The sequence below is a fragment of the Thioalkalivibrio sp. XN8 genome (assembly GCF_011058255.1).
Classification (GTDB): Bacteria; Pseudomonadota; Gammaproteobacteria; order Steroidobacterales; family XN24; genus XN24.
The window spans coordinates 1-55,849 of the sequence record NZ_JAALFH010000011.1 but is presented as its reverse complement, the minus strand read 5'-3'; the positions used below and the strand labels follow the sequence as shown (position 1 = coordinate 55,849).

Here is a 55,849-nt window from a genome sequence, read left to right as displayed (position 1 = left end):
GCCCGAGGACGTCACCGAGGAGAACATCCAGGCGCGCTGCCGCGGCATGATCCTGATGGCGATGTCCAACAAGTTCGGCGACATGCTGCTGACCACCGGCAACAAGAGCGAAATGGCGGTCGGCTACGCCACCCTCTACGGCGACATGGCCGGCGGCTTCGCGCCGCTGAAGGACTGCAGCAAGACCCTGGTCTACCGCCTCTCGCGGTACCGCAACGCGCGCTCCGAGGTGATCCCGCCGCGGGTCATCGAGCGCGAGCCGTCCGCCGAGCTGCGGCCCGACCAGAAGGACACCGACGCGCTGCCGCCCTACGAGGTGCTCGATCCCATTCTCGAGGCTTTCATCGAGGAAGACTGCTCGGTGGACCAGATCGTCGAGCGCGGCTACGACCGCAAGGTGGTCGGCCGGATTCTCGGCATGGTGAAGCGCAACGAGTACAAGCGCCGCCAGGCGCCGCCGGGCATCCGCATCAGCCGCCGCGCCTTCGGCCGCGACTGGCGTTATCCCATTACCTCGGGTTTCGCCGCGAGGTAGCTAGGGACCGGTCCTGGGGACTGTCCCCGGGACAGTCCCCACCGAGCTACCGCGACCGGTTGGCCTCGAGGATGCGCCGCGTGTCGGCGGCGAGTTCGTCCAGCCCCAGGTTGTCGTAGGCCGTAGCCATGATCTCCAGCGCCGGGATGACGGCCGGCGTCTCCTGGAACGTCTCCACCACGTGCCTGGCGCGGTTGATGGCGGCCACGTGCGCGCTGCGGTCGAGGTAGAACTGCGCCACCGTCACCTCGTGGGCCGCGAGGCGGTTGCGCAGGTAGATCATGCGCTGGCGGGCGTCCTCGGCATAGACGCTGTCGGGATGCTGCTGCAGCAGCTGCTGGAAGGTGTTGAAAGCGTCCTGCATGCTGCCCGTCGGGCGCTTGTTCATGTCCACCCGGAACAGCCGCTCGAGCGGCCCCGGGTCCCGGGGGAAGCGTGCCAGCCCCTTCATGTACAGCGCGTAATCGACCCGCGGATGGGTCGGATTCTCGAGCATGAAGCGGTCGGCCGCCGCCACCACCGAGTCGGGCTGGTCGTTTTGCAGGTAGACGTACATCAGCTCCAGCTGGGCCTGCCGGGCCTCCTCGCTGAAGGGATAGACCGCAGTGAGGTTCTCGAAGGCGCCGATCGCCGCCACGTAGTTGCCGCCCTCGACGGCCTTCTGGCCCAGGGCGTAGATCCGCTCGGCGTTGTCGGCCGGGTCGATGTCTTCCTCGTCGTCGCCGCCGAACAGGGCGCAGCCCGGCGCGGTGGGCAGGGCGAGGAGCAGCAGCAGGAGGGCGGGGAGTCGGTTCATGTCGCTTTGGAACGTGAGACGAGGGTGGGCAAGTATACCGGAGATGCCCGTGGGGACTGTCCCCAGGACATGTCCTGGGGACAGTCCCCATCGGCTAAACTCGCCGCATGCAGCGCGTCGAACACCAGGCCGTGATCCCCCCGGAGATGGCCGGCCAGCGGCTCGACCAGGTCCTGGCGGCGCTGTTCCCGGACTATTCGCGCAGCCGCCTGCAGGGCTGGATCAAGGCCGGCCAGGTCACGGTGGACGGACGCTGCCTGCGCCCGCGCGACAAGGTCGACGGCGGTGAGGCCGTCCGGCTGGCGGCGGTGCTCGAGGACGAGAGCCGCGACGCGCCCGAGGCCATCGCGCTGGACGTGGTTTACGAGGACGAGGAGATCCTCGTGCTGAACAAGCCCGCCGGGCTGGTCGTCCACCCGGGCGCGGGCAACCCCGCCGGTACCCTCGTCAACGCGCTGCTCCATCACCGGCCGGGCCTGGCCGTGCTGCCCCGGGCCGGGATCGTCCATCGGCTGGACAAGGACACCAGCGGCATCATGGTCGTCGCCGCCACGCCCGGCGCGCATGCCGCGCTGGTACGGCAGCTGGAGGAGCGCAGCGTCAAGCGCGAGTACCACGCGGTCTGTGTCGGCGTGATGACCGGCGGCGGCACCGTGGACGCGCCCATCGGCCGGCACCCGGTCGACCGCGTGCGCATGGCGGTGCGCGAGGGCGGGCGCGAAGCGGTGACCCATTACCGGGTCCAGGCGCGCTTTCGCGGCCATACCCACCTGCGCTGCCAGCTCGAGACCGGCCGCACCCACCAGATTCGCGTGCACCTGGCCCACATTCGCCACCCGCTGGTCGGCGACCCCGTCTACGGCGGGCGCCTGGTTGTCCCGGCCGGCGCCACCGAGGCCCTGATCGAGGCGCTGCGCGGGTTCCGCCGCCAGGCGTTGCACGCGGCCCGGCTGGAGCTGGTGCATCCCGGCAGCGGCGAGCCCGTGCAGTTCGAGGCACCGCTGGCGGCCGACCTGGAGGCGCTGCTGGCGGTGCTGCGGGCGGACGCCAAGGCATGAGGCCGGCCTGGATCGTGCCCGACTGGCCGGCGCCGGCCGGCGTCCATGCCGCCACTTCGCTGCGGCTCGGCGGCGTCAGCCCGCCGCCCTGGGACTCGCTCAACCTCGGCGGCCACGTCGGCGACGACCCTGCCCGGGTGGCCGAGAACCGCCGCCGCCTGGCGCTGGGGCTTGGGCTGCCGGCGGAGCCGGCGTGGCTGGCGCAGGTGCACGGCATTGAAGTGCTGGTGCTCGACCAGCCGGAGGTCCCGGCCAAGCGGACCGCCGATGCGACCGTGACCGGCCGGCCCGGACGGGTGCTCGTGGTGCTGACGGCCGACTGCCTGCCGGTGGTGTTCTGCCGGGTAGACGGCACCCGGATCGGCATCGCGCATGCGGGTTGGCGCGGCCTGGCGGCGGGGGTGCTGGAGGCCACCACGGCGGCCATGGCAGCCCGGCCGGCGGAACTCATGGCCTGGATCGGTCCAGGCATCGGCGCCGCAGCCTACGAGGTGGGCGCCGAGGTGCGCGACGCCTGCCTGGCAGCGCCCGGCCCGGATGCCGCGGACTTCTTCCGGCCGGGCCGGCCGGGGCACTGGCAGCTCGACCTGGCGGGCCTGGCGCGGCGCCGGCTCGAGGCGCTGGGGCTGGCGGGCGTGTACGGGGGCGGCTGGTGCACCCATGACGACCCCGAGCGTTTCTTTTCCCACCGCCGCGACGGCGCCGAGCGGCCGACCGGGCGGATGGCGACCCTGGTCTGGCTTGGGACCGGTCCTGGGGACAGTCCCCAGGACCGGTCCCACCGTTGAAAACCGCGCCGGAACACCCCATATCGGAATAAACCGAGTCATTCCCGGGGAACCCCCATGCGCATGGACCGACTGACCAGCAAGTTCCAGATGGCGCTCGCCGACGCCCAGTCCCTGGCCGTCGGGCGCGACCACCAGTACATCGAGCCCGTCCACGTGATGGTGGCGCTGCTCGACCAGCAGGGCGGCGGCCTGCGCCACCTGCTCGACAAGGCCGGCGTGAACGTGAACCGCCTGCGTTCGCGGCTGGGCGAGGCGCTGGACCGCCTGCCCCGGGTCGAGGGCACGCCGGGCGAAGTGCATATCTCGCGCGACCTCGACCGCATGCTGAACGTCACCGACAAGCTGGCGCAGCAGCGCCACGACCAGTACATCTCCAGCGAGCTGTTCGCGCTGGCGGCGCTGGAGGACAAGGGCGCGCTCGGCGAGGCCATGCGCGAGGCCGGGGCCGTCAAGAACGCGCTGGAGAAGGCCATCGAGGAGGTGCGCGGCGGCAAGCAGGTGGACGACCCGTCGGCAGAGGAAACCCGCCAGGCGCTGGAGAAATACACCATCGACCTGACCGAGCGCGCCGAGCAGGGCAAGCTCGACCCGGTCATCGGCCGTGACGACGAGATCCGGCGCACCATCCAGGTGCTGCAGCGGCGCACCAAGAACAACCCCGTGCTGATCGGCGAGCCCGGCGTCGGCAAGACCGCCATCGCCGAGGGGCTGGCGCAGCGCATCGTCGACGGCGAGGTGCCGGAAGGCCTGAAAGACAAGCGCATCCTGTCGCTGGACATGGGCGCGCTGATCGCCGGCGCGAAGTTCCGCGGCGAGTTCGAGGAGCGGCTCAAGGCCGTGCTCAACGATCTCGCGCGCCAGGAAGGCCGCGTGATCCTGTTCATCGACGAGCTGCACACCGTGGTCGGCGCGGGCAAGGCCGAGGGTTCCATGGACGCCGGCAACATGCTCAAGCCGGCGCTGGCGCGCGGCGAGCTGCACTGCGTCGGCGCCACCACCCTGGACGAGTACCGCAAGTACATCGAGAAGGACGCGGCGCTGGAGCGGCGCTTCCAGAAGGTGCTGGTGGACGAGCCCAGCGTGGAGGAGACCATCGCCATCCTGCGCGGCCTGAAGGAGCGCTACGAAGTGCACCACGGCGTGGAGATCACCGACCCGGCCATCGTCGCCGCCGCCACCCTGTCGCACCGCTACATTTCCGACCGCCAGCTGCCGGACAAGGCCATCGACCTGGTCGACGAGGCCGCTTCCCGCATCCGCATGGAGATCGACTCCAAGCCGGAGGAGCTCGACCGGCTCGAGCGGCGCGTGATCCAGCTCAAGATCGAGCGCGAGGCCCTGAAGAAGGAGTCCGACGAGGCCTCGAAGAAGCGCCTGCAGGCGCTGGAAACCGAGCTCGAGTCGCTGGAACGCCAGTACGCCGACCTCGAGGAGGTCTGGAAGGCCGAGAAGGCCGAGGTCCAGGGCGCCTCGCACCTCAAGGAGGAGCTGGAGCGCGCCCGTGTCGAACTCGAGACCGCCCGCCGGGCCGGCGACCTGACCCGCATGTCCGAGCTGCAGTACGGCCGGATCCCGGAGCTGGAGAAGCGCCTCGCCGAAGCGGCCGAGCACGAGAAGAAAGAAACCCGCCTGCTGCGCAACCGGGTCACGGACGAGGAGGTGGCCGAGGTCGTCTCCAAGTGGACCGGCATCCCGGTCTCGCGGATGCTCGAGAGCGAGAAGGACAAGCTGCTGCGCATGGAAGAGGCGCTGGAAAAGCGCGTCATCGGCCAGGACGAGGCCCTGCTCGCGGTTTCCAACGCCATTCGCCGCTCGCGCGCCGGGCTGTCCGATCCGAACCGGCCGATCGGCTCCTTCCTGTTCCTCGGCCCGACCGGCGTCGGCAAGACCGAGCTGTGCAAGGCGCTGGCGGAATTCATGTTCGACACCGAGGACGCGATGGTGCGCATCGACATGTCGGAGTTCATGGAGAAGCACTCCGTGGCCCGGCTCATCGGCGCGCCGCCGGGCTACGTCGGCTACGAGGAGGGCGGCTACCTGACCGAGGCGGTGCGGCGCCGGCCCTATTCCGTGATCCTGCTCGACGAGGTCGAGAAGGCGCATCCGGACACCTTCAACGTGCTGTTGCAGGTGCTCGACGACGGCCGCCTGACCGACGGCCACGGCCGCACGGTGGACTTCAAGAACACGGTCATCGTGATGACCTCCAACCTCGGCTCCAACCGCATCCAGGAGCTGGGACCCGCCAGCGACTACGAGGCCATGAAGTCGGCCGTGATGGAGGTGGTGGCGCAGCACTTCCGGCCGGAGTTCATCAACCGCGTCGACGACGTGGTGGTGTTCCATGCCCTGGGCCGCGAGCAGATCCGCGCCATTGTCGAGATCCAGCTGGCGCACCTGCGCGCCCGCCTGGCCGAGCGCGACATGCAGCTCGAGCTGAGCGAGGCGGCGCTGGACCGGCTGGCCGAGGCGGGTTTCGACCCGGTCTACGGCGCACGGCCGCTCAAGCGGGCGATCCAGCAGCAGGTCGAGAACCCGCTGGCGCAGCGCATCCTGCGCGGCGAGTTCGGGCCGGGCACCACGGTGCAGGTGGACGCCAGCCCGGACGGGCTGGAATTCAGCTAAATGGGGACTGTCCCCGGGACAGTCCCCAGGCGGGGCCGATTCGTACATACTTGCGTCGGGCCGGCAGGCCCGGTCCTGTGGGGGTATCACTGAAATGCCGATCTACGAGTACCTGTGCGGCGCATGCGGCCACACGCTGGACGCGTTGCAGAAGCTGTCCGACGAACCGCTGGTGCACTGCCCGACCTGCGGCGAGCCCCAGCTGAAGCGCCAGCTCTCCGCGCCGCGCTTCCGCCTCAAGGGCAGCGGCTGGTACGAGACCGACTTCAAGGGCAAGGGCGACAAGCAGCGCAACCTGGCCCAGTCCGACAGCAAGTCCGACAGCAAGGCCGACAGCAAGGCCGACAGCAAGGCCGACAGCAAGCCGGCGGGCGATGGCGCCAAGCCGGCGGACAAGCCCGCCGCGAAGCCGGCCGCCGCGAGCAAGCCCGCCGCCGGCAAGGCGGAGGGCACGGCCTGAGCGCCGGCAGGTAGCGCGCCTTGCTGAAGACCCTGCGCAAGTACCTGGTCACCGGGCTGATCCTCTGGATCCCGCTCGTCGTGACCTTCCTGGTGGTCCGGTTCCTGATCGGCTTCGTGGACCGGATCCTGCTGCTGCTGCCCGAGCCGCTGCGGCCGGAGAACCTGCTGGGTTTCTCCATCCCGGGGCTGGGCCTGCTGCTGGCGGTGGTGATCCTGCTGTTCTCCGGCCTGTTCGTGACCAATTTCGCCGGCCGCCGGCTGGTGGAGATCGGCGATCGCATCGTCGCGCGCATCCCGCTGGTCCGAGGCATCTACTCCAGCTCCAAGCAGGTGGCCGAGACGCTGTTCGCCGACCACAGCACGGCCTTCAAGCGGGTGTTGCTGGTCGAGTATCCCCGCCGGGGGCTCTGGAGCATGTGCTTCCAGACCTCCGATCTCGAGGGCGAGGTGCAGTACCGCACCGCGCAACAGGTGGTCTGCGTGTTCCTGCCGACCACGCCGAATCCCACCTCCGGCTACGTCCTGTTCGTGCCCCGCGACGAGCTGGTGGCGCTGGACATGAAGGTCGACGAGGGCCTGCGCTTCATCATCTCCCTCGGCGTCGCGATCCCACGCTGGACCAGCCCTGAAGCCGCCAAGGCCAGCCTTGCACGGCCTGAGACGCCCCAGTAACATCCCCGGCCCTTCGCCGGCCGCGTCCCGGGCGCCGGCACAGCCCTTCTCGAAGGAAGCCAAGGTCATGCGTACCCACTATTGCGGCGAGTTCAACGAAAGCCTGATCGGCCAGCAGGCCACGGTCGTCGGCTGGGTGCACCGCCGCCGCGACCACGGCGGGGTGATCTTCGTCGACCTGCGCGACCGCGAGGGCCTGCTGCAGGTGGTGTTCAACCCGGACGACGGGGCCATGTTCGCCCTGGCCGAGAGCCTGCGCTCGGAGTTCGTGCTGCAGGTGACGGGCGAGGTCCGGCGCCGGCCCGAGGGCACCGCCAATCCCGGCCTGGCTACCGGCCAGGTCGAGTTGGTGGCCCGGGAACTCAAGGTGCTCAACCGCAGCGACACGCCGCCCTTCCACCACGACGAGCCGGCCGGCGAGGACCTGCGGCTGCGCTATCGCTACCTCGACCTGCGCCGCCCCGAGATGCTGCGCAACCTGCGCCTGCGCCACCGCGTCACCGGGGCGCTGCGGCGCTTCCTCGACGCCCATGGCTTCGTCGACGTCGAGACGCCGGTGCTCACCAAGGCCACGCCGGAGGGCGCGCGTGACTACCTGGTGCCGGCGCGCAACCACCCCGGCAGGTTCTACGCCCTGCCGCAGTCGCCGCAGCTGTTCAAGCAGCTGCTGATGATGTCGGGGCTGGACCGCTACTACCAGATCGCGCGCTGCTTCCGCGACGAGGACCTGCGCGCCGACCGCCAGCCCGAGTTCACCCAGCTCGACGTGGAGCTGTCGTTCATGGACGAGGACGGCATCACGGGCCTGATGGAGGCCATGGTGCGCGAGCTGTTCCGCGAGGTGCTGGAGGTCGAGCTGGCCGGTCCCTTCCCGCGGATGCGCTGGGCCGAGGCCATGGAGCGCTTCGGCACCGACCGGCCGGATTTACGCAACCCGCTGGAGCTGGTGGAAGTCGCGGACCTGGTGGCCAACGTCGAGTTCAAGGTCTTCGCCGGCCCGGCGACCGACCCGAGGGGCCGCGTGGCGGCCCTGCGGGTGCCTGGCGGCGCCAGCCTGACGCGCAAGGAGATCGACGCGTACACTGCCTTCGTGGCGCGCTACGGCGCCCGCGGCCTGGCCTACATCAAGGTCAACGACGCCGGGGCGGGGCGCGAGGGGCTGCAGTCGCCCATCCTGAAGTTCCTGCCGGATGAGGCCGTGGCCGGGATCATGTCCCGCACCGGCGCCGAGACCGGCGACCTGGTGTTCTTCGGCGCCGACAAGGCGAGCGTCGTCAATGACGCCCTGGGCGCACTGCGCGACCAGCTGGGCGCGGACCTCGGCCTGCTGCAGACGGGCTGGCGCCCGGTGTGGGTGGTCGATTTCCCGATGTTCGAGTGGGACGAGGCCGAGCAGCGCTGGTTCGCGCTCCATCATCCCTTCACCGCGCCGGCGGTGGACGACCACGCCTTGCTGGCCGCCAACCCGGGCGAAGCGCTGTCGCGCGCCTATGACCTGGTGCTGAACGGCTCGGAGATCGGCGGCGGCTCGGTGCGTATCCACGACCGGGCCATGCAGCAGGGCGTGTTCGAGCTGCTCGGCATCGGCGAGGAAGAGGCGCGAAGCAAGTTCGGCTTCCTGCTGGACGCCCTGAAGTACGGCTGCCCGCCGCACGGCGGCATCGCCTTCGGCATCGACCGGCTGGTGATGCTCATGACCGGGGCCGCCAGCATCCGCGAGGTGATCGCCTTTCCCAAGACCCAGACGGCGAGCTGCCCGCTCACCGACGCGCCCAGCGAGGTCCCGGAGGCACAGCTGCGCGAGCTGTCGATCCGGGTGCGCAAGCCTGTCGCCGAATAACCCGAGGGTGGGGACTGTCCCGGGGACAGTCCCCAAGCGGCCGGAGTCGGTGCTGGTGGCGGTCTACACGGCGGCCGGCGAGGCGCTGCTGCTGGAGCGGCACGAACCGCCCGGCTGGTGGCAGTCCGTGACCGGCAGCCTGGAACCCGGCGAGGCGCCCCGCGCGGCGGCAATCCGCGAGCTCGCCGAGGAGACGGGCCTGGGTGCCGACGGTCTCGTCGACCTGCAGGTGAGCCACCGCTTCATTATCGCGCCGGCCTGGCGGCACAAGTTCGCGCCCGGCGTGACCGAGAACCTCGAGCATGCCTTCGCCCTGCGCCTGCCCGCGCCGGCCGCGATCCGCCTCGACCCGGCCGAGCATTGCAGCTACGCCTGGCTGCCCCTGCCCGCCGCGATCAGTCGGGCGAGCTCCTGGAGCAACCGCGCCGTGCTCGAGCGCCTGCTCGCCGCAGAGGGTGCGGGCCCCGGCGGGGCCTAGTCGGAAGGTTTTTTCGCCGACGGATCCAGCGGCACCGGCCCCAGGGCCGGGCTGCCGATTCGCTCGTGCAGCTTCAGCCAGCGCTCGCGCGCCAGGTGCTGGAGGTCGGCGACCGAGTCCTGCTCGTCCATGATCTCCAGGCCCAGCAGCGTCTCGAGCACGTCCTCCACCGTCACCACCCCGGCCGTGATGCCGTATTCGTCGACCGCCACGGCCAGCTGCTGGCGCTTCTCCAGCAGCTGGGTCAGCACGCCGGCCACCGACAGCGTCTCGGGTACGAACAGGGCCTCGTGTTCCAGCTCCGCCAGTGTCCGCTCGCCGTCGCCCGTCGCCATGGCGGCCAGCAGGTCGTCCTTGAAGGCGACGCCGGTGACGGTGTCGATATCTCCCTGGTAGACCGGGATGCGGGAAAAGACGAGCTCCGGGTTGTCGGCCATGAATTCCGCCACGGTCTCCTCGCGGTCCCCCCCGACCACCACCCGCCGCGGCGTCATCACGTCGTGCACCCGCAGCTGGTTGAGGCTGAGCAGGTTGCGGATGATTTCCGCCTCCCGCTCGTCAAGCTGGCCCTCGAGGCGCCCCATCTCGGTCATCGCCAGGAACTCGATGCGGCTGAACACCGGCTGGCTCTTGTCCTTCTTGAGGAAACGCGTGATGACCTGGCTCATCCACACCAGGGGATAGAGCGCCAGGATCAGCAGCTTGATCGCCCGCACCGTCAGCGGCGCCAGCCGCTCCCAGTAATTGGCGCCGAGGGTCTTGGGGATGATCTCGGACAGCACCAGGATGCCCAGCGTGGTCACGGCCGCCACGATCGCCTCGTAATCGATGGTCATGCCGGCGAACTCGAAGCCGCCGCTGCCCCATAGCCGGCTGGCCTGGGCGCCCACGCCGATGGCGCCGACGGTGTGGGCGACGGTGTTGAGGGTGAGGATCGCCGCCAGTGGCCGGTCGATGTCGTCCTTGAACTCCTGCAGCAGCTTGCCCGTGCGGCCGCCCTCTGCGGTTGCGCGCGTGACGTAGCTCGGCGTCACCGACAGCAGCACCGCCTCCCAGATCGAGCAGGCGAAGGACACCAGGATCGCCAGGAAGAAAAACATCAGCAAGACCGTCATTTGGCTGGGCCTCCGCCCTTGTCGTCGCGCCCGTCCAGCGCTTTCAGTTCGTACAGGACTGCCAGCGCCTCGCGCGGGCTGAGACTGTCGGGATCGAGCTGCCGCAGGCGCTGCGCCACCGGGTCGGGCCTTGGCGGCGGCGCGAACAGCGGCAGCTCGGGCTGCGGCCCCGGCGCCGTCGCGCGGCCTTGCTCCAGTTCGCGCAGGTAGCCGCGCGCCCGCCGGATGACCTCCGGCGGGACGCCGGCGAGCGCTGCGACCTGGAGGCCGTAGCTCTGGTTCGCCGGGCCCTCGCGCACGCTGTGCAGGAACACCAGCCTGCCCTCGTGCTCGGTGGCGTCAAGGTGCACGTTGGCGCAGGCCGGCAACTCCCGTGCCAGCGCCGTGAGCTCGAAGTAATGCGTGGCGAACAGCGTGAAGGCCCCGAGCTGCTCGCCGATGTAATGGGCGCAGGCCCAGGCCAGCGACAGGCCGTCGAAGGTGCTGGTCCCGCGCCCGATCTCGTCCATCAGCACCAGGCTGTGGGCCGTGGCGTTGTTCAGGATATTGGCCGCTTCCGTCATTTCCACCATGAAGGTCGAGCGCCCGCCCGCCAGGTCGTCCGAGGCGCCGATGCGGGTGAAGATGCGGTCCACGGGCCCGAGCTCGGCGGATTCGGCGGGGACGAAGCTGCCGGCATGCGCGAGGATGACGATCAGCGCGGCCTGGCGCATGTAGGTGGATTTGCCGCCCATGTTCGGGCCGGTGATGACCAGCATGCGCCGGCGGTCGTCCAGCGCCAGGTCGTTGGGGATGAACGGCTGCGCCGAGACGCGTTCCACCACCAGGTGGCGCCCCCCCCTGATGGCCAGCCGCGGTTGCGCCACCAGGCGCGGGCGGCTCAGGTTGAGCGCCTCGGACCGTTCGGCCAGGTTGGCCAGCACGTCGAGCTCGGCGACCGCCTGGGCCATCAGCTGCAGCGGCCCGAGTCGCGCCACCAGCGTTTCCACGAGGTCGTCGTACAGCGCCTTCTCCCGCGCCAGCGCGCGCTCCCGTGCCGACAGTACCTTGTCCTCGAACGCCTTCAGCTCGGGCGTGATGAAGCGCTCGGCGGCCTTCAGCGTCTGGCGGCGGCTGTAGTCGGCGGGCGCATTCTTCGCCTGGGCGCGGCTGATCTCGAGGTAGTAGCCGTGGACCCGGTTGTAGCCGACCTTGAGCGAAGGCAGCCCGGTGCGCTGGCGCTCCCGCGCCTCCAGGGCGTCGAGGAAGCCGTCGGCCTCGGTCGACAGCTGGCGCAGTTCGTCGAGCTCCGCATCCCAGCCCGCTGCAATCACGCCGCCGTCGCGCACCAGCACCGGCGGCTGCTCGACCAGCGCGCGCACCAGCAGGCCGTGAATTTCATCGTGCTCGCCGCACTCCGCGGCCAGTTCCGCCAGGCGCGGCGCACCCACCTCCGCCAGTGCCGCGCGCAGCGCCGGCAGGCGGCCCAGGCCCTCGCGCAGCCCCGCCAGGTCGCGCGGGCGGGCGCTGCGCAGGGCCACGCGCGCAAGGATCCGCTCCAGGTCGCCGATGCCGCGCAGCTGGCTCCGGATGGCCGCGATGTCGCCGGCCAGCAGCAGGCGCTCGACGGCCTCGTGCCGCCCCTCGAGCACCGCGCGGTCGCGCAGCGGCCGGTTCAGCCAGCGCCGCAGCAGCCGGCCGCCCATCGGCGTCGCGGTCTCGTCCATCACGCCGAGCAGGGTGTGCTCGTGGCGGCCGCTGAGGCTGCGGTCGAGCTCCAGGTTGCGGCGCGTGGCCGCGTCCATGAGCAAGGCCTCGTCGCGCGTCTCGGTCGCCAGGCCGCGCAGGTGCGGCAGGGCGCTGCGCTGGGTGTCCAGCACATACTGCAGCAGGCAGCCGGCGGCCTGCACGGCCTCGGGCAGGTCCGCGCAGCCGAAGCCGGCCAGGTCACCGACGCCGAACTGGCGGCACAGCAGTCGGGTCGCCGTGTCCAGGTCGAAGTGCCAGGGCGGGCGGGTCTTCACCCCGGGCAGGTCGCGCAGCGCGGCCGGCAGCCGGGCCTCCTCGTCCACCAGCAGTTCCGCCGGCCGCAGCCGCTCGAGCTCGGCGGCGAGGGCCTCCGGGCCGTCCAGCCGGGCGACCCGGAAGCGCCCGGCGGCCAGGTCCAGCCAGGCCAGGCCGATCCCGGCGGCGCCGGGATGCACGCAGCCCAGCAGCACTTCCTGGCGCTCCTCGAGCAGGCCCTCGTCCGTCACCGTGCCGGGCGTGACCACCCGCACCACCTGGCGCTCGACCGGGCCCTTGCTCGTCGCCGGGTCGCCGATCTGCTCGCAGACCGCCACCGACTGGCCCTGGCGCAGCAGCTTCGCCAGGTAGCCCTCGACGCTGTGGACCGGCACGCCCGCCATGGGGATCGGCTGGCCGGCGCTCTGGCCGCGGGTCGTCAGGGTGATGTCGATGAGCTTCGCCGCCCGGCGGGCGTCGTCGTAGAACAGCTCGTAGAAGTCACCCATGCGGTAGAACAGCAGGGTGTCGGGGTGCTCGGCCTTGATGCGCAGGAATTGCCGCATCATGGGCGTGTGCGCTTCCAGCGATTCCGGCGGATCAGCTTGTTTTTGCTCGGAAATCTCGCTCAAGCTCCACTCTCCACCGGGCCCCGGGGCGGCAGGCCCTGCCGGAAACCCCGTATTGTGCCGACCCGGGTTGAGCTAGTCATCTTACTCGAGGACAGGCGCCGGCATTTTTCCCTCGGGCCGGCCTGGAGCAGACAGGGATGATCGTGAAACTCGATCCGGAGTGCCTGGCGCGATTCCGCGGCCGCCGCGGCGCTGGCCGCCTGACTTCGGCATGAGCTGGATCTCCCCGCAGCTGGCCAGCTCGCGCGCCGTCGCTGCCGCTGTCGTCACGACCGACGGCGAGCTGGTGGAGGCGAACGACGGCTTTCGCCGGCTGTTCGGGCTCGATCCGGCGCAAGACGAGGCGACGGCCGTGGCTGCGTATTTCATCCAGCCCGCGTTCGCCCGGCTGCGCGACCAGCCGACGGGCCCGGACGGGGCGTGCCACGAGGGCATGTTCACCATTGGCGATCACTCCGGCCGCACCTGGACGCTGCGCGGACGCGCCTGGCGCCGGGAGGGCCGGTTGTACCTGCTGGCGGAACACGACGTCGAGGAGCTGCAACGCCTGAACGACGTCATGCTCGAGCTCAACCGGGAATCGGCGGACGCTAAGCATGCGCTGGCACAGGCCAACGTGACCCTGCGGCAGCGGGAGGACGAGATCCGCCGGCTGTCGCTGACCGACGGCCTGACGGCCGTGGGCAACCGCCGCGCCCTCGAGCAGGCGCTGGCGGCCGAGCTCGAGCGGGTCGCGCGGGACGGCAGCGTGCTGTCCCTGGTGGCGGCCGATCCCGACGGCTGCAAGCGCATCAACGAGCGCTACGGCCACCCGGTCGGCGACGTGGTGCTGGTGGCCTTTGGCACGCTGCTGCGCCAGACCAGCCGGGATTCGGACTGCGTGGCGCGCTACGGCGGCAAGGAGTTCATCGTGCTGCTGCCCGGGATCGACCGGGCCGGCGCGGCGGAGATCGCCGAGCGGATGCGGACCGCCTGGCAGGCGGTGGAGATCGAGCCCATCCGCGAGCCGCTGCAGGCGAGTTTCGGGGTGGCGCAACATGCGCCCGGCGAGTGCGCGGAAACCGTGCTGCAGCGCGCCGCGCAGGCGCTGCGCCTGGCCAAGAAAGCGGGCGGCAATCGCGTGGCGGCTCCAGTCCCCGCGGCCGCGGGCAGCGGCGCCTAGGCAGCTGCTCTTCGCCCCCTCTTTTGCGCGGCCCGGCTTGATGGCAGGCTTAGGCCGTCCGAGGGAGGAGGCCGGCATGATTCCTGACGATTCCCGCCTGTTGAAGCTCGCGCGTGAAGTCGGCGTCTGGCTGGTCGCCCACGACGAACGTCTCGTCACCGCCGAGTCCTGCACCGCAGGCTGGGTGGCCAAGGCGATCACCGACGTCCCGGGCAGCTCCGAGTGGTTCCTGGCAGGCATCGCCAGTTATGCCGACGTGGCGAAGACGGCGCTGCTGGGGGTGCCCGCGGACCTGATCAGGGCCGAGGGCGCGGTCAGCGAGGCGGTCGTGCAGGCCATGGTGCGCGGGGCGCTCGAGCGGACCGGAGCCAACCGCGCGGTGGCGGTGAGCGGGATCGCCGGCCCGGCCGGCGGCACCAAGGAGAAGCCGGTCGGCACCGTGTGGTTCGCCTGGGCGCGCCGCACCGACGAGGATGTGCGCGTGAAGACGCGGCTCGAGCATTACCAGGGCGACCGGGACGGCATCCGCCGCCAGGCCGTGGCCCGCGCACTCACCGGGATCACGATGAGTTGAAGCTGCGGCTGTTCTACGCCCTGTGGCCCCGGCCGGAGGTTCGTGACGCGCTGGCGGCGGCCGCCCGGCCGCTGCTGGACGCCTGCCGCGGCCGGCGGGTCCCGAAGCGCAATTACCACCTCACCCTGGCTTTCCTCGGCAGCGTGGCGGAGGACCGCCTGCCCGAGCTGCATGCGGCGGCGGCGCGGGTGACCTTCGAGCCGTGCACGCTGCGGATCGACCGCCACGGCTATTTCAAGGGTGCGCGCGCGGCCTGGCTCGGCTGCCGCCAGCCCTCGCCTGCGGCGGCTGCGCTGGCCGAGAACCTGCGGGCGGTGCTGGCGCCCCTAGGTTTCCAGCCTGACCCGCGGCCGTTCCGGCCGCACCTGACGGTGCTGCGCAAATGCCCCGGCTGCGACTGGGAGGGCGAGATCCAGCCGGTGGCGTGGCCCATTGACGGTTTCGTGCTGGCGCGCTCGGAGACCTTGCCCACTGGGCCGGTGTACCACGTCGTCCACCGGCACCCCTGACCGCGAAGCGGGACTGTCAGCCATGGCTCAGCCAAGACCTGACCGCGAGACCGCGCCGTCATGGGCCCCTCTCGCTCGGGAAGTCTTATCTCGCTCGACGGGCCCATGACGTCCCGGCCCCGCTGGCGGGTTGCAGGGCCCGGCCGGCAGTCGCGCACCGGATATCCGCGCCAGGCGTCGGTCTTGTCCGCGGCGTACGGACGCGTCGGCGATGTCAGCGGAGTTCCGGTGCGCAACGTGGACCGATGGTGGTTGATGGCAGCGGGGGCGGGACGTGCAAGGCTCACTGAGCGATATTGAAATTTTGTGAGCGAAGGGAGCCTTGCGCGGTCCGGCGCCGCGGTCAGGCGTCAAGCGCCGCCGCTGCGCTGGCGCGAATCGGGTCGCTGCACCCCGAAATGGCCGCTGCCGGGCCGGCCCGGATGTGAAATAATCGGTCCCCACTCCACGCCACCTCCCGAGAGCGAACGAATACCGATGGACGACAACCGCAAGAAGGCGCTGGCCGCCGCACTCGGCCAGATCGAGAAACAGTTTGGCAAGGGCTCCGTGATGCGCATGGGCGATTCGGCCATCGTGCGCGACGTGCCCGTGGTGTCCACGGGTTCGCTGGGTCTCGACGTGGCGCTGGGCATCGGCGGCCTGCCGCGCGGGCGCGTGGTCGAGATCTACGGCCCTGAGTCCTCGGGCAAGACGACCCTGACGCTGCAGGTCATCGCCGAGGCGCAGAAGGCGGGCGGCACGGCGGCCTTCGTCGACGCCGAGCATGCGCTCGACCCGACCTATGCCGAGAAGCTCGGCGTGAACCTGGACGACCTGCTGGTCTCGCAGCCCGACACCGGCGAACAGGCGCTGGAGATCACCGACATGCTGGTGCGCTCCGGCGCGGTGGATGTGATCGTGGTGGACTCGGTGGCGGCGCTGACGCCCAAGGCGGAGATCGAGGGCGAGATGGGCGACTCGCATGTCGGCCTGCAGGCCCGCCTGATGTCGCAGGCGCTGCGCAAGCTGACCGGCACCATCAAGCGCACCAACGCCATGGTGATCTTCATCAACCAGATCCGCATGAAGATCGGCGTGATGTTCGGCAGTCCGGAGACCACCACGGGCGGCAACGCGCTGAAGTTCTACTCTTCGGTGCGCCTCGACATTCGCCGCATCGGCGCCCTGAAGAAGGGCGACGAGGTGATCGGCAACCAGACCCGCGTGAAGGTGGTGAAGAACAAGGTGGCGCCGCCGTTCCGCCAGGCCGAGTTCGAAATCCTCTACGGCACGGGCATCAGCCGCGAGGGCGAGATCATCGACCTCGGCGTGGCGCACAACATCGTCGAGAAGTCCGGCTCCTGGTACAGCTACAACGGCGACCGGATCGGGCAGGGCAAGGACAACGTGCGGCAGTACCTGGTCGATAACCCGGAGATCGCTGCGGACATCGAGACGCGGTTGCGCGACATCCTGCTGCCGAAGAAGGCCGGCGCCGCGGCTGCGCAGGAGGCCGATGCGGAAGAAACGGCCGGCTGACGCAGCGGCCGCGAGCGAGCCGGAGGACTGGACCGCGGCCGCGGTCGAGGCCGCGGCGGTGCGCCTGCTGGCGCGGCGCGAGCACAGCCGCGTCGAGCTCGGCCGCAAGTTGCGGGCCCGGGGCATCCCCCCGGAGCTGGTGGACGAGGTTCTCGCGGGCCTGGCGGCTCGCCGGCTGCAGTCCGACGAGCGCTACGCCGAGTCGCAGGTGAACAGCCGGGTCAGCCGTGGCCAGGGCCCGGTGCGGATCCGCCGCGACCTCTCCCAGCAGGGCCTGCCCGAGAATGAGATCGACGCCGCGCTGGAGGCGGCGGGCGTGGACTGGTACGAACTGGCGCGGGACGCGCGCCGCCGCCGGTTCGGCGCCGAGGCGCCGGGAGAGTGGAAGGAACGGGCGCGCCAGGCGCGCTTCCTCGAGTACCGCGGCTTCACCGGCGACCAGATCCGCGCGGCCATCGGGGACTAGCCGCAGCTCCTGCTGTGGCGCACAATGTTCCGCTTACATTTTCTACAGCCGTCCAGCCGACGGCCCGACTGCCATGAAAAGTGCTGAAATTCGCCAGAGTTTCCTGGATTTCTTTGCCGCGCGCGGCCACGAGGTCGTGCCCTCGAGCCCGCTCGTGCCGGGCAACGACCCGACCCTGCTGTTCACCAATGCCGGCATGGTCCAGTTCAAGGACGTCTTCCTCGGTCACGACAAGCGGCCCTACCAGCGCGCCTGCTCCTCGCAGCGCTGCGTCCGGGCCGGCGGCAAGCACAACGACCTGGAGAACGTCGGCTACACCGCGCGCCACCACACCTTCTTCGAGATGCTGGGCAACTTCAGCTTCGGCGACTATTTCAAGGAAGACGCCATCCGCTACGCCTGGGATTACGTCACCGGCGTGCTGGGCATCCCCGCGGAGAAGCTCTGGGTCACGGTCTACGAGGACGACGACGAGGCCGCGGAGATCTGGCTGCAGGAAATCGGCATCGATGCCGGGCGTTTCAGCCGGCTGGGCGCGGACTCGAACTTCTGGGCCATGGGCGACACCGGTCCCTGCGGGCCCTGCTCCGAGATCTTCTACGACCACGGGCCCGAGGTCAGCGGCGGCCCGCCCGGGTCGCCCGACGAGGACGGCGACCGCTACGTCGAGATCTGGAACCTGGTGTTCATGCAGTTCAACCGCACGGCGGACGGCACCATGACGCCGCTGCCGCGGCCCTCCGTGGACACCGGCATGGGGCTGGAGCGCCTGGCCGCGGTGCTGCAGGGCGTGCACTCCAACTACGACATCGACCTGTTCCAGGCCCTGGTCAGGCGCGCGGCCGAGCTCGCGGGGGCCGAGGACACGGACAACGCCTCGCTGCGGGTGATCGCCGACCACATCCGCGCCTGCGCCTTCCTGATCGTGGATGGCGTGCTGCCTTCCAACGAGGGCCGCGGCTATGTGCTTCGGCGCATCATCCGCCGCGCCATCCGTCACGGCTACAAGCTGGGGATTCACGAACCCTTCTTCTGGCGCCTGGTGGAGACGCTCGAGGGCGAGATGGGCGACGCTTATCCGGAGCTCCGCAAGTCCCGCGGCCATGCGGAGAAGGTGCTGCACCAGGAAGAGGAACGCTTCGCCGAGACGCTGGACCAAGGGATGCGCCTGCTCGATCACGCCATCGCGGAGCTCGACGGCAAGGTGATTCCCGGCGAGACGGCGTTCCGGCTGTACGACACCTACGGTTTTCCCGTGGACCTCACCGCCGACATCGCGCGCGAGCGCGGCCTGTCGGTCGACCAGGCGGGCTTCGAGGCCGCAATGGAGGCCCAGCGCGAGCGGGCCCGTGCCTCGAGCCGCTTCGAGGCCGACTACGGGCCGAAGACCGAACTCGGGCTCGAGTCGAAATTCGTCGGCTACGACACGCTCGGCGCCTCGGGCGTGGTGCTCGCCCTGTTCAAGGAAGGCGTGGGCCAGGTGGACGCGCTGGGCGAGGGCGACGAGGGCGTGATCGTGCTGGACGAGACCCCGTTCTATGCCGAGTCCGGCGGCCAGGTCGGCGACGTCGGCATGATCCGTGCCGCCGCCGGGGAGTTCGAGGTCACCGACACCCGCAAGTGGGGCAAGGCCCACGCCCATCACGGGCGCATGCGCCGCGGGCGCGTGGAGGGCGGCGAGCAGGTGCGGGCCGAAGTCGACCGCGCCACCCGCCAGGCGACGGTGCTGAACCACTCGGCGACTCACCTGCTGCACGCCGCCCTGCGCCAGGTGCTCGGCGACCACGTGCAGCAGAAGGGGTCGCTGGTCGCGCCCGACCGCCTGCGGTTCGACTTTTCGCATTACGAGCCGGTGAGCCGGGCGCAGCTGGCCGAGATCGAAGCACTGGTCAACGCCGAGATTCGCGCCAATGCCAAGGCCGAGATCAAGGTCCTGCCCTTCAAGGAGGCCGTGGCCGGCGGCGCGCTGGCGCTGTTCGGCGAGAAGTACGAGGACCGCGTGCGCGTACTGCGGCTCGGCGATTTCTCCATGGAACTGTGCGGCGGCACCCATGTGCGGCGGGCTGGGGACATCGGGCTGTTCAAGATCGTGTCGGAAAGCGGCATCGCTTCCGGCGTGCGGCGGATCGAGGCCGTCACGGGCCAGGGCGCGCTCGAGTGGATCGAGCGCCACGAAGAGACGCTGCAGCAGGTAGCCGGCCTGCTGAAGGGCGGCTGGGAGGAGGCCGGCGAGAAAGTCCGCCAGCTCCTGGAACGGTCGCGCCAGCTCGAAAAGGAAGTCAAGCAGCTGCAGACGAAGCTGGCGACCGGCGGCGGCGGCGAGGATCCGCTGGCCCAGGCCGAGACCGTCGGCGCAGCCCGCGTGTACGTGGCGCGCCTCGACGGCAGCGACCCGAAAGTGCTGCGCGAGGCGGTGGACCGGTTCAAGCAGAAACTCGGGACCGGCGTTGTGCTGCTGGGCGCGGCGGATGACGGCAAGGTGCGGCTCGTGGCCGGCGTGACCAGGGACCTGGCCGAGCGCCTCAGCGCCGTGGACGTGGTCAATGCCGCGGCGTCGCTGGTGGGCGGCAAGGGCGGCGGGCGACCGGACCTGGCGCAGGCCGGCGGGGCCGATGCAGCGCGGCTCGACGAGGCGCTGGACCAGGCGCGGGCTTTCGCCCGCGAGCGCCTGCAGTAAGCCGGCGAGGCCGGAACCGGAGCGGGGTCGCCGTGGCGCGCTACGTGATGAAATTCGGGGGCAGCTCGCTGGCGACGGTGGAACACATCCGCGCCGCCGCCGAGGTCATTGCGCGCCAGCGGCGCGCGGGCCACGAGGTCGCCGTCGTGCTCTCGGCCATGGGCGACACCACTGACGAGCTGCTGGCGAAAGCCATGGCCGTTTCCGGCCGGCCCAACCCCCGCGAGCTGGACATGCTGCTGTCGTCGGGTGAACAGGTGTCGGTCGCGCTGATGGCGATGGCGCTGCGGGAGCTGGGCTTTCCGGCCCGCTCCTTGCTCGGCCACCAGGTCCGGATCCTGACCGACAGCGTGCACTGCAAGGCGCGCATCGAGAAAGTCGAGACCGAGCGCCTCGAGGCGGAGCTGCATGCCGGCGTGATCCCCGTCGTCGCGGGATTCCAGGGCATCGACAGCCTCGACGAGGTGACCACGTTCGGCCGGGGCGGTTCGGACACCACCGGCGTGGCGCTGGCGGCGGCGCTCAAGGCCGACGAATGCCAGATCCTCACCGACGTGGACGGCGTCTACACCACCGATCCGCGCATGGTGCCGCAGGCGCGGCGCCTGGCGCGCGTCACCTTCGAGGAAATGCTCGAGCTGGCCAGCCTCGGATCGCGCGTGCTGCAGATCCGCTCGGTCCAGTTCGCCGGCAAGTACAACGTGCCCGTGCGCGTGCTGCACAACAGCGGCGTGGGCGAGGGCACCCTGATCAGTTACGAGGAACCAGACGTGGAAGCACCCGTCGTCTCCGGCATCGCGTTCTCGCGCAACGAAGCCCAGGTCACCATCACCGGCGTGCCCGACCGTCCCGGCAACGGCTACGCCGTCCTCAGGAGCGTGTCCGAGTCGCACATCGTGGTCGACATGATCGTGATGAACGCGCCGCGGGCCGGGATCGTGGATTTCAGCTTCAGCGTGCCGCGGGAGGAATACGACCAGGCCATGGAGCTGGCCCGTACTGCGGCGGTCGAGATCGGCGCGGGGGACGTGCTCGGCAGCGCCAGCGTGGCCAAGATCTCGGTGGTGGGCGTGGGCATGCGCAGCCATGCCGGCGTGGCGACGACCATGTTCGAGGTGCTGGCGCGCGAGGGGGTCAACGTGCGCATGGTCTCGACCTCGGAAATCAAGATCTCGGTGCTCATCGAAGAGAAGTACCTGGAGCTCGCCGTGCGCAGCCTGCATGAAGCCTTCGGACTGGACCAGGCGCCGGTCGCCGCCAATTGATGCGAAGTGGGCGAATTTTCCCTTATGCGGGAAAAAACAGTGATTTATACCGGGTCTAAATGCCACTTACTGTAGATTTGGCCAAAATTGACTAGTATTGGCCCTTATTCGTCCTCCGGACCGGTCCGAAAAGTAGAAAACAGATGTTGATTCTGACCAGACGCGTTGGCGAGACGGTCGTCATCGGCGACGACGTGCAGGTGACCGTGCTCGGGGTCAAGGGCAACCAGGTTCGCCTGGGCGTCACGGCTCCGCGGGACGTGACCGTGCATCGCCTCGAGATCTACGACCGCATCCAGAAGGAGCAGGCGCCCGGCGGCGAGGCAGCTCCCGAGCAGGGCAACGAAGAACCCTGATCCCGCCCCCCGTACCCTTTACCTGTCCAGCACCCCTCGGTATCATGCTTCGCCTTTCGGCGGGAGCGTGGCTCCGGCCGAACAAGCCGGAGAGGTGGCTGAGTGGTCGACAGGATCGCCGGGAGCGATCCTGGTCAGGGCCGCGAAGCGGCGCTGACCCGCAGGGCGGAGGGCAGGACGCCCGGAGCAAAGCGCTCCCCTGCTAAGGGAGTAAGGGGTCATAAAGCCCCTTCGAGGGTTTGCTGGCAGCTTCGACCGGCAGGTGAAGATTTCGGAGAGGTGGCTGAGTGGTCGAAAGCGCTCCCCTGCTAAGGGAGTAAGGGGTTAAAACGCCCCTTCGAGGGTTCGAATCCCTCCCTCTCCGCCACAGATTGGAATGGGTGTTTCGCGGGATTCGAACCCTCGAAGCAACGAATACCGGGTTCGACCCGGAGCCGGCGGAGCCGGCGCAGGGAACGAGCCGTCGCAGGCGGCCGATAATCCCTCCCTCTCCGCCACAGATTGGAATGGGTGTTTCGCGGGATTCGAACCCTCGAAGCAACAATGACCGGGTTCGACCCGGAGCCGAGTTCAAGTACGCGCCCGTAGCTCAGTTGGATAGAGTGTCTGGCTACGAACCAGAAGGTCGGGAGTTCGAATCTCTCCGGGCGCGCCAAAAATCAAGGGGTTGCGAGAGCAACCCCTTTTCTTTTGTCCCATCTCCTACCCGTTGTCCCATAGATGTTGGTGCAATCCAATCTTGCACCCGCCCTGATCGCCTATTGACGTGCCGGCCTCCGGCTCTGCGATTCAAAGTCTGGGTGCCCGAGAAGTCTAAGAAAACGGCGGAAGGAACGGGAATTTGCCGCCATCCGAGCTGGCTCGGCGTGCTTACACAAAGCATGCGCATCAGACGACTTGTCGTACTCTCGTCGTATCGTGATTCGATTGATAAGGCGCAGCGCATCTGCATTGTCGGCCCGATTAGGCGCCACTGAGCGCTCGAAACTCTGTGTGACTGCGAATCGGCTGGGCATCGCTCGGAAAGCGGATGGATCTGCGACAAGCCAGTTTTCGAAGCACTGGTCTTTCACGACGACGCTCGCAGGGCTTCCCAAATTATCAAGGGCTGCCTCCAAATCTCGGGCGAATTCACCGGGGCAAATCGGTGAGTCATCCCGATCAATTAAAACTACGATTCTTTGCGCTCCACGTTGCCGCAAGAGCTGGATACGACTAAGGGCTGCTCGGGCAACTTGGGGAGGGGTGGCGCGCGGTTGCATGTCCGCATAGACCGGGCGGCAAACTGTTACGCCTAAAGTCGCGCAGAGACGATCAACCAGAGGAGCCCATGCTTGGCTTTCCGCTCGACCGTCTACAACAATCCCAAGAGTCAATCTTGTCCCCCGGGGACCGCACTAGGTACCAAGCCGGAATCCAGGAATTCTGATAGTCGGTACTTCCCATCTCGCCAGTCAGCCTCGATCTGCGCATCATAAGAAGTCAGTCGCTTGAGTTTTGTCTCAAGATTACGCCTTGTGCAGATCCAAACCTGACTTGGCTCCAGGCGATCTATCAGTGTAGGAGAGTGAGTCGTCAAGATAACGGTCTTAGCGCGACTAAGATCCCTAAACCTATCTAAGAGTGATCTTACGACCCAAGGGTGAACAGAGTTTTCGGGTTCCTCAATGAGGAGGATCGTGATCCGCGGGTCCGCAGCGGCGCAGAAAATGGCAAGGCTCTGGATCGTTCCGTCCGAAACATCCTCTGCCGCCCAAGGACGCCCTGTGTCATTCTCGAGAAACCTTAGGATGAGCGTTTTGGAAGGTGAGTAATCTACGGAAACCTCTCGAAGGGTCGGCAATACATCACGCATTCCAGCCATAACCTGATGCCATTGCTGCGGGTGGTTCTGCTGCAACCAATCAACAAGCGCTGGAAGATTTTCGCCAAGGCTGCGAAGTCTGGCATTCGGCGTCGGGACGCCTGGCGAGCGCGTTGAGTCAGGCGAGAATCGGAAAACTTGTGTTTCTGAAAGTGCGCGATTGTAGGCGTAGGTAAACGAATCGATGATTCGATCTGGCCCAACCAATAGCCTTTGCGCAGATGCGTCAATTCGTTGCCAGCTTTCTATTCCGTAGAGAGAAATGAAGTCGGATTCATGCTTCAGATGTTTGGGGATCTTCTTGCCTTTGCTAACCTTGATGGCGCCAGCTTGGTCGCGATCGATCCTATAGATTCGACGGAATTGCTGGGTTGAGGCCTCGCGATACTTAACTTCGAACTGCTCGGTTTCTACCTGAAACGGAGCTGTGATCGATTCGCCTTTTGTTCCAAAGACAAAACTGTGATCGATTTGTACGCTAGCGCTCGAAGGATGCGGGTCCTCCGCCATCGAAATGAGGTCTTTCGACGAAGCCTCAATGACGACGCGGAACGCTAATGGCGCTTTTGACCGGCGTTGTCTCCTGAAGGCGATGTTTTCGTAGCCCCCTTTCCTAGCAATCGCTAGTTCGAGGCCAACGGTGGCGACCTCAGACAGGAAATCCAATGCGTCAGCAAAATTAGACTTGCCTGAGGCGTTGGCGCCGATCAAGCAGGCCATGCGCGACGGCTCAAATTCGATCCGACGAAGCGACTTGTAGTTATGAATCGAGAGCAGCTTTAGATACATTAGTTCTTTCCCAGCCTGACCCGGATTCTACACAACTGTTGTTGCCTAATCGTCACTTAGAGAGTGAGGCGTGACTCTATTGGCCCGGAGGCGATAGTGCCTCGCCGTGGTTGTTGCGGAACTGTGTCCAAGTAACATCTGTGCGTCGTATAGTGGCATGTCGCTAGCGGTTTTCTTGCGCAGATCCTTCTCTTGAAACGGGATCTCCAATGCAGTCGTCCTAAGCGCCCGACGCATGAACCGCTGCCATAATGAGTCAAACCCACTGACAGAGCCACTGCCCTTCACATAGCAGTCTCCTCGCCGAGTGCAGAATAGCCAAGGAACATCTGTCCGAGGTCGCGAGTCGAGAGCTTCCTGAACGGCATTGCGAAGCTGCGTGGTCCACTGGATCAACACTGCGGTACCAGTTTTTGAAGTACGAACATGAATCCCCTCGGTATTGAGATCGGCGGTCGTGACCCGCAGTAAATCTGATCTGCGGAGGCCCGTAAGCAACTTCAATGTGATGTAGCACCGCAGTGGTTCTCCAGCGGCCGACAAGGCTTCTCGGAGTTCCCAGTCCTCTACATAACGTTCGCGCCGCTTGATCGGGTTCTTCTTGACCTGTCCCTTTATCGGATTGTTGTCCAGAATTCCCCACTCAACCGACTTAGACAGGGAGTGTGACAATACCTCTAGGTCCCTATTAGCAGACGCGGCTCCGTGTCTGCGTGTAACCTCGTCCCGGTACCTATAGGCATGTCGAGGCTTCAGCACTGCTACCGGCACCTGGCCGAATACCAACCTCAAGCGCCTGAGCGAGAGCTGGTTCGACACCTGAGTCTTGGGAGCCTTCGCGGGGACCACCTCGGCTGCGTAACGATCGAAGAGGTCTCCAAGTAGCCTTATCCCCTCGGGCGGATCCAACCGCAGTGCCCATACCCGATACGCCTCTGCCAGCGTCACCCCCAGTCGAAATTCCTGTTTTCCGTCCCACTGGCTCTCCGAGCCAGGTGGGACCCGGTAGTAGTAGGCCCCGTGCTTATGCCGCCACCGGGCGGGGAGGGGGCGATTCTCGGGCTTCCGTGGCTTTGGCATCACCGCAGGGCTTCGAAGTCAGGTTCAGGATAGTCCAGGCACGGTGCCGGGAGGATCCCGCCCATTACGGCCTCGAAGTGGCTTCGGGAGACTAGGGGGCGACCGTCACCCCGGCGGATACAAAGGAACCCATTAGAGCGTAACCAGCGGATCTGAGCAGACGATCGGCGCCGACCAGTGATGGCCTCGAGCTCGCGATCCGTCAGATATATGGGCTGGTTAATCAATTCACATTTCCTATGGGCGCACCTATACCGTCAAGCAACGGTCGGTGCGCCCCTGCGCATCCGATCCGTTGCCAATCCACGCCCGGGGACTACCTCGCGGGTGTGGGGCTGTTACCAGAGCCACCGGCCAGGGCCACGAGGTCCCGGGAAACGTCACGGAGGTTGCGGGAGAACTCAATCTCGCCACCTTTCGTCACGTACTTGGTCACATACATCGAAACAGCCACCGGGTTTGCCACGGGCCAAATCCGGGAGTAGCCCGCGATTTCGTCCAGGCCGAACCAGTTGTCCATCCAGTCCAAACGACGCGTCTCTGCGACACCGCTCAAGAGCGCGTGTAGGTGGATACGGCCACCTTTAGTCAATTCGTAGGCCACCACCCAAAACACGCCGAACGGCTCGCGCTTGTGCCAACGGTGGCCGAACAGGTGCTTATTCAGCTTGCTGATCCAAACCCGGTAGAGCTTGAAAGCTCGTTCCTGATGGACGTCATCGGTAAATGTCAGGGTGACAAACCACTGCCAGGGATACCTGGCGATGAACTCGCCCAAGGCAAGGCGACGCAAGACCCTCGGATGCTTGCGGTATTCGTCGGCCAGAGCTTGTTCTAAGGTGGATTCCATACACCTTAGGCTAGCCGAAAAAAGAGGGGGAATCAATCCCCCTCTATTCATCGTTTCGAGTTGACCCTGTCTAGGTGAGCGTCGGATCTCTGACGGTGTGCTCTTTGCCTTTCTTATCCTTAAATTTGAGCTCGCCGGAAACGGCCTTCCAGAAATTCGATAGCTTGCTTGCCATCACCCAGGCCAGGGATTTATCCGCGTGTTCGCCGTCCGCTGGCAGCTCGTCCCGAAACCGAATACCCAGGATTTCCTCGTACTTGCGGATCGTCCGCTTGTCGTGAACGAGGTAGAGCACCTTCCAACCCAATTTACGGCCGGTGACATAGGCGCCAATCGCGCTTTCGAGCGTTGGCAGCTGGCCCTTGAAGGCCTTGATCCTGTCATCGAATCTATCGATGGTCTCGCGCTCGGACATGGCTGCTACCTGGTGAGTTCGTGTGGCCAACATCTCACAGGGAAGGTGGCCTGACAACTCCTCAGGCACTTACTCTTGTTTCGTCGTTCTTTTGGGGCGAGCCTCAAATAGGCGAGGGACCAATTCGAAAGAATCGAGTAGTTGGCCGGTCTGAACATAAACCTGCGGGTTCTTGGGGTAATTGAAAACTCGGTATACCCGGTACTGCTCCCCGTACTCTTTCGCAACCTCGACCTCGTTCGCGGAAATCAAGAATGGCATTTCGATTCCACTACGAGTCGTCTTGACCTCGATGAATATCTCCACTCCATCCGCATCGAAGGAGCGAATGTCATAGCCCAGGCCGTCGCCATCGACATCCGAAACCCATCGGACCTTCTCGGCGAGGTCTGTGCGGCCCGCGGTCTCTAGTCGCCAGACCTCGTATTCAAGGACGATTTTCTCGCCCGATCGACCGAGTTTTCGATTTCTTTCCTCTCTAGCGGAGTAGTCGATCTTAGTTGCTCGCCGAGTGGGTCGTGTATTCGAAGATTCTCTGGGCGCATCTGGGGGAGAAACAACCCATCCCGAGAAATCGACCGTTTCCGGCTCTGGATCGACCCCAAGGTCACCGGTCTCTAATGCCGACTCTAGTTGATGTTCTTCCGCCGCAATGTGCTGGCGAACGATGTCGGCTAGCAACTGTTGATAGTTGCGGGCAGGTTTATAACCCGCGATGTATGGCAGGCCTTCATCCAAGAGGACCGCGCTAATGTTCTGATGCTTGAACTCGATGGAGCCTTTGGAGCGATTGAGCCCGTTCTCGATTAAGAGATTTCGATGCTTGGTCTTGTTGTAAGGCTGGCCGGTCTGCTCCTTGTGCCACATCGCGAAGTAGTCTGAGACGACCCTTCGCACTTCCTCCTCGGACCACTCGTCGCCGCCCGTCTTTGCTGGCTTCGTTTGGATTTCAAAGCCCGACTCGTTGGTTTCCTCGAATTCCAAAAGGCCTTCGTTCCTGAAGAAACGGAGCCATCCAGCGACCGGCTCTAATTGGCCTTCGAGTAATCCGGTTTCGGGTGTGGAGGGTGGATCATGCTCCACGCTCGTTACGAATGCGTCCTTTGACCGACCATCGAATTCAAGTAACCGGTGGTACCAGCGCTCTCTTGCGCTGCCTTCCTGGAAGTCCCCCGTCTTTCGCACCTTCAGAATCTGTGCCATCACTTTCCTCTCACGTGTCCCTCATGTGAGTCAGAGCACCCCTCGGATCGTTACCGGGCGAGGCATCCTGCTTAACCCATCTGCCGACTCTGCTTTAGGGCATATGCCTTCCGGATGATTCGCGCAGCCTCGTCTACCTGGTCCTCTCGATCGATCTTGAATGATGTGTAGGAGGGCAAGTCCCGCTTCAGGTCCAGAGTCGATTCCGAGTAGTTATCAAGCGAGCCATAAACTGTGACTCGCAGAGATACGTCCCGCGGCTGAATTACCACGGCCCAGAAGTTTGGCGTCTCCACGAACTTCTTGGAGCTGTCATGGTAGATCAGCTGGCCCGAATGCCATTCTCTGACTCGGCTCAACAGAAGCTCTCCGGTCCGTTTTAATTCAGGCGGAAGGCCCTGCAGAAACTTAGTATCCCCGGGTCCCATGGAGATGCCGGGACTCTCTGTTCCTTCGGATTCCGAAGGTGGAGGATTGGAATCTCCGGCGTTGTAGACGACGCGTTGCCATTCCTCGGGCTCCCTGTACGAATTCGCATCGATGAATACCGCGTATTTCGAGGATCCTCGATTCAAGACCTTGACGGGCATGGAGAAGCCTATTCGGTCCTGAGCATCGACTACATGCTGAAGCACCAACACAATGGAGACGGATCCGTAGGTCAGGACTGGGGGGCCAAGAGCCCCAATTTCGTCGGGGGAGAGTTCTGCTAGCCATATTCCGCGGCTAACCCGCTTTACATCGTTAAGTGTGAAAGTGATCGACATCGTAGCGCCCTCTGTCCAGTCTCACTGGCCAGTATATATTCCCAGTGAGAAAATTCAATGCCTCCACTTGGTGTCCCATAGCTGGAACGATATTCTCTGTTTTTCAATGCCTTAGCGGATGGTGGCCGACCCTATCTATGGGACAACCCAAAGCCATAGGGCTTTGTTTCTAAAGATGAAATGCCGTCAGCCGTGTCTGGCTACGAACCAGAAGGTCGGGAGTTCGAATCTCTCCGGGCGCGCCAGTCAAACAAGAAAGGGTCCCATCGGGGCCCTTTTTTGTTTGACCGATGTATCTGGAGAGAGTCGAACTCCCGACAAATAAGAGCGAGTTCGAGCCGAGGCCGACGTAGTCGGCCGAGACAACGGTGCCGCATAGCGGCGCCGGTAATCTCTCCGGGCGCGCCAGTCAAACGAAAAAGGGTCCCACCGGGACCCTTTTTTGTTTGACCGATGTATCTGGAGAGGTTCGAACTCCCGACAGACGATGGCGAGTTCGACCGCGAGGCCGGCGGTGCCGGCCCATCTCTCCGGACCATCAGGCCACGCGCTCGCCGGCACGCCGCCTGGGCAGTTCCGCCGGCGCGGACTCGGGCGCCGGCGCGATCCCCACCCGGTCGCGGCCGGCTTCCTTGGCGGCGTACAGCGCCTGGTCGGCGCGCGCGAGCCACTGCGACCAGCCTTCGTCGTCGGACTGCAGCAAGGCTCCGCCCATGGACACCGTCACCGGGCCGCCGGGCGACCTCAGCCGCGGCCGCAGGTGCTGCTGGAGGCGATCCAGCGCCAGTTCCAGCCCGGCCTCGTCGGTTTCCGGCAGCAGCAGCACGAATTCCTCGCCGCCCATGCGGTACAGCCGGTCCTTGCTGCGCAGCGCCTGGTTCACGTGCTCGACCAGCGCCTTCAGCACGCGGTCGCCCGCCTCGTGGCCGTAGCTGTCATTGACGCGCTTGAAGTGGTCGAGGTCAATGACCGCCAGCGCATGAGGAAGGCCGTGCTTGCGCGCGACCGTGATCGCTTCGCGCAGGTCGTGCTCCATCATGCGGCGATTGCCGGCGCCGGTCAGCTCGTCGAAGGTCGCCAGTGATTCGAGCGTCGCCTGCTGCGTGTCGGTGGCCAGCGCGAAAATGTAACCATAGAGCGACACCAGCAGGCCGCTGCCGGCAAAGGTCGCCTGCTCGATTCGGGTCGCTTCGCCATCAAGCAGCACGAGCAGGCCGATGATCAGGACCACGTTCAGCCCGAGGCCCATTTTCGGGCCCCCGAGCATCAGGTTGACCAGCAGGATCGGCGCCGCCCAGAGCAGGATCAGCTCGTCTATCGCGAAACTCAGGCCGAGCGCCGCGCCGGTCAGGATGAACGATACGGAACGGGCCACCAGGCTGATCCGGTCGAAGCGCCAGGCGTACCAGATGGCGATCCCGAAGCTGGACACCAGGGCGAACTCGAGCGAGGCCACGACCCACTGGCCCTGCAGGGCGCGCCAGAACGCGAACGGCAGAATAGCCGCCCCCGCCGTGACCCCGAAGATCACCAGCAGCGCCAGGCGGCGATCCTCGCCCACCAGTCGGCTGTGCGTCCGAAACATTTCTCGCCATGGCCTCCCGTGGAACGGCCACCATAACCCGCCATTATTACCGCACCAAGCTGCGGCAGTTTATGTGATGCGGATCGAGAAAACCCGGCCGCGCCCGGCCGCAGCATGCGGGGCCTTCGCCGCCGCGGGATCGAGCGTGGTCTGTTTGTCGCTCTGCATGCCGTCGCCCGCGGAGTAGCCGTAGCCTCGGCCCGCGCTCCGCGTAGCCACTTGCAAAAATCTGCCGGACTGCGTGAGATTGGCGGGTGAGCTTCTTCTCCGAACTCAAGCGCCGTCACGTCTTCCGCGTGGGACTCGCGTATGTCCTGACCGCCTGGCTGGTGCTCCAGGTGGCCGACGTGGTGCTGCCGATCCTGGACGCCCCCCATTGGGTGATGCAGGTCCTGCTGGCGTCGCTGGCGGTCGGCTTCCTCATCGCGGTGGTCCTCGCCTGGTTCTACGAGCTGACGCCGGAAGGCGTGAAGCGCGAGGACGACTCGGCCGAGCCAGGCCCGCCCGATCCCCATGCCGGCCGGCGGCTGGACTACGCCATCATCGGCTTGCTGGTCGTGGCCCTGGTCTATTTCGCCTGGGACAACGTCCAGCCGGGCTTCCGCGAGGCTAGGGCCGAGCAGTCCATCGCCATCCTGCCTTTCCGCGACCTCAGTCCCGCCGGTGACCAGGCCTGGTTCGGCGAGGGCATCGCCGAGGAACTGCTCAACGCGCTGGTGCGCCTCGGTGATCTCGAGGTCGCGTCCCGGACCGCCAGCTTCGCGCTCGCCGGCCCCTACGCCAATGACGAGGTCGACATCTCGGGGGCCGCGGCCCGGCTCGGGGTGGCGCACATCCTCGCGGGAAGCATCCGCACCGACGGCAGCCGGGTCCGTGTCACCGCCCAGCTGATCGATGCCGCCGCGGACCGGCCCGTATGGTCGGAGTCCTTCGACGGCCGCCTGGACGACATCTTTCGCATCCAGGACGAGATCGCCGCGGGGGTCGTGGAAGCGCTGCAGGTGCGGCTGGGCGGGCAGGCGCTGGCCGAGGCTGCCGACGAACTGACCCGCGATGCCGAGGCCTACCGCATGTACCTCCAGGGGCGCCAGCTGTGGCGCCAGCGCGAGGCCACGAGCCTGCGCCGGGCGGTGGAGCTGTTCCAGCGCGCGGTGGAACGCGATCCCCAGTTCTACCGGGCCTGGTCCAACATGGCGGCGGCCTACCTGAGCATTCCCGACTACGACAGCAGCGCGGTGTTCGAGGAGTACGTGGCCCTGGCCCAGTCGGCCGTCGACCGTGCGCTGGCGATCCGACCCGACTCGTCCGAGGCCCTCACGATCAAGGCTGAACTCGCGATCTACCAGTGCCGCATGGTGGATGCCGCGCACCTCTTCGAGGGCGCGATCGCCGCGAATGCCTCGGATCCGACAGCCCATCACTGGTATTCCTTCAACCTGGCGCGCTACGGTCACGTCGCCCGCGCCCTGGAGGAGATCCGTGCGGCCAAGGCCATCGATCCGCTCATCACCGCGGTGATTTCCTCGGAGGCCGATTACCTGCTGATCCAGGGCGACCATGAAGCGGCGGCGACCTTGTACCGCGAGGCGGGGGTCCTCGGCATGGGCAGCGGCGAGGTGAAGGCGGTGCGGGCGGAAGCGCTGGGCGGCGACCATGCGAACGTCGGCAAATTGCTGGAGCGGATGGCAGAGGGCCCGCGCAAGGAACTGGCGGTGCGCTGGTATGCCGCGCTCGAGAACCCCGCACTGGCAGCGGATTTCGCGGACTTCGTGCGCACCTCGGCGCCGTTCGAAGGGTATTTCGTGCGCGGCAGCGTCAGCGAAGCGCTCGCCGCCCTCGGGTCGCCCTACCTGCTCGAGTTCCTGGCCGAGGATCGCTGCGGCCTGATCCCTTTTTCGGTCTGGAGCGAAAGCTTTCGTCCGCTGCGCTCGACGCCGGCGTTCCGGGAGTGGATGGAGCGGTGGGGCGTGGTCGATTACTGGCGCGAGTTCGGCTGGCCGGACGACTGCGCGTCGCTGAATGCCGGCGAGGCCCAGTGCCCGCGTTGAGGCTTGCGCGAGCAGCGGCCGGTTCCGGTGACTATCCTTTGGGCGTGAATCGCAAAAAAGGAGGTCTCCGGTGAGCATCAACAGCAAGCACGTCGCCATTCTCGCCGAGGACGATTACCAGGAACTGGAGCTGCATTATCCGCGCCTGCGCCTCATCGAGGCCGGAGCGAGAGTCAGCGTGCTGGGCGCCGGCAAGGACGTCTATCACAGCAAGAAAGGCTATACGGCCGAGTGTGACGCCGACGCCGCGGAGGTCGACCCGGCGGACTTCGACGCCGTCGTCATCCCCGGCGGCTATGCGCCGGACAAGATGCGCGGCCATGACAGCATGGTGCGCTTCGTGCGGGCGCTGGCGGAGGCGAACAAGCCGGTGGCCTGGATCTGCCATGCCGGCTGGATGGCCGTATCGGCCGACATCATCCGCGGTCGCAAGGTGACTTCGGTGGCCTCGATCCGCGACGACATGGTCAACGCCGGCGGTGAGTGGGTCGACGAGACCGTCGTCGTGGACGGCAACCTCATCAGCAGCCGCGTGCCCGACGACCTGCCGGGTTTCTGCAAGGCGCTGCTGAAGGCCCTGGAGGCCTGACAATTCCGCCGTGCTGCTGGTGGTCTTCCTGTGTTCGGGTCGCCGCCTGAGGCCGAACCCCCGCGCTCAACTTCCCGCTGCGCGGAACTCCTGCAGGAAGCTCTCGATCCGCGCCGCGTTCGCACCGACGTCGCTGCGGCCCACGCGCGACTTGGAGCGGATGTCGACCCGGCTGCCGGTGGCCGTCGGCCGGACGCGGATCACCACGTCGTCCTTGAAGCCGAACCAGAAGGTCGTGGCAGTCGCCTCGATCCGGCCTTCCGCCGGCACTGCCGCTACGATCTCCCAGCCCATGTCCCGGGCCACGGCCTCGGCGCGGGCAAAGGCCTCGGCGGGGTCCAGGGTGGTGTCCAGCGGCTGCACGTCGGGATAGGCCTCGCGCTGCTGCGCGGCGACTTCTTCGCCGGGATACTCGGGCGGGTTGGCCGCATCGGCCCGCAGCGGCAGCACGGCGACGAACACCGGCGGGTCGGCCGTATCCGTGGTGATGTCATGGATGAAGGGCAGCGAGCGCACGGTCTGCAGTCCGTTCCACGGTATCCAGGCCGTCAAGATGCCGATCACCAGGGCGGCGAGCAGCATGGGTGCCGCCGCCCGGCGGGTGCGCGGAATCACCAGCAGCACGACCGCCAGCAGGGCGGCAGCCACGCCGCCGAAGAAGGCCCAGCGCATGAGCTGGAAGCCGGTGCCGTACTCCCAAAACCCGAAGCGGGTGCCCGGCCCGGCGCTCAGCAGCAGCAGGGCGGCGACGACGGCGAGCAGCACAGTGATCCTGGCGAACTTCATCGCGAGACTCCCGGAAGCGTGGTCGAACCCGGCCTAGGGTATCAGGCATCCGCCAGGGCGAGCTGCGCGACCTGGAGGTCCGCCTCGAACGCCTCGCCGTAGGCGACTACCGCGATCGACTTCAGGCCGGAGACGTCGAGGCGCCCGAACACGGACTTGCCCTCGAAGGCCGTGAAGGGAATGAACTGCTCCTGCCAGTGGGTGGCGACCCTGACGGGCGCCCGGAAGTAAGACCAGGGCAGCCAGTTCTGGCCCGTGCGCAGGTGAATGTAATAGGGCCCGGGGCGGCCGCGCGCGGTGATGCGGACGCCGCTCCAGGCGCGGGCATCGAGGGCCCTGCCGCGCGGATCGAGCGGCAGCCGGGCCTGGATGAAGCCGCCGCGGTTCTCCAGCCGCACGGTGCCGCGCATGCTCAGCACCGGGCGGCCGTTGTCCTGGCCGTAGCCGAGCTCCATGTCCGACCGGCCGCCCATGACCCGGTCGGTGAAGCCTTCCCAGCGCGTGCCCAGCGCCGAGACGCCGTCGCCGCGGCTGAAGTCGTCGATCAGCAGCGAGTTACTCATGGGCGGGATTCTACTCCTGCCCGGCAGCGGCTAGTAGGCGGCGTCGAAGCCTACCAGGATGTAGTGTTCCTTGGTCTGGTGGCCGACGAAGGGCGGGCCGAAGTTGTCCTCGCTGAGGAAGTCGACGTTGATTTCCATCACGCCCTTGACGTTGCGCATGAAGAAATACGCGGCGCCGAAGGTCAGCGAGTTGATGTCGATGCCTTCGAAAATGGTGCCGGTATTGTCAAAGTCGCTGGCGTCCGCGTAGTTGTACAGCGCCGACAGGGCCCAGCGATCGTTGATGATGAAATCGACCCCGGCGAAGCCGCCGAACCACTCGTAGTCGATGCTCGGGTCGGCATCCAGGAACTCGTCCCACTGGTTCCACAGCAGCTGCGTGAACCAGTGCGTCCGGGGACCCAGCGACCCCGACAGGTCGAGGCCGTAGATCGTCTTGTCGGTATCCCGGCTGCCGCGGTCCGCCCCGGCGAACCCGGCCGCGCTGCGCTGCTCTCCGACCAGGCCGAACAGGCCCACGTTGACCGGGCCGATCGCGCCGCCGAGGCGGCCGAACACGTTCTTGCTCGAGTCGTTGTCGAACATGCGGTCGGGCCTGCGGAAGCCCGGGCTGTTGATGTTGATGTTGCTGCTGACGCCGTTGCCGTTGGTGAGGCCCAGGGCCAGTTCGACCGGCCCGAGGCCACGGTCGAAGATCATGCCGCGGTCGTAGGTGATGCCGGCGGCACGATAGGCGTAGAAGTCCTGGAACGTGAGGCGGACCTCGCGCGGAAACATCAGGTCCGAGACCTGGAACTGGCCGAGCATGCCGTTGATCCCGCTGCCGGCGATGTCGGCATAGCTGAACCACGCGTCCTCGACGATGACCTCCCCGTTCTCGCCTTTCTCGGCAAAGATGGCGTAGAAGTAGTAGCTGATGTTGTCCGACAAGGGGGCGCTGGACAGCAGCTTGATCAGGTACGGTGCCTGGATGTCGAACGAGGAGCCGTCGCCGGTCGGGCCGGTTTCGTAGTCGATGGCCTCGCCCTCGCGCCCCTGCACGAACGCCTGGGCGCGGACCGCGAGCGGCAGCGTTTTCGGCAATGCCAGCATGTCGTCGCCGGTATCCATCATGGTTTCGCGCCACTGCGGCATGCGCATGTTGTTGCCGGCGAACCACTCGCCGAAGTCGTTCAGGCGCGGGAAGGCCGAGTGACAGGTGTTGCAGCTGACCTGGTATTGCCGCGCAAAGGCCGGCATGGCCTGGGCGGGGTCCGGCCACAGGCAGGCAGCGCCAATGACCAGGGCGAGCGTGGTGAAGGTGGCATGGAGCAGAGTAGTCCTGCGCATGGTGGGGCCTCCTTTCGAGGAGTTGTGGCCCTGGAGCAGGGCCGGCCCCCACAGTAGAACGCAGCGCGGACGAGCGCTGGTTGATATATATCAGTAAACGCGAAAGTAACGTTGCCGGCGGCGCGGACTCAGCCGAGGCGAGTTGCGGCCCAGGCCAGCGCGAGCCAGCCGATGATGAAAGCGACGCCGCCGATCGGTGTAATCGCGCCCAGCGCCCGCATGCCGGTGAAGGCCATGGCGTAGAGCGAGCCGGAGAACAGCAGGATCCCGGCGACGAAGGCCCAGCCGGCGAGATGGACCGCGGCGCCCTGCACCTGGGTGCCGAGCCACGCCACGGCCAGCAGGGCCAGCGCGTGATACATCTGGTAGCGTGCGCCGGTTTCGAACACCTCCAGCATGCGCGCGTCCAGCTGCGCCCGCAGCGCATGCGCGCCGAAGGCGCCGGCCGCCACGCTGAGGCCGCCGAACAGGGCGCCGAGGATCGCAAACAGCTTCATGCGTACTCCCTGGTGGATGGCGACTGACGGGGAGACATTATGCCCGAGCCACGCTGCAGCGTTCTGCCTTGGCGGCCGCCGGCGCCCTGAAGCATCATGTCCGCATGAGCGCGGCCAGCAAGCCTACCCGATTCGGCGATTTCAGCTTCGACCCGGCGGATGGCCGGCTGGAGCATGTGCCCTCGGGCCGCGGTGAGTCGCTGCGGCCGCAGGCGGCGAGGCTGTTGCAGGCACTGCTGGCGGCCGACGGCGGCGTGGTCGGTCGCGACGCGCTGCAGCGCGCCATCTGGGACCAGGGCGCAGTGGTGGATTTCGAGGCCGGGCTGGCGGCGCTGGTGCGCGAGTTGCGCCAGGCGCTGGACCACCTCGACGGGCAGGCCGGGCTGATCGAGACCATCCCGCGGCGCGGCTACCGCCTCCGCGCCGAGCCGACGCCGGAGGTGCTCCCGGGGACGGCGGCAGGCCCCGGCCACTCGCTCCGGCCCTTGGCCTGGGTGACCGCGGCGCTGGTGGTCCTGGCGCTGGCCGGGACGGGCTGGTGGCTCGCCGCCCGCGACCCCGCGGCATCCCCGGAGGCACCTGCGCAGGCCGGGCCGGCCGGCAGCCGTGCCCTGGCCGTGCTGCCCTTCCAGGCCTACGACCAGCCGGCCGCCGCCGGCCCGCGGCTCGAGCTGTTGCTGGCCGATGCGTTCCTGGCCGAACTGTGGCGGGTCGAACTCGACGGCGTCGAGCTCATCGGCCGGGCCACGCTGATGCCTTACGGCGAGCGGGACGATGTCGCGACCGCGGTAGCGCGCGACCTCGGCGTGCAGCTGCTGGTGGAGGGCAGCATGATCCGCGCGGGCGATACCTGGCAGGTGACTGCGAGGCTGCTCGCGATGCCGGGCGGGCGCGTGCTGTGGTCCGGCACGGCCGGCATGCCGGCCGGCGCGCAACCGCCGGTGGCGGCGACGGTGGCGGCGCTCGTGGCCAGCCTGCAGGAAGCCTGGCCCGCCATCCGCCGGGAACTGCCAGGCCAATGAAATCGCGGGCTTAAGGAAAATCCCAGGAAAATTTCAGGTCTTTACCATGGTATTGCCGCTGCCCGGCGGCGACGCTGCAGGCGAATTCCACAGCCATCGGAGAGACCGCCATGAAGTTTCGCCCTGTTGCCGGCCTGCTGTGCGTGCTGTTCGCGCTCGCCCTGCCGCAAGCCACGCTCGCCGCCGACCCCGTCCCGACGACCCAGCCGGGCCCGCATGCGGCCCAGCTCAGCGGCTCGCCGCCCTTGCGCAACCAGGACATCTTTGCGGTGCGCTTCGTCGAGATCAACGGCAACAATATCGTGCCGCGCGAGTTCATGTGGCTCGAGCCCGGGACCTATCGCATCCGCGTCGCCATCCTTGCCGCCCACACCCGGCCGCCCCAGCGCCGGCTCGGCCCCCGCGACGAGGACCCGGAGCAGTACATCATCGAGCTCGAGCTCGAGGCGGGCAAGACCTACCAGATCCGCGGGCGCTTCAACCGGGACAACCCCGAGCAGCCCTTCAGCGTGATCCTGCACAAGGTGGAAGACAACTAGGGTCCTGGCGTGTCCGGCAGCGGGATGTGTTCCCGTTCGCCGGGCACCGCCGCGAAGCGGCCTTCGCGCCAGTCCGCCTTGGCCGCCTCGATCCGCTCCTTGCTGGAGGAGACGAAGTTCCACCATAAGTGCCGCCGCCCGTCGAGGGGCTCGCCCCCGATCACCAGCAGCCGGGCGCCGGCCGGCGCCAGAAGTTCTAGGGCGCCGCGTCCCAGCACCAGCATCCGCCCGGGTGCGTGCGCATGGCCGTTGACCTCGATCTCGCCGGCGACGAGATAGAGCGCGCGGTCGGCGACCCGGTCGTCGAGCGGCAGGCGCGCCCCGGCGTCGAGTTCCACGTCGGCGTACAGCGTCTCGCTCAGGGTCTCCACGGGCGACTGCAGTCCCAGCAGCTCGCCGGCGACCAGGCGCAGCCTGACTCCCTGCTCGTCGAGGGTCGGCAGCTCGCCGGCGGCATGGTGGCGGAAGGCGGGCTCGGTTTCCTCGTGCTGGCGCGGCAGGGCCATCCAGGCCTGGATGCCGAACAGCGGCGCCGGCACCGGGCGTGCGGCCTCCGGCGTGCGCTCCGAGTGCACGATGCCCCGGCCCGCCGTCATCAGGTTCACGGCGCCAGGCTGGATCGCCAGCGCGCTGCCGACGCTGTCGCGGTGCATGATCTCGCCCTCGAACAGGTAGGTCAGCGTGGCCAGTCCGATATGCGGATGCGGGCGCACGTCCATGCCCTGGCCGGGTGCGAAGATGCTCGGCCCCATCTGGTCGAAGAACACGAAGGGGCCGACCGACCGGCGCCGGCCGGCGGGCAGGACCCGACCGACCTCGAAGCCGCCGAGGTCCCGCGTGCGCGGCACCAGTTCCAGCTCGACGGCGGGCTCGTCGGGCGGGGTCGCGTGGGCCTCCGCCAGGGGGCAGGCGTGCCAGCTCATCTTTTCTCCGCTCCAAGCGACCAGGCCCGCAGGGCCGACAGACGCAATCCTGCCCCAGCCTGCGCCGACAGGAAAGCCGACAGCGGATTTCCTGCGTTTTCCGCTCGAAATCCCCCCTGTCGCGCCGGCCGCCGCTGGGGCAGCCTGAATCCTCGCCCCGCATGGAGCGTAGGGCGGGGAAACCAAGCAAAAGACATGGAGGTCGGCAATGAGACACGGAGCGTGGCTTGCAATGATGGTGATGGGCGCCCTGGCGGGCTGGACTACGGTGCACGCGGAAGAAGAGGAGGAACCGGTACCCGAAGACGTGGACACCGCCTGCGCGGCGGTGGCGGAAGGGATTTCGTTCTTCGGCGGGTACCTCGCCGGACTGGGCTTCGGTGACATGGGCAAGGCCCTGTCCGTCCATATCGCGACCAAGTACGGGCCCGACGCGGTCAAGAAGAGGTGCAAGGACTATTACCGGTCGCTCGAAGAACAGAAGAACTCGTTCGACTACAACGAGTTCGTCCGCGACGTCTGTGGCGGCAATCCCCTGACCTGTCCCAACGGCTGGAATGCGCTTAGCGGACTGCCCCGTCGGCCCCAGGACTGCCGCATGTATGTCGTCTGCAACCTGTGGCTGGCGGTCCGTTCGGACAACAGCCTGTCGGTGCAGGACATGCTGAATGCCGGCGCCTTCATCGACCTGTCGCGCCGCGCCGGGCACTGGGATTACGCCAACTTCGGTTATCTCGTCGGCATCGAGGGCACGAGCTCCGCCCTGGACGTCTACTAGTGCCGAGGGCGGCGCCGGCGCGCCGCGGACGGCAGGATTGGCGGGCCGGCTTGCTGCAGCTTGCTGCGCAGCAGGCCGGCCCCGCTTGCGCATGGCCAGAGCAAGGGGAGGGCAGGATGGAGTCTGAGCTGCAGCGGTGGGTATTCTTCGCTTTCATGTTTCTCGTCACGGCGCTGCGGTCGCGCCCGACCTGGGGCGAGCGCAAGGGCCGGGAGATCCGGCACTACGCCGTGTTCTTCTACTGCGGCTTCTTTGTCGCGATTTATGCGGGCGCGCGGCTGTTCGAGCCGCAGTCCCTGGTCGCGGACGGCGTGCTGCGGGACGGTTTCCTGTGGTGGACGGCGGCGGCCGCCACGGCGGGCGTCTTCGGCGGCTCGATGGCCGGGCAATGGCTGCGGCGCGTCACCGCGGGCTGGAGCCTCGACTCGGGCGAGGTGCGCTATCGCCTAGCCGAACCCCCGGGGACCGGCGCCGGCGACGGCAAGAAGGACCGTCACGCGCCGGACTGAGTCCATCCCGCGGCAGGCCTGCGCGAGTTGCTCGGCGAGTTCGGCGGCGGTTGCTGCCGAGCCGCCAGCGTCCGCCGGCAGCCGCAGCTCGATCTCGAGCTGGCCGCCAAGGTAATGCAGCACGACTTCCGGCTCTTCCAGGAGGCCGACGGCCTCCCAGCAGGGACGCAGGCGCTGCAGCACGTGGGCGCGTCCCGGGAGATGGCCGCTGGGCGCCCGCTCCTGGTCGTCCTCCGGGTCGATATGGACCAGGATGTCGCCCAGATCGTCATGGACCTCGCGCAGCGCGCGACCGACCGCCTCGCTGATCCGATGGCCTTCCGACACGCTGATGCGCGGCCCGACCAGTACATGAATGTCCGCCAGCAGCGTGCCGGCCATGCGCCGGGTCCGCAGCTCATGGACCCCGCGCACGCCGTCGGTGTTGCGGGCCGCCTCGAGCAGGCGTTCCTGGGTCTCGGTATCGACGCCGGTGTCGATCAGCTCGAAGGCGCTGTCCCAGATCATTTTCAGCCCCATGCGGCCGATCAGCAGGGCCACCAGCACGGCCGCCACGGCGTCCATGAACCGCAGCCCGGCGAGCGTGGCGCCGACGCCGACCAGCACCACGATCGAGGACACCACGTCGGAGCGGTGATGCCAGGCGTTGGCCTGCAACATGCTGGAGCGCACCCGCCGCGCCGCCCGGATGGTGTAGTGGTACAACGCCTCCTTGGAGAAGATCGCCGCCAGGGCCAGCGCCAGCGCGAGCGGCGTGGGGCTGAGCAGTTCCTCCGGGGCAACGAGGCGGCCCACCCCGTCGAGCACGATCCCCAGCGCGACGCCAGTGAGCACGAGGCCGATGGCCACGGTGGCCAGGGTCTCGATCCGGCCATGGCCGTAAGGGTGGCGCGCGTCCGCCGCGGCATTCGCCTTGCGCGCGGCGAACAGCACGACGAAGTCGCTGGAAAGGTCGGACAGGGTATGCGCGCCGTCGGCGATCAGCGCCTGCGACTGGCTGATCACGCCGCCGACGAGCTGGGCCGTGGCCAGCAGCAGGTTGGTCACCGCGCCCACCAGGGTGACGCGGCGCATGACGAAGTAGCGTTGCTCGCTGGGACTGCCTGCCGGCATGCCGGGTTCTTCCAGGCCGGGGCCTTGGGACGATGCATTGATTCTAGGTGCTGGGGCGGGTGATTTCGAGTAACGGGGCCCGCCGAGGACGCGTCACGGACGGCGGTGTAGAATCGGCGGCGTTTTTGCTGTCCGGCCAGGAGACGCCTTGCCATGATCCCTCGCCAAAGCCGGTTCCAGCGGCGCACCGTCCTCGGGATGGCGCTGGCCGTCCTCGCCACGCTGGGCGCGGCACCCCTGTCCGCGCGTACGCTGGGCGAACTCGAGTTCGAGCCCTGCGTGCTGACGGCCGCCGGCCTGCCGCGGCCGACCGAGGCCCAATGCACCACGGTGGAGGTGCCGGAGAACCCGGCGGACCCTGCGGGGCGCACCATCGAGCTCGCGCTGGCCTGGATCCCCGTCGAGGGCGAGGCCGAGCCTGATCCCGTCTTCATGATCGCCGGCGGGCCCGGCCAGTCCGCGCGCGAGAGCTACCCGGCCGTGGCGCCCGCTTTCCGCGACATCAACCGCAGCCGCCATCTCCTGCTGCTGGACCAGCGCGGCACGGGGGGCTCGAATCTCCTCACCTGCCCGATCGAGGAAGAACGCCTGCTCGCGGGCGTCGAGGAACCGACGCCCGAGGAGCTGCGCGAGTTCACCCTGGAGTGCATCGCGAGCCTCGAAGAAAAGGCCGACCTCCGCTTCTATTCGACGGCCGAGGCCGTGTTCGACCTCGACTTCGTGCGCCGGGCGGTGGGGGCGGAGCAGGTCAATCTCGTCGGCGTGTCCTACGGCACGCGGGTGGCGCAGCAGTACGCCAAGACCCATCCTGAGCACGTGCGCAGCCTGGTGCTGGACAGCGTCGTGCCGCCCGGGCTGGCGCTCGGCTCGGAACACGCGCGCAACCTGGAGGATGCGCTCGAGACGCACTTCCGGCGCTGTCGCGAGACGGCTGCCTGCGAGGAGGCCGTCGGGGATCCGCGGGCGCTGCTCGATGAACTGGCCGCCCGGCTCGAGCCCGGCGGGCTCGAGCCGGTGCGCTATCGCGACCCGACCAGCGGCGAGTGGCGGGAAGAAGTGCCGACGCACGGGCACCTGGCGACGGTGCTGCGGCTCTATGCCTATTCGCCGCTCACCGCGGCCGCCGTGCCGCTGGTGGTCCGGCGGGCCCACCAGGGCGACTACGAGGCGCTGCTGGCCATGACCCGGATGATGGTGACCGATCTCGGCGGCCAGATCGCCACCGGCATGCACAACTCGGTGATGTGCACCGAGGATGCCGCCGACCTGGCGGTCGATCCCGCCGACGAGGACACGGTGCTGGGCTCGCAACTGGTCGACGTGCTGGTCGAGCAGTGCGCCCTGTGGCCCCGGGGCGAGCGCCCCGCGAACTTCCGCGCGCCGCTGACCGGTTCGTTCCCGGTCCTGATCCTGTCGGGCGAGCACGACCCGGTGACGCCGCCCCGTTACGGCGACGAGGTTGCCGCGGCCCTGGACAACGTCCGGCACCTGGTCCTGCCGGGCCAGGGCCACAGCGTGCTCGGCACGGGCTGCATGCCCAAGCTGGCGGCGCAGTTCCTGGAATCCGGCGACCCGGCGGCGCTGGACGCCGAATGCCTGGACCGGCTGGCGGCGCGGCCGCCTTTCTCGGGCCTGTACGGCTGGGAACCCTGAGGGGCGAGCGATGATCAAGGTCGAAAACCTGCACAAGACTTTCAAGACCAAGTCCGGCCCGGTCCGGGCGGTGGACGGAGCGAGCTTCGAGGCGCGCGACGGGCGGATCACCGGCCTGCTCGGGCCCAACGGCGCGGGCAAGACCACCACGCTCCGGATGCTGTACACCCTGATGCGCCCGGACCAGGGCCGGGTGCTCGTCGACGGCCTCGACGTGGAGCAGGATGCCGCCCGGGTGCGGCGGGCACTGGGCGTGCTGCCCGACGCGCGCGGCGTCTACAAGCGGCTCACGGCGCGCGAGAACATCGCTTACTTCGGACGCCTGCACGGCCTCGACGAGGGCGAGATCTCGCAGCGCACGGAGCGGCTGGTGCAGGCCCTCGGCATGGAGGACTTCATCGACCGCCAGGCCGAAGGCTTCTCGCAGGGGCAGCGCACCAAGACCGCGATCGCCCGCGCGCTGGTGCACGACCCGAAAAACGTGATCCTGGACGAGCCCACCAACGGGCTGGACGTGATGACGACCCGCGGGCTGCGGGAATTCCTCCAGGCGCTCAAGGCCCAGGGGCGCTGCGTGATCCTGTCGAGCCACATCATGCAGGAGGTCGGCCTGCTGTGTGACCACATCGTGATCATCGCCAAGGGCAAGGTCACGGCCCAGGGCAGCGCCGACGAGCTCCGCCGCATCAGCGGCGAGGAGAACCTCGAGGACGCCTTCGTCAAGCTGATCGGCTCGGAAGAGGGGCTCGCGGCATGAGCGTCGTCTGGACTGTGATGAAGAAGGAGTTGCTGGACCTGTTCCGGGACCGGCGCACCGTCATGCTCGGCCTGTTCATGGGGCCGTTGATCTTCCCGGCAATGATCCTCGGCATCGGCGCCCTGGCCGAGCAGCGTGCCCGCACCCAGCTGGAAAGCACCCTGGAGCTGCCGGTGATCGGCGCCGAGCGCGCGCCGAACCTCATCGCCTTCCTCGAGACCCAGAACATCGCGGTGATCGACCCGCCGGCCGATCCGGAGGCGGCGATCCGGGCGCAGGAATACGAGGTGATCCTGCACATCCCCGAGGGCTTCGCGCAGCGATGGCGCGACAGCCGGCCGGCGCTGGTGGAGATCCTCTACGACAGCTCCCGCCAGGACTCGCGCATCCCGGTTGGCCGGGTCGAGGGCAACCTGCGCGGTTACAGCCGCCAGGTCGCGACCATGCGGCTCATGATGCGCGGGGTGGACCCGGCACTGGGCGAAGCCGTGGTTTCCGGGCGCCGCGACCTGTCCACGCCCGAGGCGCGCCGCGGGATGGCGCTGGCATTCCTGCCTTACCTGCTGATCCTGAGCGCCTTCCTCGGCGGCGCCTACCTGGTGATCGACGTCACGGCGGGGGAGCGCGAACGACAGTCGCTGGAACCCCTGCTGGCGACGCCCTCGAGTCGGGAGGCCATCATGAGCGGGAAGATCGCCGCGGCCTGCGCCTTCGGCATGCTCAGCCTGTTGCTGATCCTCTTGAGCTTCAAGCTCAGCTTCCAGTTCGCCGGCTCGGGGCCGTTCGAGGGCGTGGACGTGTCCTTCCTCGCCATGGCCAAGCTGCTCGCCATCCTGGCCCCGATGGTGCTGATCGGCACCACGCTGCTGACCCTGATCTCGGCCAGCGTGAAGTCGGTGAAGGAGGCGCAGAGCTATATGAGCGTGCTGATGCTGCTGCCGATCATTCCGACCGTGGTGCTGCTGATCAGCCCGGTGAAGAACCAGCTTTGGATGTTCGCCGTGCCGTTCCTGGCCCAGAACCAGGCCCTGCTGATGGTCCTGCGGGCGGAGACGATCTCGGCGCTCGAATGGCTGGTGTATGCGGGCGCCGGCCTCGGCCTCGGGCTGCTGCTGTGGCTGGTCGCCGCGCGCCTGTATCACCGCGAGAAGCTGGCCATCAGCGGTTAAGCTGGGGCCTGTCCCCAGGACATGTCCTGGGGACAGGCCCCATCCCGACGGAGGTCCGTGCATGTCGATCCTGTTGCTGACGCTGGTCGCGGTCCTCCTGCTGTGGGGCGTGTGGGTCTACAACCGGCTGGTGCGTGACCGCAACCGCGTACGCTCCGCGTGGAGCGACATCGACGTCCAGCTCACGCGGCGCCATGACCTGGTGCCGCGGCTGGTCGATGCGGTGCGGGCCTACGCCGGGTACGAGCGGGCCACGCTGAGTGCCGTCACCGAACTCAGGACGCGCGCCGAGGCCGCCAGCCGGCTGCCCGACAAGGCCCGCCTCGAGGACGAGATGGCGGCCGGGCTGCATCGACTGATCGCGCTCGCCGAGTCCTACCCCACGCTGAAGGCGGACGGCAATTTCCTGCAGCTGCAGCGCGACCTGGTCGATACCGAGGACCAGCTGCAGTACGCCCGGCGCTACTACAATGGCGCCGTGCGCATCTACAACACCCGCATCGAGACCTTCCCCGACCTGTTCGTGGCCCGCACCTTCGCCTTCCGGCCGGCGGAGTTCTTCGCCGTCGACGAAGAGGAAGTCCGGGCGGCGCCACGCGTGGAGCTCGGCTGATGCGCGCGCCCTGGGGAGTCGCTCTGGCGATGGTGCTGGTGGCCCTGGCGAGCACCGGCGCCGGCGCCGCGGAGCGGATTCTCGACTACCAGGGCGAGATCGAGGTGCATGCCGACGCCACCATGACGGTGAGCGAGACCATCGCCGTCCAGGCCGAAGGGAACATGATCCGGCGCGGCATCTTCCGCGACTTCCCCACCGACTACCGGGACCGCTACGGCAACCGCTATCGCGTCGGCTTCGAGGTGCTGGAGGTCCGGCGCAACGGCCAGCCCGAGCCCTGGCACACCGAGCGGCGCAGCAACGGGGTGCGCGTCTATGCCGGCAGCGCGGACCGCCGGCTCGAACCAGGCCGGCACGAGTACGTGATCCGCTACCGGACCGATCGCCAGCTGGGCTTCTTCGACGACCACGACGAGCTCTACTGGAACGTCACCGGTACCGGCTGGGACCTGCCCATCGACGCGGCCCGGGCGCTGGTCCGCCTGCCGGATTCGGTGCCGGCCGACGCGATCCGCGCGACGGCTTTCACCGGCCCGCAAGGCAGCCGTGAGCAGGCCTACGAGGCCGGCCTCGAGGGCCAGTCCGTGCGCATCGCGGCCGGCCGGCCGCTCGGCCCGCGCGAGGGCCTGACAATCGTCGTCAGCTGGCCGAAGGGACATGTCGATGAGCCCACTGCGGAGGAGCGGCTGGGCTGGCTGCTACGGGACAACAGGGGACTGCTGCTGGCGGGCAGCGGGCTGCTGGTGGTGCTCGGTTACCTGGGCTGGGCCTGGCGCCGCTATGGTCTGGACCCGCCGCGCGGCGTGATCTTTCCTCACTATGAACCGCCGGGCGGGTACTCCCCTGCCTCCGCCCGCTTCATCAGCAGGATGGGCTACGACAACCGGGCCTTCGTCGCCGCGGTGGTCAACCTGGCGGTGAAGGGCCACGTCGAAATCTTCGAGTCGGACGGCGACTACACGCTGCAGCGGGCGTCTTCGGGCGAAGCCCTGGCGGCCGGCGAAAAGGCGTTGCTCGCCGCCCTGTTCGAGGATGGCCCCAAGGTCGAGCTCGAGCAGGACAACCACCGGCTGCTGGCGGGCGCCAAGCAGGCCCACCGCAAGGCGCTCAAGCGCGACTACGAGAAAATCTACTTCATCACCAACGGCACGCTGCTGTTGCCGGCGGCGGGAGCCATCCTGGGGCTGGGTATTGCAGTAGGCCTGCTGGAAGCATGGCGACCGCTGGTGTTCGTGCTGTTCGGCCTGATGATCGCAGCCCTGCCGCTGTTCTATTGGCTGCTTCGTGCCCCGACCGCCCGGGGGCGCCGGCTGATGGACAAGCTGGAGGGCTTCAAGAGCTACCTCGAGGTGGCCGAGAAGGACGAGCTCAACCTGCGCAACCCGCCCGAGAAGACCCCCGAGCTGTTCGAGCGCTACCTCCCCTTCGCCCTGGCGCTGGGGGTGGAGCAGGCCTGGGCCGAGAAGTTCGCCGCGGTGTTCGCCCGGCTCGAGGCCGGTCGTGACCGGGCCTGGCGCCCCGGGTGGTACCACGGGCACTTCAACGCCCGCTCGCTCGGGACCTTTACCTCCGGCGTCGGCGCCTCGCTGACCTCGGCGATCGCCTCGGCCTCGACGGCGCCGGGCTCGTCTTCGGGCGGCGGGGGGTTCTCCGGCGGCGGCGGCGGCGGGGGCGGCGGCGGCGGCTGGTGAACCGGGGCCTGTCCCTAGGACCGGTCCCCGGGACCGGTCCTAGGGACAGGCCCCAGATCAGCCCCAGCCGATCTCGTCCAGGTAGTCGTCGTCGAGGCCGAAGTAATGGGCCAGCTCGTGCAGCACGGTGCGGCGAATCTCCTCGCGCAGCCCCTCGCCCACCAGGCCGAGCTCCAGGTGCGGCTGGCGGAAGATCCAGATGGTATCGGGCATCACGTCGACATAGTCCAGGCCGCGCTCCGGCAGGGCGATGCCGTCGTACAACCCGAGCAGGCCCTGGTCGTCCGGATCCTGCTCGGCGGTCGGCCACTCCTCGACCACGACGCGCAGGTTGTCGATTCGCTCCAGGGCCCAGTCGGGGAGATGGTCGAGGACTTCGTCGACCACCTGTTCGAATTCGTCGCGCCGCATGGCGCAAGGGTAGCAGGACGCCCCGGGCTGGACTAATGGCCTGAAGTGAAGGAAAGTCTCGCCCATGGCGCAGAAGCGTGCTCTCGTCGTCGACGACTCCAGGGCTGCCCGTGTAGCCCTGCAACGCATGCTGGAGCGCTATGACGTCCAGGTGGATTTCGCCGAGTCCGGCGAGGACGCCATCGAATTCCTCCGGCACCAGGCCGTCGACGTCATCTTCATGGACCACAGCATGCCGGGGATGGACGGCTTCGAGGCCGTGTCGGCGATCAAGGCCGACGCGCGCACGGCGCTCATCCCGGTGATGATGTACACGGCCAAGGAAGGCGAGGTCTACGTCGGCCAGGCCCGGGCGCTCGGCGCTGTCGGCGTGCTGCCCAAGGACGTCAAGCCGGGCGTGCTGTTCGAGATGCTGCTCAAGCTGGGCCTGGTGAAGGACCGGCGCGCGGCGCTCCGCCGGCGCACCGAGGAGGCCGAGACGGACGGCGAGGACGAGACCGACCGCGCCCTCGAGCGCCAGGCCATGGGCGCCTCCGTCCAGGCGCTGATCACGCGAACGCTGCAGGACCAGCACCTCGAGCTGCGCACCGACATCCTGGCCAGCAACCGCGACTTCGCCCGCCGGGTGGCGGAGGAGATCTGGGGACGCCAGAAAGCCGAGGCCGAGCTGGCGCGCCAGGAGGCGGAGGCAGGTTCGCGCGGCACGAACTGGGGCGTGGTGGCCACGCTGCTGGTCCTTGTCATCGTGCCGATTGCGCTGTTGTTCCTGCTGTTCAGCCAGGCGAGCCAGCAGCGCAACGAGGCGGTGGCCGACAACGCCCGCCTGCGGCAGGCCATTGCCGCCCAGGCCGAGACCATCGACAGCCTGACGCAGGACGGCCCGCTGGGCCCGCGCACCGCGGGCGCCGGTGACGCCGACGCCGCCTACCGCGTGCTGGTGGGGGCACTGGGCTGGGCGACCAGCCAGGACACGCGCTTCGGCTTCGGCGAGCTGCCCTTCGACGACCGGCGGCTGGAGCAGGTGACCGAGCTGTTGGCGCGGCTGACCGCGGCGGGCTTCGACGGCTCGGTGCGCCTGGACGCCCACCTCGGCGAGTTCTGCATGCAGGTGGACGAGACCACGGGCCGCTATCGCCTGGCCGACCCGGACACGCCGCTCACCGCCTGCGAAGTGGTGGGCAACCCGCTGGCCGAGGCCACGCCCGCCGCGGCGCAGTCCAGCGCCTTCCAGGAGTTCCTCGCCGCGGCGCCCATGCTGAGCCGCGGCGGCATCGACCTCGAGGTGGTGCTGCGCGGCAGCCGCGACTCGCAGCGCTTGCGCGATTTTCCGCCCGACGTGACGACGGCCGGCGAGTGGAACGCCATCGCGGCGCGCAACAACCGCGTCGAGTTCAGCCTTTTCCCGCGGCCCAGGTAAACCGTCCGGGCGCGAGCGGGGCGAGCCGGCTTGCCGGCGCCTCGCCGAGCAGGATGTCGCGCACCAGCAGGCCGGTCGCGGCCGACATGCTCATGCCGAGCATGCCATGCCCCGTCGCGACGACGGCATTCTGCAGGCCCGGCGGGCGCCCGATAACGGGGATGTCGTCCGGCGTCATGGGCCGCCAGCCGGACCACGCTTCCTGCGGTTCGCCGGCGCCCGGCTCGCGCAGGTGCGTCTCTGCCGCGCGCCGCAATGCGGCGAGCCGGACTGGGTTCAGCCGGCTGTCGAAACCCGAGAACTCCATGGTGCTGCCGAGCCGGAATCCGTCGGGCCAGGTCGTGACGCAGACGCTGGACTCCTTCAGCACCAGGGCGCGCCGCGGCGCCAGCCCGGGGCGGTCGAAGGTCATCGAGTAGCCCTTGCCGGGCTGGATCGGCAGGCGAAAGCCGAGCCGGCGCGCCAGCCGCGGTGACCAGGCGCCGATGGCGAGCACGACCTCGCGCGGCTGCCACCGCGCATCCGGCGTGACCACTGTCTCGATCCGGCCGTCCCGCACGGCCAGGTCCGTGACCGGCGCGCCCGCGCGCAGCTCCACCCCGGCCGCCCGGACCGCCCGGGCCAGGCCGGCCACCAGCCGCTCGGGCCGCAGGTGGGCGTCGTCCGGGAACCAGATGCCGCCGCTGACGCCGGCCCGCAGCGCCGGCTCTTCCTCCTCGGTGCGCCGGCCGTCCCAGGCTTCCGCGCGGATGCCGAGTGGCGCGAGGGTCTCCGGCAGGTCCCCGAAGCGTTCCCGCCAGGTGGGCTGGCGGAAAACGTACAGCAGGCCGCGGCGCTCGAAAGCGCAGTCGATCCCGGTTTCGGCGATCAGCGCCTCCAGTGCCGCGCTCGAGTCATTGAGCAGCTGTGCCCGCACCCGCGTGGCGTGCGCATGGTCGGCCCGGTTGCAATGCGCCGCAAAGCGCAGCAGCCAGGCCCAGAGCGCAGGGTCGAAGCGGGGCGGGATATAGAGCGGAGCGTCCGGCTGCAGCATCCACTTCAGGGCGCGGCCGAGCACGCCGGGCTCGGGCAGGGGCGGGGCATGGCTCGGCGTGATGGTGCCGCAGTTGCCGTGCGAGGCGCCGGCGCCCGGCTGCTCGCGCTCGAGCACCACGACGTCGCGCCCGGCCGCGCGCAGGTACCAGGCGCAAGCCAGGCCGATGATGCCGCCGCCGATGATCGCCACGTCGCAGGCCCGCGTTTGCATGGCGTCATTCTAGCGCCGAGCCGCTACACTGCGGGTCCCCGGCTCGGCTAATGAGGAGTGACGGTCGCTTTGGGTGAGGCTGCAGGACAGTCGAAGGAGCGCGCCGACGGCGGCGACGCGCTGGTGTTGCGCGCGCTGGGGGTGGGGCCGCTGCGCGGCGTCAACCTGGAGGTCGAGCCCGGCGAAATCGTCTGCCTTTCCGGCGAGTCGGGCTCAGGCAAGACCCGGCTGCTGCGCGCCATCGCCGATCTCGAGCCGCACGAGGGCGAGGCGGCGCTCGGCAGCGACGAGCGCGCCGCGGTTGCCGCCCACTGCTGGCGCGGCTGGGTGATGCTGGTGCCGGCCGAGAGCAGCTGGTGGGCCGACACCGTGAAGGAGCATTTCCTCGATCCGGTGCCGGGCAGCATGGAGGCTTTCGGCTTCGACGAAGGCGCGCTGGAGTGGGAAATCGGCCGGCTGTCCTCGGGCGAGAAACAGCGCCTCGCCGTGCTGCGCGCGTTGTCGCACGAGCCGCGCGCCCTGTTGCTGGACGAGCCGACCGCCAATCTCGATCCGGCACTGGCGCGGCAGGTGGAAGCGTGGCTGCGTGACTATTGCCGGCGGGAGGGCATGCCGGTGCTGTGGGTGGCCCACGACCAGGACCAGATCGCGCGCGTCGGCGACCGCCACTTCGCCATCCGCGGCGACCGCCTGGAGGAGCAGCCGTGCAGCAGGAACTGATCGATCTCGCCTGGTGGCAGCTGGCGATCGGCGCCGCGCTGGTGCTGGCACTGGCGGTCGTCACCTACTTCGGCCGCCTGGGCCTGAGCCGCGACCTGGTGGTTGCGGCCACGCGCATGGTCATCCAGCTGGCGCTGGTGGGCCTGGTGCTGGAGGCGCTGTTCTCGGTCGCAGCCTTTCACTGGGTAGCGCTGATGGCCGTGGTGATGTTGCTGCTGGCCGGCCGCGAGGTGATGGCGCGCCAGAAGCGGCGGATGACCGGGGGCTGGGCCTTCGCTATCGGCACGGTGTCGATGTTCATCTCGTCTTTCGCCGTCACCGTATTCGCGCTGCTGGCCATCGTCGGGCCGCAGCCCTGGTACACGCCGCAATACGCCATCCCGCTGCTCGGGATGCTGCTCGGCAACACCATGACCGGGGTGGCGCTGGGCATGGACCGCCTGACGGACACGGCCTGGCGCCAGCGCACCGTGATCGAGGGCCGGCTGATGCTGGGCATGAGCTGGAGCGACGCTGTCGCCGACCTGCGCCGCGACGCCATGCGCAGCGGCATGATCCCGATCATCAACGGCATGGCGGCCGCGGGCGTGGTCAGCCTGCCCGGCATGATGACGGGCCAAATCCTGGGCGGCAGCCCGCCGGCCCTGGCGGTGAAATACCAGGTGCTGGTCTTCTTCATGATCGCGGTCGGCACCGGCTTCGGCACCGTGGCTGCGGTGATGGCGGCGAGCCGGCGGCTGTTCGACGAGCGCCAGCGGCTCCGGCTCGACCGCCTGGCCTGACCGTGCTGCCCTTGCGTGGACGAGCCCGTTACGGGTCGCCCTCGCTTGGAAATCTTTATGCCGCTCGGCCGACCCGTAACGGGCTCGTCCTGCGACCACCGCAAGTCGGGCCACCGCTCAGCCCGGTTCAGGAAGGCCTGCCCAAAGGGCGGGGGCACACCCGAAAACTATCCCTGGCAGGCAGGTGACGAAGCCGCGCAACAAGCTGCGGTCGGGCCAGAGCACAGCTCAGGTCGTGGGGATGACCACCGAGGTCGCGACGATCGCGTACTCCTCGCGCGGCCCCCGCACCTTGGCCGGATCGTCGCCGGCGTCCTCGGCATAGTGCTTCGCCTGCGCTTCGGACAAGACCTTGCGGTTGAAGGTGCCGACGATGGTCACGTCCTTGCCGCCCGAGTCGGTGGGCACGAAAAAGCTGTAGTCGACGAAGGTCACGCGGGCCGTGACGTCGCCGTCATGGGCGACGAAGAAGCAGCCCTTCTTCTGGCACACCTTGGCGACCTTGGCGGTGGCGAGGACCTGCTCGCCGGCATACTTGTCGCTGGCGGCGACGATCTCGCCGAGGCGGACCGGCTCGCCGATCTCGCCCACGGGCGCGCCGAAGACCTCGTAACCTGCGCCGACCTCGACCGGCTCGGACAGGCGAATGACGTCGCCGGCCAGGGCGGGCGACGCCGCGACGACGGCCAGCAGGCTCAGCAGGGCAGCAGACTTTCTCATTCCGACAACTCCTCGTGGGGAATACTTGTTCCAGACCCGAATACGACCGCGCCTGGGCCCGTCGGGTTCCGCAGCTTAGCAGCGGTCGACGGGCTCATGCCACGCCCGGGGCGCGCCGTGCCGGCGCCAGCCGGGCGAAGGCCAGGCCGCCGGCCGCACCGGCCAGGACCAGCGCCCCGATGCCCAGCGGCGAGCGCGCGGCGCCGATGGCGGTGACCGGCAGCGTGGCATCCATCAGCAGCAGGATCACGCCCAGGGCCGCCGCACCGGCGAGCGTGTAGAGGAACGTGCGCCGGCGCGGCCACCAGCGCAGCAGCAGGCCCGCCACCAGGAAAGCCGGCAGGAAGCCGCCGGCGGTGAGGAGCACAAGCATGGGTGCAAAGCCCGCGAGGTCCCGGAGCGTGGTGAGCAGGCGGACGTCGAGCGGCACGGGCGCGCCGAGCCCGGCGATCGCCGCCAGGCTGAACTGGGTCTGGACAACGCTGCCGAGAATCCCGGCAAGGACGGCGGCCAGCAGCCAGGCCAGCAACAGGCGCAGGAATTTCATCGGGTGGCTCCCCTTCGGCCAGGCCATGACCACGGTCGCCCCGAACGCGCCGGGGCGGCTATTATTGTTGCAGGCCATCAAGCTCAAAGCACGCCATGAACGCCATCCGACTGTTGCCCTGCCTCGCTCTCGCCTTCCTCGCCGCCGTGCCGGCCGCCGTCCCGGCGGCCGAGTACCGGGTCGAGACCGTCGCCACCGGGCTCGAGCATCCCTGGTCGATCGCCTTCCTGCCCGACGGGCGCCGGCTCGTGACCGAGCGGGCGGGACGGCTGCGGGTGATTGCGGACGGCGAGCTGCTGCCGGAGCCGGTGCGCGGCGTGCCGGAGGCTTTCGTGCGCAGCCAGGGCGGCCTGTTCGAGGTGCTGCTCGACCCTGACTACGCGGAGAACGGCTGGATTTACCTGTCGCTGGCGCACGGCGACGCCGCCGCCAGCGGCACGCGCGTGGTGCGCGGCCGCCTGCGGGACCACGAGCTGGTCGACGTCGACGTGATCTTCGACATCGAGCCGCCGCGCGACCGGCCGGTCCACTACGGCGGTCGCATGGATTTCCTCGGCGACGGCACGCTGGTCATCGGGCTGGGCGACGCTTTCGATTACCGCGAACAGGCCCAGCGCCTGGACAGCCACACCGGCACCATCGTGCGCATCCGGCCCGACGGCAGCGTACCGCCGGACAATCCCTTCGTCGGGCGCGAGGGGGCACGGCCGGAAATCTACAGCTACGGCCATCGCAACGTGCAGGGGCTGGTTTTCGACCCGGTCGGCGACCGCTTGTGGGCGCACGAGCACGGCCCCCGCGGCGGGGACGAGCTCAACCTGATCGAGCCGGGCGAGAACTATGGCTGGCCGGTGGCGACCTTCGGGGTCGATTACTCGGGCGCGCAAATTTCCCCCTACACCTCGCGGCCCGGCATGGCGGACCCCGTGCTGCACTGGACGCCGTCGATCGCCCCGGCCGGCATGACGCTGTATCGCGGCAGCGAGTTTCCCGCCTGGGACGGCGACCTGCTGGTCAGCGCGCTGGTGGCGCGCGAAGTGCGGCGTATCGACCTGGAGGACGGCCGCGTGGTCGGCCAGGAAACGCTGTTCAGCGAGCTCGGCGAGCGCCTGCGCGACGTCGCTACGGGTCCCGACGGCGCCATCTACCTGCTGACCGACAGTCGCGACGGACGCGTGCTGCGCGTTACTGCGCCAGACTGAGCCGCCGGGGCGCCCCGGCGGCGCGACTCACTGCAGGCGGTCGAGCATCGAGCCCTCGGGAATGGGCCGGCCGAGCGCCAGGTGCAGTTCCACGCTGTCGTTGTCGGCCGCGCCCAGGGTCACCAGCAGCGGCCCGACCGGAGTGCGGGCGCCGAGGGTGAAAGAGGCGCCGAAAATCGTCTGGTCGCCGCTGCCGTCCACGGCATCGAGCACCCGCAGGGAGTGCACGCCGAGGCCGCCGTAGAAGACCTGGCCGAACAGCACCTGGATGTCGGCCAGCGGCAGCAGCCAGGTGGCTGCGCCCGACCAGTAACCCTCGCTGCGCAGCTCGCCACGCTGCAGGGCCGGAAAACTGCGGGCGCCGCCGAGCCTGAAATCGCGGTAGTTCGGCAGGTCGCCGCTCAAGGTGTCGCCGGCGCCGGCGGCCAGCTGGATCACCTGGCCGCGCCAGTCCAGGGTGTGGCCGACGACGCCCTCGACCTGGCGGTAGGATTCCTCGCCGCCCAGCCAGCGATTGGCGTTGCGGTATTCGAACTGGGCATAGCTGCCGCTGGTCGGCAGGTAGGCGCTGTCGCGGGTGTCGTAGAGGCCGCCGACCAGGAAACTGTTGTCCCGGCTGCGCTCCTCGTCCAGCAGTCCCTGGGTGCCGGTGTCGAGGTTGAAGTCCGCGGCTCCCATGCGCAGGCCTGCATGCAGCCGGGCGTGGTTGCCGATATTCACGCCGAGGTCGAGTCCGGCGACCGCTTCCAGGCGCCGGTAGGTGGCGATCCGGTCGCCGGCGATGAAAAAGTCTTCCAGCGAACGGGTGCCGCGCAGCAGAGTTTCGACGTAGTAACGCTGGGCCGTGTCGAGCGGCTGGTAAAAGGCCGTTTCCAGGACCGACAGCTGCCCCAGCTGGAGCGCGTTGCGCCACTGGCCGCCGAGCTCGTTGACCCACTCACGACGGTGGTCGGCGCGCAGGACGAACAGGGCATCGCCGCCGGCCGAGCCGGCCAGGCCCAGGTCGAAGCGGATGAAGTCGGTGTCGCCCCGCATCTCCACCGCGTCGATCACCAGTCGCGCGCGGCCGTCCGGCAGCGGCCGCAGCCGATAGTCGACGCGCTCGAAGTCGCCGCTGGCGAAGATCCGGTTCATGTCCGCCTCGAGTTCGACGGGGGTCACGCGGTCGCCGGGCCGCGTTGCCATCCGGGTGGCCAGGTAGGCGGCCGAGGCATGGCGCAGGGGCCGGAACTCGATCGAGGCAATCTCGACCGGCCCGGCGGCCGGCCGGCCCAGGCGCGCGCGCCATTCCCGGTACTCGGCCTCCGGCAGGGCGTAGCGGCGCAGGCTTTCCGCCTTGTCCCAGGCGGTCGCCGCGCCGAGCGGGATGGTCTCCAGCACCCGGTCGAAATCCACCGCACCGATGTCGCCGATCGGGACCGTGATGGCCACGTCCATGGGACCCAGGGTGGCCAGCTGCGCCTTTTCGTTGGCCTCCGTTATCACGTCGATGGAGCGCGCTGCGGCGCCGAACAACGACTGCAGCTCGTCCGGCTCGGGGGCTGGCACGGCCACGGCCACGGCGATCACCACGTCGGCGCAGAGTTCGCGGGCCACGTCGACCGGCAGGTTGCGCACGATGCCGCCGTCGGCCAGTACCCAGTCGCCGCGCGCGATGGGCGCAAACAAGCCAGGCACCGCCATGCTGGCGCGCATCGCCTCGGCGAGGTCCCCCTCACCGAGCACGACCATGGTGCTCGACTTGAGGTCCGTCGCGACCGCGCGGAACGGGATGGGCAGCTGGTCGAAGTCCCGGATGCGGCGGGCGTCGCCGATCAGCAGCCGGATTTCCGCCTCGACGTGCTGCGAGGGGATGAAGCCGCCGCTGCCGTGCAGCTGGCCGCCCCAGGCGCTGAACTCGATGTTGTTGCTGTACGTGGCGCCGGAGAGCTTGCGCTGCATCGGCCGCTCGTCGCGCCAGCCGGCGAAGGCGATGGCCTTGGCCCAGTCGATCTCCCCGAGGCGGCGCTCGATTTCCCGGGGCGGCATGCCGCTGGCGAAGGTCCCGCCGACCAGGGCGCCCATACTGGTGCCGGCCACGCAGTCCACGGGGACGCGCAGCTCGTCGAGCACCTCGAGGACGCCTACGTGCGCCCCGCCGCGCGCCCCGCCG

The 55,849-nt window shown here is 68.3% G+C and carries 51 protein-coding genes and 2 tRNA genes (1 of these 53 cut by a window edge); 33 read left to right on the top strand and 20 right to left on the bottom strand.

Annotation, left to right across the window (positions count from 1 at the left end):
• Positions 1-535: the end of an NAD+ synthase gene (locus G6N75_RS01410; protein WP_165346278.1), read on the top strand. It extends 1,073 nt beyond the left edge of the window; 535 of the gene's 1,608 nt are visible here — the last part of the coding sequence; its start codon lies beyond the left edge, outside the window; it ends in the stop codon at positions 533-535.
• Positions 536-581: 46 nt separating this feature from the next.
• Here the strand turns inward: G6N75_RS01410 and G6N75_RS01405 are convergent, their stop codons facing one another.
• Positions 582-1,331 carry an outer membrane protein assembly factor BamD gene (locus G6N75_RS01405; RefSeq protein WP_165346277.1) on the bottom strand — a complete coding sequence of 250 codons (750 nt, stop codon included), beginning with the start codon at positions 1,329-1,331 and terminating at the stop codon, positions 582-584.
• 107 nt (positions 1,332-1,438) lie between these two features.
• Between G6N75_RS01405 and rluD the strand changes: the two genes are divergently transcribed.
• The 7 genes from rluD (at position 1,439) to nudB (ending at position 9,257) form a co-directional block, all read left to right on the top strand.
• On the top strand, positions 1,439-2,389 hold the full coding sequence (rluD, locus tag G6N75_RS01400) for a 23S rRNA pseudouridine(1911/1915/1917) synthase RluD (RefSeq protein WP_165346276.1): 951 nt from the start codon (positions 1,439-1,441) through the stop codon (positions 2,387-2,389).
• Positions 2,386-3,177, top strand: coding sequence for a peptidoglycan editing factor PgeF (gene pgeF, locus G6N75_RS01395; protein WP_165346275.1), 792 nt, complete (start codon positions 2,386-2,388; stop codon positions 3,175-3,177). The genes rluD and pgeF overlap by 4 nt, the downstream gene beginning before the upstream one ends.
• Positions 3,178-3,234: 57 nt before the next feature.
• The gene (gene clpB / locus G6N75_RS01390) at positions 3,235-5,805 is read left to right on the top strand and encodes an ATP-dependent chaperone ClpB (RefSeq protein ID WP_165346274.1); all 2,571 of its coding nucleotides are present in this window, start codon (positions 3,235-3,237) and stop codon (positions 5,803-5,805) included.
• A gap of 94 nt (positions 5,806-5,899) precedes the next feature.
• A complete protein-coding gene (locus G6N75_RS01385; protein ID WP_165346273.1) occupies positions 5,900-6,265 on the top strand; it encodes a zinc ribbon domain-containing protein in 366 nt (121 codons plus the stop codon).
• A 20-nt stretch (positions 6,266-6,285) separates the two neighbouring features.
• A complete protein-coding gene (locus G6N75_RS01380; RefSeq protein ID WP_165346272.1) occupies positions 6,286-6,939 on the top strand; it encodes a DUF502 domain-containing protein in 654 nt (217 codons plus the stop codon).
• Positions 6,940-7,006: 67 nt separating this feature from the next.
• The gene (aspS, locus tag G6N75_RS01375) at positions 7,007-8,779 is read left to right on the top strand and encodes an aspartate--tRNA ligase (RefSeq protein WP_165346271.1); all 1,773 of its coding nucleotides are present in this window, start codon (positions 7,007-7,009) and stop codon (positions 8,777-8,779) included.
• A 7-nt stretch (positions 8,780-8,786) separates the two neighbouring features.
• Positions 8,787-9,257 (top strand): dihydroneopterin triphosphate diphosphatase, encoded by a 471-nt coding sequence (gene nudB / locus G6N75_RS01370; RefSeq protein WP_165346270.1) that lies wholly within the window; start codon positions 8,787-8,789, stop codon positions 9,255-9,257.
• Here the strand turns inward: nudB and G6N75_RS01365 are convergent.
• Together G6N75_RS01365 and mutS are read right to left on the bottom strand one after the other, a co-directional pair.
• Positions 9,254-10,372: a hemolysin family protein gene (locus G6N75_RS01365; RefSeq protein WP_165346269.1), complete on the bottom strand. Its 1,119-nt coding sequence runs from the start codon at positions 10,370-10,372 to the stop codon at positions 9,254-9,256. The genes nudB and G6N75_RS01365 overlap by 4 nt on opposite strands.
• A complete protein-coding gene (mutS, locus tag G6N75_RS01360; RefSeq protein ID WP_165346374.1) occupies positions 10,369-12,924 on the bottom strand; it encodes a DNA mismatch repair protein MutS in 2,556 nt (851 codons plus the stop codon). Before mutS ends, G6N75_RS01365 begins: the two co-directional genes overlap by 4 nt.
• A 274-nt stretch (positions 12,925-13,198) precedes the next feature.
• On the opposite strand from mutS, the gene G6N75_RS01355 reads away from it, so the two are divergent.
• The 10 genes from G6N75_RS01355 (at position 13,199) to G6N75_RS01310 (ending at position 22,172) form a co-directional block, all read left to right on the top strand.
• On the top strand, positions 13,199-14,149 hold the full coding sequence (locus G6N75_RS01355; RefSeq protein WP_165346268.1) for a GGDEF domain-containing protein: 951 nt from the start codon (positions 13,199-13,201) through the stop codon (positions 14,147-14,149).
• Between the two features lie 76 nt (positions 14,150-14,225).
• Positions 14,226-14,723, top strand: a complete 498-nt coding sequence (locus G6N75_RS01350; protein WP_165346267.1) for a CinA family protein — start codon at positions 14,226-14,228, stop codon at positions 14,721-14,723.
• Positions 14,720-15,232 (top strand): RNA 2',3'-cyclic phosphodiesterase, encoded by a 513-nt coding sequence (gene thpR, locus G6N75_RS01345; protein ID WP_165346266.1) that lies wholly within the window; start codon positions 14,720-14,722, stop codon positions 15,230-15,232. Before G6N75_RS01350 ends, thpR begins: the two co-directional genes overlap by 4 nt.
• 477 nt (positions 15,233-15,709) lie before the next feature.
• Positions 15,710-16,753 carry a recombinase RecA gene (gene recA, locus G6N75_RS01340; RefSeq protein ID WP_165346265.1) on the top strand — a complete coding sequence of 348 codons (1,044 nt, stop codon included), beginning with the start codon at positions 15,710-15,712 and terminating at the stop codon, positions 16,751-16,753.
• Positions 16,731-17,219, top strand: a complete 489-nt coding sequence (locus G6N75_RS01335) for a regulatory protein RecX (protein WP_165346264.1) — start codon at positions 16,731-16,733, stop codon at positions 17,217-17,219. Before recA ends, G6N75_RS01335 begins: the two co-directional genes overlap by 23 nt.
• A gap of 73 nt (positions 17,220-17,292) precedes the next feature.
• A complete protein-coding gene (gene alaS, locus G6N75_RS01330; RefSeq protein WP_165346263.1) occupies positions 17,293-19,896 on the top strand; it encodes an alanine--tRNA ligase in 2,604 nt (867 codons plus the stop codon).
• Between the two features lie 32 nt (positions 19,897-19,928).
• Positions 19,929-21,161: an aspartate kinase gene (locus tag G6N75_RS01325; RefSeq protein WP_165346262.1), complete on the top strand. Its 1,233-nt coding sequence runs from the start codon at positions 19,929-19,931 to the stop codon at positions 21,159-21,161.
• 143 nt (positions 21,162-21,304) lie between these two features.
• Positions 21,305-21,517 carry a carbon storage regulator CsrA gene (gene csrA / locus G6N75_RS01320; protein WP_165346261.1) on the top strand — a complete coding sequence of 71 codons (213 nt, stop codon included), beginning with the start codon at positions 21,305-21,307 and terminating at the stop codon, positions 21,515-21,517.
• A 273-nt stretch (positions 21,518-21,790) separates the two neighbouring features.
• Positions 21,791-21,884: transfer RNA gene (locus tag G6N75_RS01315), tRNA-Ser, on the top strand.
• 211 nt (positions 21,885-22,095) lie between these two features.
• A tRNA-Arg gene (locus tag G6N75_RS01310) sits at positions 22,096-22,172 on the top strand.
• 717 nt (positions 22,173-22,889) lie between these two features.
• On the opposite strand, the gene G6N75_RS01300 is transcribed toward G6N75_RS01310, so the two are convergent.
• From G6N75_RS01300 to G6N75_RS01265, 6 genes are all read right to left on the bottom strand, one after another.
• Positions 22,890-24,170: an AAA family ATPase gene (locus G6N75_RS01300; RefSeq protein WP_165346259.1), complete on the bottom strand. Its 1,281-nt coding sequence runs from the start codon at positions 24,168-24,170 to the stop codon at positions 22,890-22,892.
• 1,396 nt (positions 24,171-25,566) lie between these two features.
• Positions 25,567-26,100, bottom strand: a complete 534-nt coding sequence (locus G6N75_RS01285) for a hypothetical protein (protein ID WP_165346257.1) — start codon at positions 26,098-26,100, stop codon at positions 25,567-25,569.
• A 70-nt stretch (positions 26,101-26,170) separates the two neighbouring features.
• Entirely contained in the window at positions 26,171-26,515 is a 345-nt protein-coding gene (locus tag G6N75_RS01280) for a hypothetical protein (RefSeq protein ID WP_165346256.1), read from the bottom strand.
• Between the two features lie 69 nt (positions 26,516-26,584).
• A complete protein-coding gene (locus G6N75_RS01275) occupies positions 26,585-27,718 on the bottom strand; it encodes a DUF3883 domain-containing protein (RefSeq protein WP_165346255.1) in 1,134 nt (377 codons plus the stop codon).
• 71 nt (positions 27,719-27,789) lie between these two features.
• Complete coding sequence (locus G6N75_RS01270) at positions 27,790-28,485, bottom strand: hypothetical protein (RefSeq protein WP_165346254.1); 696 nt, start codon at positions 28,483-28,485, stop codon at positions 27,790-27,792.
• 538 nt (positions 28,486-29,023) lie between these two features.
• Positions 29,024-30,070, bottom strand: coding sequence for a GGDEF domain-containing protein (locus G6N75_RS01265; RefSeq protein ID WP_165346253.1), 1,047 nt, complete (start codon positions 30,068-30,070; stop codon positions 29,024-29,026).
• Positions 30,071-30,324: 254 nt separating this feature from the next.
• Between G6N75_RS01265 and G6N75_RS01260 the strand changes: the two genes are divergently transcribed.
• Both G6N75_RS01260 and G6N75_RS01255 read left to right on the top strand, forming a co-directional pair.
• Positions 30,325-32,118, top strand: a complete 1,794-nt coding sequence (locus G6N75_RS01260) for a hypothetical protein (protein ID WP_165346252.1) — start codon at positions 30,325-30,327, stop codon at positions 32,116-32,118.
• Positions 32,119-32,188: 70 nt separating this feature from the next.
• Positions 32,189-32,707 carry a type 1 glutamine amidotransferase domain-containing protein gene (locus G6N75_RS01255; protein WP_165346251.1) on the top strand — a complete coding sequence of 173 codons (519 nt, stop codon included), beginning with the start codon at positions 32,189-32,191 and terminating at the stop codon, positions 32,705-32,707.
• A gap of 66 nt (positions 32,708-32,773) precedes the next feature.
• Here G6N75_RS01255 and G6N75_RS01250 read toward each other — a convergent pair whose 3' ends face one another.
• From G6N75_RS01250 to G6N75_RS01235, 4 genes are all read right to left on the bottom strand, one after another.
• Entirely contained in the window at positions 32,774-33,493 is a 720-nt protein-coding gene (locus G6N75_RS01250; RefSeq protein ID WP_165346250.1) for a DUF1499 domain-containing protein, read from the bottom strand.
• Between the two features lie 41 nt (positions 33,494-33,534).
• Positions 33,535-34,056 (bottom strand): CIA30 family protein, encoded by a 522-nt coding sequence (locus G6N75_RS01245; protein WP_165346249.1) that lies wholly within the window; start codon positions 34,054-34,056, stop codon positions 33,535-33,537.
• A 30-nt stretch (positions 34,057-34,086) separates the two neighbouring features.
• A complete protein-coding gene (locus G6N75_RS01240) occupies positions 34,087-35,385 on the bottom strand; it encodes a hypothetical protein (protein WP_165346248.1) in 1,299 nt (432 codons plus the stop codon).
• Between the two features lie 128 nt (positions 35,386-35,513).
• On the bottom strand, positions 35,514-35,882 hold the full coding sequence (locus G6N75_RS01235) for a DUF423 domain-containing protein (RefSeq protein WP_165346247.1): 369 nt from the start codon (positions 35,880-35,882) through the stop codon (positions 35,514-35,516).
• Positions 35,883-35,986: 104 nt separating this feature from the next.
• Here G6N75_RS01235 and G6N75_RS01230 point away from each other — a divergent pair, with 104 nt between their 5' ends.
• Both G6N75_RS01230 and G6N75_RS01225 read left to right on the top strand, forming a co-directional pair.
• Positions 35,987-36,904, top strand: coding sequence for a winged helix-turn-helix domain-containing protein (locus tag G6N75_RS01230; RefSeq protein WP_165346246.1), 918 nt, complete (start codon positions 35,987-35,989; stop codon positions 36,902-36,904).
• A gap of 110 nt (positions 36,905-37,014) precedes the next feature.
• Positions 37,015-37,443: a hypothetical protein gene (locus G6N75_RS01225; RefSeq protein ID WP_165346245.1), complete on the top strand. Its 429-nt coding sequence runs from the start codon at positions 37,015-37,017 to the stop codon at positions 37,441-37,443.
• Here G6N75_RS01225 and G6N75_RS01220 read toward each other — a convergent pair.
• Positions 37,440-38,366, bottom strand: coding sequence for a pirin family protein (locus G6N75_RS01220; RefSeq protein WP_165346244.1), 927 nt, complete (start codon positions 38,364-38,366; stop codon positions 37,440-37,442). The genes G6N75_RS01225 and G6N75_RS01220 overlap by 4 nt on opposite strands.
• Positions 38,367-38,574: 208 nt before the next feature.
• Between G6N75_RS01220 and G6N75_RS01215 the strand changes: the two genes are divergently transcribed.
• Complete coding sequence (locus G6N75_RS01215) at positions 38,575-39,144, top strand: hypothetical protein (RefSeq protein ID WP_165346243.1); 570 nt, start codon at positions 38,575-38,577, stop codon at positions 39,142-39,144.
• A gap of 116 nt (positions 39,145-39,260) precedes the next feature.
• Positions 39,261-39,653, top strand: coding sequence for a hypothetical protein (locus tag G6N75_RS01210; protein ID WP_165346242.1), 393 nt, complete (start codon positions 39,261-39,263; stop codon positions 39,651-39,653).
• Here the strand turns inward: G6N75_RS01210 and G6N75_RS01205 are convergent.
• Complete coding sequence (locus G6N75_RS01205; RefSeq protein WP_165346241.1) at positions 39,591-40,766, bottom strand: cation diffusion facilitator family transporter; 1,176 nt, start codon at positions 40,764-40,766, stop codon at positions 39,591-39,593. The two genes, G6N75_RS01210 and G6N75_RS01205, sit on opposite strands and share 63 nt — an antisense overlap.
• A 153-nt stretch (positions 40,767-40,919) precedes the next feature.
• On the opposite strand from G6N75_RS01205, the gene G6N75_RS01200 reads away from it, so the two are divergent.
• The 5 genes from G6N75_RS01200 (at position 40,920) to G6N75_RS01180 (ending at position 46,652) form a co-directional block, all read left to right on the top strand.
• Entirely contained in the window at positions 40,920-42,419 is a 1,500-nt protein-coding gene (locus G6N75_RS01200) for an alpha/beta hydrolase (RefSeq protein WP_165346240.1), read from the top strand.
• Positions 42,420-42,429: 10 nt separating this feature from the next.
• Positions 42,430-43,176, top strand: a complete 747-nt coding sequence (locus G6N75_RS01195; RefSeq protein WP_165346239.1) for an ATP-binding cassette domain-containing protein — start codon at positions 42,430-42,432, stop codon at positions 43,174-43,176.
• Complete coding sequence (locus tag G6N75_RS01190; RefSeq protein WP_165346238.1) at positions 43,173-44,345, top strand: ABC transporter permease; 1,173 nt, start codon at positions 43,173-43,175, stop codon at positions 44,343-44,345. The genes G6N75_RS01195 and G6N75_RS01190 overlap by 4 nt, the downstream gene beginning before the upstream one ends.
• 61 nt (positions 44,346-44,406) lie before the next feature.
• Positions 44,407-44,958 (top strand): LemA family protein, encoded by a 552-nt coding sequence (locus G6N75_RS01185; protein WP_165346237.1) that lies wholly within the window; start codon positions 44,407-44,409, stop codon positions 44,956-44,958.
• On the top strand, positions 44,958-46,652 hold the full coding sequence (locus tag G6N75_RS01180; RefSeq protein ID WP_165346236.1) for a DUF2207 domain-containing protein: 1,695 nt from the start codon (positions 44,958-44,960) through the stop codon (positions 46,650-46,652). Before G6N75_RS01185 ends, G6N75_RS01180 begins: the two co-directional genes overlap by 1 nt.
• 57 nt (positions 46,653-46,709) lie before the next feature.
• On the opposite strand, the gene G6N75_RS01175 is transcribed toward G6N75_RS01180, so the two are convergent.
• Complete coding sequence (locus tag G6N75_RS01175; protein ID WP_165346235.1) at positions 46,710-47,063, bottom strand: metallopeptidase family protein; 354 nt, start codon at positions 47,061-47,063, stop codon at positions 46,710-46,712.
• A gap of 64 nt (positions 47,064-47,127) precedes the next feature.
• Here G6N75_RS01175 and G6N75_RS01170 point away from each other — a divergent pair, with 64 nt between their 5' ends.
• Complete coding sequence (locus tag G6N75_RS01170) at positions 47,128-48,480, top strand: response regulator (RefSeq protein ID WP_165346234.1); 1,353 nt, start codon at positions 47,128-47,130, stop codon at positions 48,478-48,480.
• Here G6N75_RS01170 and G6N75_RS01165 read toward each other — a convergent pair.
• The gene (locus G6N75_RS01165; protein ID WP_165346233.1) at positions 48,455-49,726 is read right to left on the bottom strand and encodes an FAD-dependent oxidoreductase; all 1,272 of its coding nucleotides are present in this window, start codon (positions 49,724-49,726) and stop codon (positions 48,455-48,457) included. The two genes, G6N75_RS01170 and G6N75_RS01165, sit on opposite strands and share 26 nt — an antisense overlap.
• 69 nt (positions 49,727-49,795) lie before the next feature.
• Here G6N75_RS01165 and G6N75_RS01160 point away from each other — a divergent pair, with 69 nt between their 5' ends.
• Positions 49,796-50,446, top strand: a complete 651-nt coding sequence (locus tag G6N75_RS01160) for an ATP-binding cassette domain-containing protein (protein ID WP_240900868.1) — start codon at positions 49,796-49,798, stop codon at positions 50,444-50,446.
• The gene (gene fetB / locus G6N75_RS01155) at positions 50,431-51,228 is read left to right on the top strand and encodes an iron export ABC transporter permease subunit FetB (protein ID WP_346765458.1); all 798 of its coding nucleotides are present in this window, start codon (positions 50,431-50,433) and stop codon (positions 51,226-51,228) included. The genes G6N75_RS01160 and fetB overlap by 16 nt, the downstream gene beginning before the upstream one ends.
• 228 nt (positions 51,229-51,456) lie before the next feature.
• Here fetB and G6N75_RS01150 read toward each other — a convergent pair whose 3' ends face one another.
• Both G6N75_RS01150 and G6N75_RS01145 read right to left on the bottom strand, forming a co-directional pair.
• Entirely contained in the window at positions 51,457-51,948 is a 492-nt protein-coding gene (locus G6N75_RS01150; RefSeq protein ID WP_165346232.1) for a DUF4920 domain-containing protein, read from the bottom strand.
• A gap of 94 nt (positions 51,949-52,042) precedes the next feature.
• The gene (locus tag G6N75_RS01145; protein WP_165346231.1) at positions 52,043-52,495 is read right to left on the bottom strand and encodes a hypothetical protein; all 453 of its coding nucleotides are present in this window, start codon (positions 52,493-52,495) and stop codon (positions 52,043-52,045) included.
• Between the two features lie 95 nt (positions 52,496-52,590).
• On the opposite strand from G6N75_RS01145, the gene G6N75_RS01140 reads away from it, so the two are divergent.
• Positions 52,591-53,697 (top strand): PQQ-dependent sugar dehydrogenase, encoded by a 1,107-nt coding sequence (locus tag G6N75_RS01140; protein WP_165346230.1) that lies wholly within the window; start codon positions 52,591-52,593, stop codon positions 53,695-53,697.
• Positions 53,698-53,724: 27 nt separating this feature from the next.
• Here G6N75_RS01140 and G6N75_RS01135 read toward each other — a convergent pair.
• Positions 53,725-55,849: patatin-like phospholipase family protein (locus tag G6N75_RS01135; RefSeq protein WP_165346229.1), on the bottom strand; the 2,125-nt coding region annotated here is incomplete at its 5' end.

Coding starts and splice junctions, on each gene's coding strand:
- G6N75_RS01245 (WP_165346249.1), bottom strand. CDS start 34,056: ATGAGTAACTCGCTGCTGATCGACGACTTCAGCCGCGGCGACGGCGTC.
- G6N75_RS01270 (WP_165346254.1), bottom strand. CDS start 28,485: ATGTCGATCACTTTCACACTTAACGATGTAAAGCGGGTTAGCCGCGGA.
- G6N75_RS01165 (WP_165346233.1), bottom strand. CDS start 49,726: ATGCAAACGCGGGCCTGCGACGTGGCGATCATCGGCGGCGGCATCATC.
- G6N75_RS01265 (WP_165346253.1), bottom strand. CDS start 30,070: ATGTTTCGGACGCACAGCCGACTGGTGGGCGAGGATCGCCGCCTGGCG.
- G6N75_RS01140 (WP_165346230.1), top strand. CDS start 52,591: ATGAACGCCATCCGACTGTTGCCCTGCCTCGCTCTCGCCTTCCTCGCC.
- clpB (WP_165346274.1), top strand. CDS start 3,235: ATGCGCATGGACCGACTGACCAGCAAGTTCCAGATGGCGCTCGCCGAC.
- G6N75_RS01205 (WP_165346241.1), bottom strand. CDS start 40,766: ATGCCGGCAGGCAGTCCCAGCGAGCAACGCTACTTCGTCATGCGCCGC.
- G6N75_RS01335 (WP_165346264.1), top strand. CDS start 16,731: ATGCGGAAGAAACGGCCGGCTGACGCAGCGGCCGCGAGCGAGCCGGAG.
- G6N75_RS01150 (WP_165346232.1), bottom strand. CDS start 51,948: ATGAGAAAGTCTGCTGCCCTGCTGAGCCTGCTGGCCGTCGTCGCGGCG.
- G6N75_RS01185 (WP_165346237.1), top strand. CDS start 44,407: ATGTCGATCCTGTTGCTGACGCTGGTCGCGGTCCTCCTGCTGTGGGGC.
- G6N75_RS01280 (WP_165346256.1), bottom strand. CDS start 26,515: ATGTCCGAGCGCGAGACCATCGATAGATTCGATGACAGGATCAAGGCC.
- G6N75_RS01275 (WP_165346255.1), bottom strand. CDS start 27,718: ATGGCACAGATTCTGAAGGTGCGAAAGACGGGGGACTTCCAGGAAGGC.
- G6N75_RS01365 (WP_165346269.1), bottom strand. CDS start 10,372: ATGACGGTCTTGCTGATGTTTTTCTTCCTGGCGATCCTGGTGTCCTTC.
- G6N75_RS01355 (WP_165346268.1), top strand. CDS start 13,199: ATGAGCTGGATCTCCCCGCAGCTGGCCAGCTCGCGCGCCGTCGCTGCC.
- recA (WP_165346265.1), top strand. CDS start 15,710: ATGGACGACAACCGCAAGAAGGCGCTGGCCGCCGCACTCGGCCAGATC.
- G6N75_RS01210 (WP_165346242.1), top strand. CDS start 39,261: ATGGAGTCTGAGCTGCAGCGGTGGGTATTCTTCGCTTTCATGTTTCTC.
- mutS (WP_165346374.1), bottom strand. CDS start 12,924: ATGATGCGGCAATTCCTGCGCATCAAGGCCGAGCACCCCGACACCCTG.
- G6N75_RS01240 (WP_165346248.1), bottom strand. CDS start 35,385: ATGCGCAGGACTACTCTGCTCCATGCCACCTTCACCACGCTCGCCCTG.
- G6N75_RS01225 (WP_165346245.1), top strand. CDS start 37,015: ATGAAGTTTCGCCCTGTTGCCGGCCTGCTGTGCGTGCTGTTCGCGCTC.
- G6N75_RS01200 (WP_165346240.1), top strand. CDS start 40,920: ATGATCCCTCGCCAAAGCCGGTTCCAGCGGCGCACCGTCCTCGGGATG.
- G6N75_RS01405 (WP_165346277.1), bottom strand. CDS start 1,331: ATGAACCGACTCCCCGCCCTCCTGCTGCTGCTCCTCGCCCTGCCCACC.
- G6N75_RS01300 (WP_165346259.1), bottom strand. CDS start 24,170: ATGTATCTAAAGCTGCTCTCGATTCATAACTACAAGTCGCTTCGTCGG.
- G6N75_RS01220 (WP_165346244.1), bottom strand. CDS start 38,366: ATGAGCTGGCACGCCTGCCCCCTGGCGGAGGCCCACGCGACCCCGCCC.
- alaS (WP_165346263.1), top strand. CDS start 17,293: ATGAAAAGTGCTGAAATTCGCCAGAGTTTCCTGGATTTCTTTGCCGCG.
- G6N75_RS01250 (WP_165346250.1), bottom strand. CDS start 33,493: ATGAAGTTCGCCAGGATCACTGTGCTGCTCGCCGTCGTCGCCGCCCTG.
- G6N75_RS01230 (WP_165346246.1), top strand. CDS start 35,987: ATGAGCGCGGCCAGCAAGCCTACCCGATTCGGCGATTTCAGCTTCGAC.
- G6N75_RS01170 (WP_165346234.1), top strand. CDS start 47,128: ATGGCGCAGAAGCGTGCTCTCGTCGTCGACGACTCCAGGGCTGCCCGT.
- G6N75_RS01175 (WP_165346235.1), bottom strand. CDS start 47,063: ATGCGGCGCGACGAATTCGAACAGGTGGTCGACGAAGTCCTCGACCAT.
- G6N75_RS01180 (WP_165346236.1), top strand. CDS start 44,958: ATGCGCGCGCCCTGGGGAGTCGCTCTGGCGATGGTGCTGGTGGCCCTG.
- G6N75_RS01385 (WP_165346273.1), top strand. CDS start 5,900: ATGCCGATCTACGAGTACCTGTGCGGCGCATGCGGCCACACGCTGGAC.
- aspS (WP_165346271.1), top strand. CDS start 7,007: ATGCGTACCCACTATTGCGGCGAGTTCAACGAAAGCCTGATCGGCCAG.
- G6N75_RS01195 (WP_165346239.1), top strand. CDS start 42,430: ATGATCAAGGTCGAAAACCTGCACAAGACTTTCAAGACCAAGTCCGGC.
- pgeF (WP_165346275.1), top strand. CDS start 2,386: ATGAGGCCGGCCTGGATCGTGCCCGACTGGCCGGCGCCGGCCGGCGTC.
- G6N75_RS01285 (WP_165346257.1), bottom strand. CDS start 26,100: ATGGAATCCACCTTAGAACAAGCTCTGGCCGACGAATACCGCAAGCAT.
- G6N75_RS01215 (WP_165346243.1), top strand. CDS start 38,575: ATGAGACACGGAGCGTGGCTTGCAATGATGGTGATGGGCGCCCTGGCG.
- csrA (WP_165346261.1), top strand. CDS start 21,305: ATGTTGATTCTGACCAGACGCGTTGGCGAGACGGTCGTCATCGGCGAC.
- G6N75_RS01350 (WP_165346267.1), top strand. CDS start 14,226: ATGATTCCTGACGATTCCCGCCTGTTGAAGCTCGCGCGTGAAGTCGGC.
- G6N75_RS01145 (WP_165346231.1), bottom strand. CDS start 52,495: ATGAAATTCCTGCGCCTGTTGCTGGCCTGGCTGCTGGCCGCCGTCCTT.
- G6N75_RS01190 (WP_165346238.1), top strand. CDS start 43,173: ATGAGCGTCGTCTGGACTGTGATGAAGAAGGAGTTGCTGGACCTGTTC.
- rluD (WP_165346276.1), top strand. CDS start 1,439: ATGCAGCGCGTCGAACACCAGGCCGTGATCCCCCCGGAGATGGCCGGC.
- G6N75_RS01235 (WP_165346247.1), bottom strand. CDS start 35,882: ATGAAGCTGTTTGCGATCCTCGGCGCCCTGTTCGGCGGCCTCAGCGTG.